Genomic DNA, 57,671 nt, shown 5'->3' on the forward strand with positions numbered 1-57,671 from the left:
ATTGCGGCACTGATGCACGCCATTTCGGCTGGTCTCACGAGCATGGGCGCCACTGGATCGATCGGCCTTGGCGCGCTCCTCGGCCTGATGATGGCGTTCGACATGGGCGGCCCGTTCAACAAAGTCGCGTACTTCTTCGCTGTCGGCCTGCTGCCGACTGGCACGCCGGAAGCGCAGATGATCATGGCCTCCGTCATGGGCGCCGGCATGGTCCCGCCGCTCGCACTCGCGTTCTCCACCTTCATCGCCCGCAACAAGTACTCCCAGGATGAACGCGACGCCGGCAAGGCCGCGGTTATCCTCGGCGCGTGTTTTATTACCGAGGGGGCGATCCCGTTCGCGACCCGCGACCCGCTGCGCGTCATCCCGAGCATCATGGTCGGCTCGGCCATCACCGGCGCGCTGTCGATGATGTTCCACGTCACCAACCCGGCTCCGCACGGCGGCGTCTTCGTCTTCCCGCTGATTGGACACTGGTTCCTGTTCCTCATCGCGATTTTGATTGGCGCCGTCGTCGCCGGCCTGATTGTGACCGCGCTGAAGAAGCCCATCGCGTCCGCTACCTCGCCGCGCACCACTGTGGCGGAGGCGTAAGGTTCGGCGTAGAGCCTAGGGTGTGGCTGCGCCTCGGCGTGTCAGTCGACTGAATACAGTGGATGGAGGCCCCGCATGGCCTGTGCGGGGCCTCTCCATTTCGGGTGTTGGGTCGGGCTTTCGGCTTGGCTCAGTGGCGCGCCGGCTCAGTGGCGCCGCAGCGACGCCAGTGTCGCTAATCGCCGCCAGCCGGTGCTCACGGGCCCCCCATCGGGCCGCCATCTTGCGCTCACGGGCCCCCATCGAGCCGCCTCAACCACCTGCGGTCGACGCACGCCTTCCCGGTCAGGCCGCCACCGAGCGCATGACGTGTGGGGTCACAAGCCTGCCAACCATAGCGACCTTTCGATCCACTTGAAAAGGTTGCGATTTACGACTACGGGATCCCAACGGTACATTGGGGCAACCTCTTCGACGAGTCCAACCTCTCCTTCTAACCGGTAATGCACCGAGTTCCTCGGGATTGTCTTCTGGAGTGTCCATATCACCTCGAAAACGTTGTCTAAAGAGTACAATCCGATATCGCGCCCGTGTATCCTCCATTGAACACGTGAAAATGGATTTGGGCCTTCGGTCATTTCTACTTCCCACCCGGTGTGAAGGGGGACCTCATTGGCTACCAGCATCGGACGGTTTTTTGCGAAACCGTAAATTCCTGTGAAATGTGCCCAAGCATGCATAAATGTATAGGTTCCCACGCCCAACGCGATGAAGTCCGTCTTATCAATGTTTTCACGGATCACTTCAAATCGCTTGCGCTGAGGTATCTTTTGCAAGTCTAAGCGGACGATCTCGATTTCCTTCATCGCTGGTGCCGAAAATGCCTGTGCGATTCTGGTTTGCGGGAACAACCCGAAATCTCCGGCGTCGTACAGCGCTAGGAACACCAAGACAAACTCCTCCTTGGAACAAACATATGCCTGTGTCGTCAGTGGGGTGACAGGTCACGTGGAGGATGTCGATCCAGGACCTGATGTGGGGCCGATTTCGTTGCACGCGGACCCGTAACCTAGGTGGCGTGTGCAATCCGAGAGAAGCCTACTGGCATCCGGCAGGCATCCGGCGTGATCCGCTGTGGTCGGCGCACCGGGTGGCGGGTGCCTGCCGGGCGTCGTCGCCAGCCGTGGCCCGCTTGGCGTCATTTTGCTATCTAGAGAGAGCCGCAGCTTGGAGTAGTTGTCATTTTGACAACTACAGCGAAGGGAGTCTGTGGATAGAGGTCATTTTGATAGCTAAAATCCGCCCGACTGTCTGCCGCGCTCCGCTTAGCGCCATTTTTACCGTTGACGCGGCGCCCGCAAGGCGAAAATGAAAGGTCAGCGACGCAGGCGTCGCTGATCGACCAAATTCAAGCGCACCAGGTCGCGCTGAGTGTCGAAAATGTCGCTGATGACCGCCAAACCGGGTCGATAGGTGTCAATTTGACACTTACCTGTGAGGACACCGCGCTCTAGGTGTCAATTTGACACTTACCTGTGAGGGCGCCGCGCTCTAGGTGTCAATTTGACACTTACCTGTGAGGGCGCCGCGCTCTAGGTGTCAATTTGACACTTACCTGTGAGGACACCGCGCTCTAGGTGTCAATTTGACACTTACCTGTGAGGACACCGCGCTCTAGGTGTCATTTTGACACTTACCTGTGAATGAGTGAGCATGCGGGAGATATCGATTAATCGGGAGGGAGTGTCATTTTGCTACCTAGAGAAAGCTGCGGCTTGGAGGGAGTTGTCATTTTGACAACTCCAGCGAAGGGAGTCCGTGAATACAGGTCATTTTGACAACTAAAATCCGCTGTGCTGCCAGCGCGCCCCACGCCGTCGCCGTCGCCCCTCCCCCCCGAGGTTTGAAAATCTTCCATAGAATCGCCCGAAAGTAGTCGCCCGAAAAGTAGCCCGAGATACTCCCTAGCGAAGTAGCAGGTTGGTATAATACTCAATATCGCATACGGGTTGTGCGGGCGGGCGACAGTGTGCCTTCGCGCGAACTACGGCGTACACAAGAGAGGAGCAACAAAGTTGCGCCAAAAGAGAGAGAAACCATTGGGGAGAGGGCGGCGGGCGCTGAACGCGACAACCGCTGTGATGATCACGCTCGGCACCGCCATGAGTTTCACCCCACCGCAGGCAGTGGCGGGTACGGTGCCGTCGGTGACACCACAACAGGTGCAGCCGAACGTTGTGACGGCGCGAAACGGCAGTGAATGGGTGGTCGTGTCAAGCCCCGCCAATCTGTGGTACATCGACAACCACCAAACCGGGGCGATTGCATCGGGATCGACGGTGGATTACCTGCATGCCAACATCCAATTGACGGCGGACATGTCGCTGTCAGGGGTGTGGGCGCCGATTGGACAAACTGGCAATCCGTTCGTCGGGACGTTTGATGGGCAGGGGCACATGATTGACGGACTGACCGTAGTCCCGCCACAAACACCCGTGCAGCAAAACGGATTTTTCGGCGAAGTCTCTACGGGTGGCGTCGTGGAGAACGTCAATGTCAGCGGAACGATGACTGCGCAATCTGCATCACAACCGGAAGTATATGGGCTCCTCGCTGGTGTCGTATCCGGCGCGACCTTCGTCAACGACGCAGCGTCAGGAACTATCGACGGCGTAATGGGCGCGTACGCTGGCGGACTGGTTGGCGAAGTGCTGGGTGGAACCATCACGGATTCGCATGCGACCGTGAACTTGACGGACTCATTCACCGGCGGCGTGGCCGGCGGTTTAGTGGGGTTGCTTTCATCAGGTACCATTTCGGATTCGTACGCGCTCGGGTCAACTAGTGCGTTCAGCGGAGTCGTTGGGGGCTTGGTCGGGTTTGTCCAACACTTCGGATCCATTCAGTCCTCATACGCGGTCGGTGACGTTGGGGCGGGCACTGCGCAAATTGCAGGCGGCCTCGTTGGCATCAACGGTGGCAACGTGTACGGGTCGTTTGCGTCTGCGACCGTGTCTGGTGTGGACACTGTCGGTGGCTTGGCTGGAAAATCGAATCAGGGCACGGCAGAGAACGACTACTCGGTGGGGACGGTCGCAGGGCAAGGCCAGGTTGGCGGCTTCGTTGGAGACTCCATGGGTGGTTGGATTACAGACTCGTACACGACAGATAGCACAACTCCTTCCGGCCATGCGTTTGCCGGTCTATTGTCGCAAACTGTGGAGTTCAGTGACTACTTTGGCCCGGTGTCTGCGACCGTCACGAATGGCGGCGCAACTGGCCTCACTGCTTCTGAGTTGACCACTGCCGCGGCGTTTAGAGGCTTCGACTTCACGTGGACGTGGACGACTGACCCCAGCGGCGTGACGAACGGTGGCATGCCCTACTTTACCGCCATGGCCCCGATACTTGGTGGCCCCGATGTCATCATGTCTATGGAGAACCAGCCAGTGGCGCAGGCCGTGCCCGTCATTCAGGGCATCGTAACGGGCTGGTCTGCGCAGGGGTTGCCGAGCGGGCTGACCTTGACCTCGGACGGACTCATTGTGGGTCACGCGCCCGCTTCCGGTGTTTATCCGGTGACCGTGACCGCGAGCGGCGACTTTGGCACAGTGACACACACCTATACCCTCGACGTGCTGACAACTTCGTCAACGGGGGCCATCGAGGTGTCGAATTGGACGGATTTGCAGGCGATTGACCAATACCAGAGCCTGTTCCTCGGGTCGACCATCGAGTTGATGAACAATATCGCGGCGCCGTCGGGATCGACATCGAATTGGACGCCGCTTGGCACCAGCGCGGCTCCCTTCGTCGGCACTTTCAACGGACAGGGATACACGGTGTCGGGCATCTCCGTCTCTGGCGGTTTTCAGGATGCGGGTTTCGTTGGCGTCCTGAGCGGCACGATTGAGAACCTGGGGGTTGTGGACAGTGTGACTCCGTTTGCTAACTTCGAATCCCTCTACGCAGGTGGCCTAGTCGCGCAGATGGAAGGCGGGCGCATCACCAACGCGCATGTGAACGGTCAGGTCAATATTTCTACCTACGGGAGTGACGCCTATGTTGGCGGCTTGGTGGGTCAGATGCAGAGTGGGACACTGTCCACTTCCTATGTGAATGGCACAGTGGAGGGAAGTGCCATCGGAGGAGGCAACTACGGTAATGCCTATGTGGGTGGTTTGGTGGGTGAGGTGCAGAATGGAACTCTGTCCACGTCCTATGTGAGCGCCACAGTGGGTGCGAGTACGGACGGGGGAAGCAATCACGGTGACGCCTATGCGGGCGGTTTGGTGGGTCAGATGCAGAGCGGGACACTGGTATCTTCCTATATGACCGGCACGGTGGGTGGGAGTGCCGCCGGAGGAAGCAACTACGGTAACGCGTATGCGGGCGGCTTGGTCGGTGAGATGCAGAGCGGGGCACTGTCCGCTTCCTATGCGAGCGGTCGGGTCAGTGGCAGTACTTACGGATCACCCAATCAGGGTACGGCATTTGTGGGTGGCATCGGCGGCTCGGCCGCAGGCATGGTCACGGACACCTACGCAGGTGGCGAGGTCAACGGTGCGCAGGTCTCCGGCGGGACACTGTTTGCGAGTGGCCCTGCGTCCGGATCGTTCGGCGCACTGACCTCCGCGCAGATGACGGTGCAGTCGTCGTTTGTCGGCTTTGACTTTACCGGCACCTGGGCGATGGACCCGAGCGGTGTGATTGACAACGGCATGCCGTATCTGCAAGCTCTGTACCCGATACTTGCCACGACGTCGCTCGGTATGGCTGTGTCCGGCGCGGCCTACTCGGCGTCGCTCACTGCTTCAGGCGGATCCGGTCGTGACACGTGGAGTGTCACCGGCTTGCCTTCTGGACTTACCGTCGATCCCGCCACTGGCGCCATCTCTGGAGCTGCGACGACGGCGGGCGCCTACACGGTCACGGCGACTGTGACGGACAGCCTCGACCTCAGCGACACGCGGGTGTTGACACTCGACGTTGCGAGCCCGGTGGTGGTTACGGTGCCGTCATCGACCACCATCGAGTTGCCATCGTCCGGAACCGTGAGCGGTCTGCCCTGGACGCCGAGCGCCACAGGTGGCGCTGTCGGCGGCGGGGGTGTTGGTGGCACGTACACCTGGTCGATGAGTCCGACATCTTTGGACGGGCTTGGACTCACGCCGAGCGGTACCTGGACGGGCACGGTGGCTACGACAGGGCAGTACTCGGCGACGGTCGATGCTGATTCGAGTCTTGGCATTCTCGGCTCCGCGACTGTGTCCTTGGATGTGTTGCCGGCATTGGTCCTGAAGACGACGTCAGCGCTGCCCGAAGGAGAGGCGGGCTTCGCCTATCAGCAGTCGTTGAGCGCATCGGGTGGGTCAGGGAGTTACACCTGGGCACTGGCGAGCGGCACGACGTCGGCGCAGACGGACGGTCTGTCGCTGTCGTCTAGCGGTGTGTTGAGCGGCAATCCGACTGGGCCTGGCACCTTCACGTTCACGGCGACGGTGTCAGATGGCTATGCGACGGAGTCACGTAGCTTCACGCTCGATGTCGCACCGGCGCTGTCACCGCTGAGTTCGGTCCGGCAGACGGTACTGGCGGGTTGGCCGGACACCTTCACCTTCACGGAGATGGGTGGTTACGGCCCGTATACGTGGTCACTGGCCAGCGGCACGCTGCCGCCTGGCTATACGCTCTCACCAGACGGCGTCCTTTCGGGCCAGTCCAATGCTGTCGGGACGTATGCCTTTACCGTGCGCGTGACAGATGGGCTTGGCGCGACGCGGCTGGAGTCTGCGACGTGGGTGATTGAGCAGGCGGTATCGCCCCTGACCGTGCAGAGCATCATGCTCGGTAATGGGACACAAGGTTCGCTATACGAGCAGACGCTGATTGCCAACGGCGGCAAACCGGCCTACACGTGGTCACTTGTCGGCGGTTCGTTGCCTGCGGGGGTGGTGCTGAACTCGGACGGCGTCGTGCAAGGGACGCCGACAGCAAGTGGAACATACACGTTTACGGTGTCAGTGAGAGATACTGCAGGCCACACGGCCACGGCGACCGACACGCTGACGGTTGAGGCGGGGTCGACGCCGGTGACACCACCCGTGACACCGCCCGTCACACCACCACAGTCGCAGCCGCTGGGGATTGGCGCGAGCACACTGCCAGGCGCCACGGCGGGCACGGCCTACTCTGGAACATTGGCGGCTTCTGGCGGCGATGGCAATGGCACATACACTTGGTCGCTGGCGTCCGGCACGCTGCCGCGGGGTCTTATGATTGCGGCGAACGGCACACTCTTTGGCACGCCGCAGTCAATGGGGATGTCGACATTCACACTGCGGGTGACGGACAAGAGCGGTGACGTCGCGACGAAGACCTTCCACCTGTTTGTGATGCCGCAGTTGTTGCCTGCGTACGATCGGGTGATTGAAGTGAACGGCCAAGCGTTCAGCCTCTCGCCGTCGATGGTGTACAACCAGACAACGTATATGCCGATTTGGTACGTACAGAACGTGCTGCAATCGGCAGGCGTGAACGCCGTGTGGAATGGGAACTTGAATCGGTGGGACCTGACGGTGAACACAAGCAGCGGAGCGTTCGCGGGTGTGACGCCGCACCTCATCTTCAACAACCACGGCACACCGGTGTATGTGAACGGAGTGTTGGTGCTGCATGCGCCGACGGTGGCGCACCGTGATCTGTCGGATGGTGTAATGACGACATACATGCCGATTTGGTATGTGCAGCAGGTGCTGAAGTCGCTCGGAATCACGACGACGTGGAATGGGCACGTCTGGAACTTCCTGTTGCCTGCCGTGGAGTGAGGGCGGGAATGATGTGCCGAGGCGACCGAGGACGGTGGGCCGTCTGGGATGAAGTGAGGGCGACTGGGGACGGTGGCCGTGTCATCCGGGCATAGGGCAAGGATAAAACCAAAGACAGGACGAGAAGGGTGGGGCCACTGCGGTGGCCCCATTTTGACTGTGGGGGCAGCTTAGCGCCACTGGCGTCGCTAAAGGGGGTGGCGAGGGGCCTCGCGCCGCCCGCGAATGGAAAAAATGTCGCTACGCGGCGCTCGCACGGGCGAATAGTGACAAAAACGGTTACTACTCAGGTACCCGCTGAGTCCAGGCTAGAAATAGCTGGACTCAGCGGTCTTTTGTTTGTAGAATGGTGGTATGCAGATACAAGGACGCCACCTTACCGAACAAGATATTGCATGGATACGTGAACTCATCCATTGTCACCCTGACTGGAATCGCACTCGGTTATCGCGCGAACTGTGTGCGACTTGGAACTGGACAAACGGCAATGGCCAGCTAAAAGACATGGCCTGTCGTACCATGTTGCTCAAACTTGAGCGACTGAAATACATTCGACTTCCAGCCCCTCGCGCCGTCGGCGTTGGAAACGCGACAAGAATCGTTCGTTCCGTTGCCCATGACACTACCCCCGTTTCGGGTCCCTTGCGAGATCTGTTGCCGCTGCGAATCGAGATTGTAAAGACATCCGCATCATCAGTTTTGTTCCGACATTTGCTCGCCGCATATCATTACCTGGGATTCTGCGGCGCGGTCGGTGAAAACATGAAGTATCTTGTCTACGACCGGTACGGACGCCCATTAGCGTGCCTGCTCTTTGGGTCTGCTGCTTGGAAAGTTGCGCCACGCGACGCGTGGATTCGCTGGACACCGGGTGTTCGTCGGAATTCCTTATCCCTTGTGACAAACAACATGCGCTTTCTCATCCTCCCTTGGGTCACCGTTCCCAATCTGGCTAGTCATCTCCTCAGCCGCATCGCCAGTCGCATCTGCCGAGACTGGATGGACAAGTATGGTCATCCGGTGCACCTGCTGGAGACGTTTGTCGAACAGCAACGATTCCGTGGCACGTGCTACCGGGCTGCTAACTGGATTCAAGTCGGCCAGACGCAAGGGAGAAGCCGCAATGACACGCACCATACCTTGAGCGTTACACGCAAGGATGTTTATGTGTATGCCCTGGTGCCCAATGCAAGGGAGGTACTTTCGAATGGAATTTGAACTGGAATTTAAAGCAATGGAACGTGAATGCATTTTGCAAGTATATGAACAGGGACCTGATGCGGTTGTTGATTTGGTACGAGGACTCGTAGCTATCGTTGAGCAACAGGCGGCTGAAATCCGCGAGTTAAAAGAGCGTGTAAGGGTCCTCGAGAGCCAAGTGAACCAGAACAGCCGCAATTCCAGTAAGCCTCCATCTAGTGATGGATTTCGTAAACCAACGAATTCACGCCAGCCGGGTGGTAAGAGAGGCGGCCCCAAAGGGCATAGCGGGCACACTCTGCTCATGAGCAAGACCCCCGATGAGGTCATCGTCCACAAGCTTAACGCCTGTCCCAACTGTGCCGCATCGTTGGAAACGGTAGCCACGAAGGGCCTCGTGAAACGTCAGGTATTCGACTTGCCCGCACCTCGTCTCGTTGTGACAGAGCACCAAGCCGAGGAAAAGCGCTGTCCCTGCTGCAATACATTGCAACGTGCCAGCTTCCCGGATGGCGTCAAAGCTCCAGTGCAGTATGGGGATGGATTTGCAGCATGGACCACATATTTAAATGCCTATCATATGCTCCCTTTAGACCGAATCGGACAGTTCTATGCCGACCTAACTGGACAACGGCCCAGTGAAGCGACCCTGTTGAGCCAATTAGAGAGCATGGCGGGTGCCGTGGAGTTAAGCGCCATCCCCGTCATTCGGGAGAACTTGTGCAATGCGCCGCTGCTCCATACCGACGAAACGGGTGTACGTATCGTCAACAAACAACATTGGTTGCATGTCGTGTCCAATCCAGAATGGACGCTCATGGACACTTATCCACAGCGTGGTACCGGCGCGATTGAAGGCATGGGGATACTGGACACCTTTAAGGGCGTCGTCGTTCATGACTGCCTCTCGGCCTACTTCCGACCCATCTACTCATTTGAGCATGCGCTATGCAATGCTCACCTCCTGCGCGAATGTCAAGGTATCCTGGACAATGATGGACATCAGTGGGCTAAGCAGATGAAGGAATTGCTCCGAGGCGCTTGGAAGCTCACTAGGGACGCCCGGGAGAAGGGTCTCCCGCTCGCTGATGAAACCATTGCCGAGATTGAGACGGCTTACGATGCCATTCTTGAGCTAGGCAAAACTGAATGGGCGCTGGATCCTGTGCCGACGAAAACAGGACCACGTGGACGAAAGTGCAAAAGCAAAGCCGCTAATTTAGGACAGCGATTTGAGTCGCACAAGGAGTCCATCCTTCGCTTCCTTTGGGATGCGAACGTGCCCTTTGACAACAACCAGGCGGAACGGGACATTCGGATGACCAAGGTGAAACAGAAGGTCTCCGGGCTCTTTCGTACACAGGAGGGCGGTAAGACCTTCTCCGTACTCCGCAGCCTTATCTCTAGCCTGTTAAAACAGAACCTTCCTCTACTTCCTTCCCTGGTTTCGGTCCTTCGTGGCCAGCCGGTCTTCGCAGGGACCTGACAAAAGTAGCCCAAAAAGTCTGTCGCAAGGGGTGTCCTCAACACCCCCTTTTGGGGTGCCTTGCGACGGGGTACCTGAGTAGTAACCAAAAACGACACTATCGGGGGCGCCGCGGACCGTCTGGAGGGCGATTAGCGCCACTGGCGTCGCTAACGGGATAGGTGAGGGGCCTCGCGACGCCCGCGAATGGAAAAAATGTCGCTACGCGGCGCTCGGCCGGCGAATAGCGACAAAAACGACACTATCGCCGGCGTCGCGGCCAGTCTGGAGGGCGAATAGCGACACATGTGTCGCTACCGGGGTTTGAAAATCTTCCATAGAGCCGTCCGGGATACTCCCTAGCGAATTCGCAGGTTGATATAATACTCAATATCGCATACGGGTTGTGCGGGCGGGCGACAGGGTGCCTTCGCGCCAGCTACGGCGTACACGAGAGAGGAGCAACAAAGTTGCGCCAAAAAAGAGAGAAAACATTGGGGAACGGGCGGCGGGCGCTCAATGCGACGACCGCTGTGATGATCACGCTCGGCGCCGCCATGGGTTTCGCCCCACCGCAGGCTGCGGCGGGCACGATGCCGTCGGTGACACCACAAGAGGTGCAACCGAACGTTGTGGCAGGCCGAAACGGCAGTGAGTGGGTGGTTGTGTCAAGCCCCGCCAACCTGTGGTACATCGACAACCACCAAACCGGGGCGATTGCAACGGGATCGACAGTGGACTATCTGCACGCCAACATCGAATTGACGGCGGACATGTCGCTGTCCGGTGTATGGGCACCGTTGGGGCAAACTGGCAATCCGTTCGTCGGGACGTTTGATGGGCAGGGGCACATGATTGACGGACTGACCGTAGTACCGCCACAAACACCCGTGCAGCAAAACGGATTTTTCGGCGAAGTCTCTACGGGTGGCGTCGTGGAGAACGTCAATGTCAGCGGAACTGTCACCGGGCCATCGGGAGCTCAACCGGAAGCATACGGTCTCCTCGCGGGTGTCGTATCGGGCGCGACATTCGTCAACGACTCGGCGTCAGGAACAATCGAAGTATCGTACGGTTCCCGCGCTGGCGGACTGATTGGCGAAGTGCTGGGTGGAACCATCACGGATTCGCATGCGAATGTGAACTTGACGGAATCATTAGCCGGCAGCGTCAGCGTAGCCGGCGGTTTAGTGAGTGTACTTACATCTGGCACAATTTCGGATTCGTATGCGCTGGGGTCAGTCAGTGTGTTAGGAGGGGTCGTTGGGGGCCTGGTGGGGATAGTCCAACATTCCGGTGCCATTGAGTCCTCATACGCGGTCGGTGACGTTGGGGCGGGCACTGCCCAAATCGCAGGCGGCCTCGTTGGCATCAACGGTGGCACCGTGTCCGGGTCGTTTGCGTCTGCGACCGTGTCTGGTGTGGGCACCGTCGGCGGTCTGGTTGGACAATTGAATCAGGGAACGGTAGAGAACGACTACTCGGTAGGAACGGTCGCAGGGCAAAGTCAGGTTGGCGGCTTCGTCGGACGCACTTTCCTTGGTTCGATTACCGACTCGTACACGGCAGATAGCACAGTCCCATCCGGTAATTCGTTTGGCGGTCTAGTGTCGCTAACTGTGGCGTCCAATGACTACTTCGGGCCAGTTACTGCGACCGTCACGAATGGCGGCGCAACTGGCCTCACTGCGTCTGAATTGACCACCGCCGCGTCGTTCGGCGGCTTTGACTTCACGTCAACGTGGGCGATCGATCCAACTGGCGTGACGAACGGAGGCATGCCCTATTTGGCTGCTTTGGCCCCGATGCTTGGTGGCCCAGATTTAATCATGGCTGTGGAGAATCAGCCAGTGGAGCAGGCCGTGCCCGTCACTCAAGGCATCGTGACGGACTGGTCAGCGCAGGGGTTGCCGAGCGGACTGACCTTGACCTCGGACGGACTCATCGTGGGTCAAACGTCGGCATCCGGCGTATATCCGGTAACCGTGACCGCGAGCGGCGACTTTGGCACAGTGACACACACCTACACCCTCGACGTGCTGGGGGCCACGTCAACGGGCGTGATCGAGGTGTCGAGTTGGACGGATTTGCAGGCGATTGACCAAAACCAGAGCCAGTTTCTTGGCGATTCCATTGAGCTGATGAACAACATTGCGGCGCCGGCTGGCAGCACCAACAACTGGATCCCGCTCGGCGACTCCAACACTCCTTTCGTCGGCAGCTTCGATGGAAACGGCTACGGCATCACGGGGATGTCGATCGAACAGCAGGTGACCGGTGTCGCTGTACTGTCTCCAACCTACGAGACCGCAGGCTTTTTCGGCGTCATCGGCAACGGTGCGCTGGTGTCCGGGCTGACCATCGAGGGGAATTTGTCCGCCGCGGGCACGTCGCTCATATCGAACAGTGTGGTCGGGCTTGTGGCGGGAGAGGCATTTCAGTCTGTGACCTTCACAAACGACCACGCGAGCGGCAGCATCTCGGGATTGTATGACGCAGGCGGCCTCATCGGCTATCTCGGCTCTGGGACCATCTCCAAGTCATCCTCCACTGTGAACATTGTGTCAGACTCCGCTACCCAGGTTCCCCAAACGAACATCATCGCTGGTGGTCTGGTCGCTTTCGTGGAGGCCGGCACCATCACGGATAGCCAGTGGAGTGGGACGATGACGCTCGCTCAACAGGCGTATGGTGGTGGTCTGGTCGGGGACGTGGATTCCAGCGCAAACTTCACAGGCGACCACGTCAGTGGAACCTTGGCGGGTGGGGAGTATGCAGGTGGGTTCGTCGGGTCCATGTACTCGGGAACCATTGCCAGCGGAACCGTCTCAGGGGACCTGTATCCGAGCAATCCTCAATTCAGTATGGCCGGCGGCCTCATCGGGTACGTGGGTTACGCGACCATCTCGGATTCGCGCGCGAGCGTCAGCGTGAGCGGCGGCTACGCAGGTGGCCTGGTTGGTTATGGGTCCTCGGGAACCATTTCGAATTCTTCTGCCACTGGAGCGGTTACCACGGTTTCGGGCGATACTGCGGGGGGTCTCGTCGGCGAAGTAATTCACGGAAGCGTGTCAGGTTCATATTTCAAAGGTGCAGTCAGCCTGTCTGGCAGGGGCGATGCTGGCGGTCTCACGGGCTATCTGCAGGACGGGAGTGTCTCCGATTCATACGCCACCGGAACGGTGACTCTGACAGATACCTCTGGCATCACCGCCTACAATGATGCCGGTGGTCTGATCGGACAAGTCGGTACTTCAGCGGACATCAACTCGTCCTTTGCCGATGAACACGTCTTCGCCAGCGCGGGCGCGAATGCGGCGTTCGTCGGCTGGATGCAAGGTGGCACCATCACCGACTCCTACGCTGTCGGGCGTGTGGCTGTGTCGGCCGCAGACAGCAGCACCGCCGGTCTGGTCGGGGAACTGGCGGGCGGCGTCATCTCCGGCACCTACGCCTGGGTCACGTTGAGCGGCTCCACGCATGGCCTGGTCGGGCAGATGCAAGCGGGACAGGTCGTTCACTCATTTTATCCATCGGGCGACGCAGCCGCCGTCACAGGCACCGGGGCAAGCGACACTTCCCTAGCGGTCTCTGCCACGAATTTGATGAGCCCTACATTCCTGTTCCATCACGGCTTTAGCTCCGCCACATGGGCACTTGACGCGAGTGGTGTGATTAACGGCGGATTGCCGTACCTGCAATCGATGTATCCGACCCTGGACAAGCAGGCGTACACACCTGCTGAAGTGGGCCAGTCGTACAACGACCAACCGTCTGTGTCTGGCGGCACCGGCGGCAACTTGTTCACTGCAGCCGGTTTGCCGAGCGGACTCACGATAAACACTGCCACAGGTCGCATCACAGGTTCCACGTCAGGTCCGGGACAGTACCCGGTAACTGTCACGGTGACGAACAGTCTGGACCTTGCCGATTCCATTACGTACCCGCTCGTGGTTGTGCCGTCGCTGGGGGCGCTGAGTCCGGTCCGGCAGACGGTTCTGTCCGGATGGCCGGACACCTTCACCTTCACGGAAACGGGGGGACAAGGCCCCTACACGTGGTCGCTGGCCAGCGGCACGCTGCCGCTTGGCTATACGCTCACCTCAGACGGCGTGCTCTCGGGTCAGTCCAATGCTGTTGGGACGTATGCGTTCACTGTGCGGGTGACTGACTCGCTTGGCGCGACGCGGCTGGAGTCTGCGACGTGGGTGATTGAGCAGGCGGTATCGCCGCTGACCGTGCAGAGTATCACGCTTGGCGCCGCGACGGAGGGATCGCTGTACGAACAGACGCTGATTGCCAACGGCGGGAAACCGGCTTACACGTGGTCTCTTGTCGGCGGGCCGCTACCCTCTGGGCTGGTGCTGAACTCGGACGGCGTGGTGCAAGGGACGCCGACAGCGAGTGGAACATACACGTTTACTGTGGAAGTGAGAGATTCGGCAGGCCACACGGCCACGGCGACCGACACGCTGACGGTTGAGGCGGGATCGACGACGGTAACGCCCCCCGTGACACCGCCCGTCACACCGCCACAGTCGCAGCCGCTGGCGATTGACGCGGCCTCTCTGCCAGGCGCGACAGCAGGCACGGCCTATTCGGGGACATTGGAGGCTTCGGGCGGCGATGGGACATACACTTGGTCGCTGGCGTCGGGCACGCTACCGCGGGGCCTGATGATTGCGGCGAACGGCATGCTCTTTGGCACACCGCAGACGATGGGGATGTCTACGTTCACACTGCGGGTGACGGACAATAGCGGTGACGTCGCGACGAAGACCTTCCACCTGTTCGTGATGCCGAAGTTGCTGCCAGCGTACGACCGGGTAATTGAAGTGAATGGCCAGGTGTTCAGCCTCTCACCGTCGATGGTCTACAACCAGACGACGTATATGCCGATTTGGTACGTGCAGAACGTGCTGAAGTTGGCAGGCGTGAACGCCGTGTGGAATGGGAACTTGAATCGGTGGGACCTGACCGTGAACACGAGCAGCGGGGCGTTCGCGGGTGTGACGCCGCACCTCATCTTCAATAACCACGGCACACCGGTGTATGTGAACGGAGTGCTGGTGCTGCATGCGCCGACGGTGGCGCATCGTGACATGTCGGATGGTGTGCTGACGACGTACATGCCGATTTGGTATGTGCAGCAGGTGCTGCAGTCGCTTGGAATTGTGACGACGTGGAACGGGCACGTCTGGAGTTTTTTGCTGCCGGGCGCGGAGTGAGGGTGTAGGGATGTGCCGCCCGAGGGCGACACGGCTCGGGCCACGAGCGGTGCTGCGAGGCCAGGACTCGTGCGGTTCGGAATGAACTAAAGACAGGACTAGATGGGTGGGGCCACTGCGGTGGCCCCATTTTGACTGTGGGGGACGCGTGCGGACGGGGCGGTGGGTGCTGGGCCACCTGGACGACGCTTGAAGACGGATTAACGACACAGGTGTCGCTAGCGGGGCCGATGAGGAGATCCACACCGCCCGCGAATGGAAAAAATGTCGCTGCGAGGGGCTTTGGCGGCGAATAGCGACAAAAACGACACTATCGCGGGCGCCACGGATCGTCCGGAGGCGGAATAAGGACGTAGGCGTTGCTAACCGGGTAGGCGAGCGGGATCAAGTCGCCCGCGAATGGAAAAAATGTCGCTACGCGGCACTCGGACGGTTAAATAGCGACAAAAACGGTTACTACTCAGGTACCCGCTGAGTCCAGGCTAGAAATAGCTGGACTCAGCGGTCTTTTGTTTGTAGAATGGTGGTATGCAGATACAAGGACGCCACCTTACCGAACAAGATATTGCATGGATACGTGAACTCATCCATTGTCACCCTGACTGGAATCGCACTCGGTTATCGCGCGAACTGTGTGCGACTTGGAACTGGACAAACGGCAATGGCCAGCTAAAAGACATGGCCTGTCGTACCATGTTGCTCAAACTTGAGCGACTGAAATACATTCGACTTCCAGCCCCTCGCGCCGTCGGCGTTGGAAACGCGACAAGAATCGTTCGTTCCGTTGCCCATGACACTACCCCCGTTTCGGGTCCCTTGCGAGATCTGTTGCCGCTGCGAATCGAGATTGTAAAGACATCCGCATCATCAGTTTTGTTCCGACATTTGCTCGCCGCATATCATTACCTGGGATTCTGCGGCGCGGTCGGTGAAAACATGAAGTATCTTGTCTACGACCGGTACGGACGCCCATTAGCGTGCCTGCTCTTTGGGTCTGCTGCTTGGAAAGTTGCGCCACGCGACGCGTGGATTCGCTGGACACCGGGTGTTCGTCGGAATTCCTTATCCCTTGTGACAAACAACATGCGCTTTCTCATCCTCCCTTGGGTCACCGTTCCCAATCTGGCTAGTCATCTCCTCAGCCGCATCGCCAGTCGCATCTGCCGAGACTGGATGGACAAGTATGGTCATCCGGTGCACCTGCTGGAGACGTTTGTCGAACAGCAACGATTCCGTGGCACGTGCTACCGGGCTGCTAACTGGATTCAAGTCGGCCAGACGCAAGGGAGAAGCCGCAATGACACGCACCATACCTTGAGCGTTACACGCAAGGATGTTTATGTGTATGCCCTGGTGCCCAATGCAAGGGAGGTACTTTCGAATGGAATTTGAACTGGAATTTAAAGCAATGGAACGTGAATGCATTTTGCAAGTATATGAACAGGGACCTGATGCGGTTGTTGATTTGGTACGAGGACTCGTAGCTATCGTTGAGCAACAGGCGGCTGAAATCCGCGAGTTAAAAGAGCGTGTAAGGGTCCTCGAGAGCCAAGTGAACCAGAACAGCCGCAATTCCAGTAAGCCTCCATCTAGTGATGGATTTCGTAAACCAACGAATTCACGCCAGCCGGGTGGTAAGAGAGGCGGCCCCAAAGGGCATAGCGGGCACACTCTGCTCATGAGCAAGACCCCCGATGAGGTCATCGTCCACAAGCTTAACGCCTGTCCCAACTGTGCCGCATCGTTGGAAACGGTAGCCACGAAGGGCCTCGTGAAACGTCAGGTATTCGACTTGCCCGCACCTCGTCTCGTTGTGACAGAGCACCAAGCCGAGGAAAAGCGCTGTCCCTGCTGCAATACATTGCAACGTGCCAGCTTCCCGGATGGCGTCAAAGCTCCAGTGCAGTATGGGGATGGATTTGCAGCATGGACCACATATTTAAATGCCTATCATATGCTCCCTTTAGACCGAATCGGACAGTTCTATGCCGACCTAACTGGACAACGGCCCAGTGAAGCGACCCTGTTGAGCCAATTAGAGAGCATGGCGGGTGCCGTGGAGTTAAGCGCCATCCCCGTCATTCGGGAGAACTTGTGCAATGCGCCGCTGCTCCATACCGACGAAACGGGTGTACGTATCGTCAACAAACAACATTGGTTGCATGTCGTGTCCAATCCAGAATGGACGCTCATGGACACTTATCCACAGCGTGGTACCGGCGCGATTGAAGGCATGGGGATACTGGACACCTTTAAGGGCGTCGTCGTTCATGACTGCCTCTCGGCCTACTTCCGACCCATCTACTCATTTGAGCATGCGCTATGCAATGCTCACCTCCTGCGCGAATGTCAAGGTATCCTGGACAATGATGGACATCAGTGGGCTAAGCAGATGAAGGAATTGCTCCGAGGCGCTTGGAAGCTCACTAGGGACGCCCGGGAGAAGGGTCTCCCGCTCGCTGATGAAACCATTGCCGAGATTGAGACGGCTTACGATGCCATTCTTGAGCTAGGCAAAACTGAATGGGCGCTGGATCCTGTGCCGACGAAAACAGGACCACGTGGACGAAAGTGCAAAAGCAAAGCCGCTAATTTAGGACAGCGATTTGAGTCGCACAAGGAGTCCATCCTTCGCTTCCTTTGGGATGCGAACGTGCCCTTTGACAACAACCAGGCGGAACGGGACATTCGGATGACCAAGGTGAAACAGAAGGTCTCCGGGCTCTTTCGTACACAGGAGGGCGGTAAGACCTTCTCCGTACTCCGCAGCCTTATCTCTAGCCTGTTAAAACAGAACCTTCCTCTACTTCCTTCCCTGGTTTCGGTCCTTCGTGGCCAGCCGGTCTTCGCAGGGACCTGACAAAAGTAGCCCAAAAAGTCTGTCGCAAGGGGTGTCCTCAACACCCCCTTTTGGGGTGCCTTGCGACGGGGTACCTGAGTAGTAACCAAAAACGACACTAGCGCCGGCGGTGCAGGCCGCCGAAGCCAGCCGAAGCCCCCGGGCCGAGACCGCATCGATATCGGATTCGCGCCACAGGTGTCGCAAACGGGGCCGATAAGGGGCCTCGCGCCGCCCGCGAATGGAAAAAATGTCGCTACGCGGCACTCGGACGGTTAAATAGCGACAAAAACGACACTAGCGCCGGCGGTGAAGCCCCCCGAAGCCCCCCGAAGCCCCCGGGCCGAGACCGCATCGATATCGGATTCGCGCCACAGGTGTCGCAAACGGGGCGGATGGGAGCTAGAGGTAAACCGTTCGACGATGGCACGTGACGGCGGGAGCGCGCGGCGAACCTTTTGCGCTATGTATGGCGTCTAACTGTGGGGGCCGCATGCAGAGGGCTGTGGCCGATAGTCTCCCAACTCTATCTATGCAACCGATCGTTGTGTATGATTGGAAGTGCGAAAGGTATGAATTGACATCGAGAGTCCCCCCTCCAATCGCAAGATAACCAGACTGATTTTGAGATTCTTCCATCTATATGTCACCTGATATGAAAGCGATTCCGCACAACACGCGTTATTCAATGCAAAAACGAGTTGCGGGTCAAGAAGGAGGATACAGAGGTTGCGTAGCCAGAAAGAGAAAAAGACAGGTAAGGGGCGACGGGCGCTGAATGCGACGACCGCGGTGATGATCACGCTTGGTACGGCCATGAGCTTTGCTACACCGCAAGCGCTGGCAGGGACGAAGCCACCAGCACCGCCATCAGCACCGCAGGAAGTTCAACCGAAGGTTGTGACGGGGCAAAACGGCAGCGAATGGGTGGTTGTGTCGAGTCCCGCCAACCTGTGGTATATCGACAACCACCAAACCGGGGTGATTGCGTCCGGATCAACCGTGGACTATCTTGGCGCCAACATTGAACTCAGTGGGACCGTTGACATGTCAGGGGCGGGAGCCGACTGGATACCGTTTGGCCACAGTGTCAATCCGTTTTCGGGCACATTCGATGGGCGGAATTACACAATCACCGGCCTGACGGTATCCGGGACTTTATTTAATGAAGGATTCTTCGGTGTCGTCAGCGGTGGGGTTGTAGAGAATGTGCATATTGTCGGCAGTGTGCAGACGTATTCAAGTTACTATGCGAATACGTCTGCGGGGGGGCTGGCTGGTATCTTCTCTGGCACCATGAATAACGCCTCCTATAGCGGGACGATTTCGGGGGCAGCCTTCGCTGGCGGCCTGGTCGGAAGCTATAAATACGGAAGTATCACAAACTCAGACGCAACAGTGACGATTCCGACCGAACAACTCTCTGCCGGGGGATTGGTTGGCCAAGCACGTTCTGGTACGATCACGAACTCCTTCGCGCATGCCACCCTGACCGGCACGAGTCACGCGACCCTCGGTGGGTTGGTTGGAGACGCCTATTATGTGGGTATCAACGACTCCCACGTCTATGTCACGCTGACCACACAGAATGGGGGACACGCGTCCGCAGACGGTGGGCTGGTGGGGGGGTTATTGACGGGTACCATCGCGGACTCTTATGCGACTGGCACCGTGCAAGGAGCCAACGCAAACGGCGGTTTGGTGGGTTCGATACAAGGCGGTGTGACCATTACAGACTCCCATGCGAGCGTTTCCGCCGGTGGTGGGTACTACAACGGGGGTTTGGTGGGGGATTCGACATTTCGCGGTGACCTAGAAATTAGTCAGTCGTATGCGTACGCCACCGTGTCCGGTGGGACAACGGGTCACGACGGTGGTTTGGTCGGAAGCCTGACGAATGGCAGTATTATCGCATCGTTTGCGAGCGCTACGGTACGTGGTGGGTCATTCAGCCGCGACGGCGGACTGGTTGGAACGATGACCAGCGGGACGTTGACAAACGTTTACGCCACCGGCTCTACATCTGGCCAGAACAATGCATTCGTCGGTGGCCTCGTTGGGCACGCCTGGCAATCCGACAATCAGATCTCGTACGCGTACGCGTCGGAAACGCTAAGCGGCGGGACATCCAGTTCTGTCGGCAGACTTGCTGGGGAGGTAGACACGGGAGCGGGAACTTGGACAGATGTGTACACAAACAATACAAGTCCCTCCCAGAACCTGGCCGGCAGTGGTGCGTTGTTCAGTTCCGGCATTGTCAGTTGGTTGACAGCTTCGCAGATGACGTCGCAGTCAGCGTTTGTCGGATTCGACTTCACGTCGACGTGGGCGATTGATCCGAGTGGCGTGATTAACGAGGAGATGCCCTACCTGCGGGGCATGTATCCGACGATCGACACGACGTCGCTCAATGTGGCTGTGTCAGGCGCGACCTACTCGGCGTCGTTCGCTGCTTTAGGCGGATCCGGTGGTGACACGTGGAGTGTCGCCGGCTTGCCGACTGGCCTCACGATTAATTCCGCCACTGGCGTCATCTCTGGCACTGCCACGACGGCGGGTGTCTACACGCTCACGGCGACTGTGACGGACAGCCTCGACCTCAGTGACACGCGGGTGCTGACACTCGACGTTGCGAGCCCGGTGGTGGTGACGGTGCCGTCATCGACCACCATCGAGTTGCCGTCGTCCGGTTCCGTGAGCAGTCTGGCGTGGACGCCGAGCGCCACAGGTGGCGCTGTCGGCGGCGGGGGTGTTGGTGGCACGTACACCTGGTCGATGAGTCCGACATCTTTGGACGGGCTTGGACTCACGCCGAGCGGTACCTGGACGGGCACGGTGGCTACGACAGGGCAGTACTCGGCGACGCTTGAGGCGACGTCAAAGCTTGGTGTGCTAGGCTCAGCTACTGTGTCATTGGATGTGTTATCGGCGCTTGTTCTGAAGACGACGTCAGCGCTGCCCGAAGGAGAGGCGGGCTTCGCCTATCATGACCAGTTGAGCGCATCGGGTGGGTCAGGTAACTACACCTGGGCGTTGGCGAGTGGCACGACATCGGCGCAGACGGACGGTCTGTCGCTGTCGTCTAGCGGTGTGTTGAGTGGCGACCCGACTGCTTCCGGCACCTTCACCTTCACGGCGACGGTGTCAGATGGCTATGCTACGGAGTCGCGCAGCTTTACGCTGGACGTCGCGCCGGCGCTGGTCTTGCAGACGACGTCACCGCTGCCGGAGGGAGAGACCGGTGTTGGGTATCAGCAGTCGTTGAGCGCGACGGGTGGGTCGGGTAGCTACACGTGGGCCTTGGCGAGCGGCACGACGTCTGGTGAGACGGATGGTTTATCGCTGTCGTCCGCAGGCGTGTTGAGTGGTGCTCCGGCTGTTGGGCCTGGCACCTTCACCTTCACGGCGACGGTGTCGGATGGATATGCTGTGGAGTCGCGCAGCTTCACGCTGGATGTCGCACCGGCGCTGTCACCGCTGAGTTCGGTCCGGCAGACGGTGCTGGCTGGATGGCCGGATACGTTCACCTTCACGGAGATGGGTGGATACGGTTCGTACACGTGGTCGCTGGCCAGCGGCACACTGCCGCCTGGGTACACGCTCACATCAGACGGTGTGCTCTCGGGCCAGTCGAACGTGCCTGGGCGGTACGACTTCACAGTACAGGTGACGGATTCGCTTGGTGCGACGCGGTTGGAGTCTGCGATGTGGGTGATTGAACAGGCGGTTTCGCCTTTGACGGTGCAGAGCATCACGCTTGGTGATGGGACAGCGGGATCGCTGTACGAGCAGACGCTGATTGCCAACGGCGGGAAACCAGCCTATACGTGGTCGCTCGTCAGCGGTTCACTGCCTGCGGGAGTGGTGCTGAACTCGGACGGTGTGGTGCAAGGCACGCCGACGGCAAGCGGGACATACACATTCACGGTGTCAGTGAGAGATACTGCGGGCCACACGGCCACGGCGACGGACACGCTGACGGTTGAAGCCGGTGCGACGCCGGTAACGCCACCAGTGACACCGCCTACGCCTGGGCCGCCACAGTCGCAGCCGTTGGTGATTGGCGCTGGCTCGCTTCCTGGTGCCACGGCGGGCACTGGCTACTCTGGGACATTGGCGGCTTCTGGCGGCGATGGCACATACACCTGGTCGCTGGCGTCGGGCGCACTGCCGCGGGGACTTATGCTGGCTGCGAACGGCACCCTCTTTGGCACACCGCAGACGATGGGGATGTCCACATTCACGCTGCGGGTGACGGACAAAGGCGGTGACGTCGCGACTCGGACCTTCCACCTGTTCGTGATGCCAAAGCTGTTGCCAGCGTACGACCGGGTGATTGAAGTGAACGGCCAAGTGTTCAGCCTCTCACCGTCGATGGTGTATAACCAGACGACCTATATGCCGATTTGGTACGTACAGAACGTGCTGAAGTTGGCGGGCGTGAACGCAGCGTGGAACGGCAACTTGAACCGGTGGGACTTGAGCGTGAACACGGGCAGTGGAGCGTTCGCGGGCGTGACGCCGCACCTAATCTTCAACAACCACGGCACACCGGTGTATGTGAACGGAGTGTTGGTGCTGCATGCGCCGACGGTGGCGCACCGTGATCCGACGGATGGTGTGATGACGACGTATATGCCCATCTGGTATGTGCAGCAGGTGCTGAAGTCGCTTGGCATCACGACGACGTGGAACGGGCACGTCTGGAACTTTGAGTTGCCGGGAATGAACTGAGGGGCGGGACAGATGCGCCGTGGCGGGACTCGTGTCGCACGGGGCAGTCGCGGGCCAGTGAGGGACGTACCGCCCGGGCGCGATCGAAGGACAGAATTCGTGTTGCCCGACGACCACATGAGGGCGACTGAAAGACGGAATGTCGAGTCATTTTAGGATAACTAAAGACAGGACTAGATGGGTGGGGCCACTGCGGTGGCCCCATTTTGAGTGGTGAGGCTGTTTTGCCGCGAGAGTTGCGGGAGTTGCGGGGGCACTGCGGCTCAGCTATGTGATCGAAACCGACACATGGCTGGCGCTGCGGCTCGGCTATGTGATCGAAATCGACACATGGCTGGCGCTGCGGCTCGGCTATGTGATCGAAATCGACACATGGCTGGCGCTGCGGCTCGGCTATGTGATCGAAATCGACACATGGCGGGTGCTACGGCTCGGCTATGAGATCGAAACCGACACATGGCTGGCAGCAAGACCCGGCTATGTGATCGAAACCGACACATGGCGGGCTGCGGGACTTGGCTATGAGATCGAAACCGACACATGGCAGGCGCTACGGCTCGGCTATGTGATCGAAATCGACACATGGCGGGCGCTACGACTCGGCTATGTGATCGAAATCGACATATAGCTGGCGCAACGGCCCGGGTATGTGATCGAAATCGACATATAGCTGGCGCAACGGCTCGGCTATGTGATCGAAACCGACACATGGCGGGCGCTACGGCTCGGCTATGTGATCGAAATCGACACATGGCGGGCAGCAAGGCCCGGCTATGTGATCGAAATCGACACATGGCAGGCGCTACGGCTCGGCTATGTGATCGAAATCGACACATGGCAGGCGGGATGGCTCGGCTATGTGATCGAAACCGACACATGGCTGGCGCTGCGGCTCGGCTATGTGATCGAAACCGACACATGGCGGGTGCTACGGCTCGGCTATGAGGTCGAAATCGACACATGGCTGGCGGCAAGGCTCGGCTATGTGATCGAAACCGACACATAGCCGGCGGCAGGGCTCGGGTATGTGATGGGGCACAGACCCCGAAGGCCCCCTCCGTGTTCATGACGTCCATTTCAGACATTGTACCGTACAATTCGCCTCAATTTGACGCCATTTGCGCGCGGATGGCGGATTCGATTGCTCGAGGCGATGTGGCGCCGAAGCGCACGGCAAATCGGCGGTAACGCAGCGGTCGCACCATTGACGCGGATATCGCCGTCTGCAATTTCCATCATACGACCGTGATCCCGGCGCGGCCCGACCGAGTCCCCGCGAGTCGAGGTCTCAACCGATGTGCAAAGCCTCACCCAGTCTGAATTGGAGGGGATTTGGTACGTGCAGCAGGTGCTGCAGCTTGGAACTGCGATGACGTGGAACGGACACACGCAGAATTTCGGGTTGCCGGAGATGAAGTGAGGGGAGGAAAGGCACCAAGGGCTGGACTTGAGGCGCCGGGCACGAAGGAAGGACAGGACTAGATGGGTGGGGCCACTGCGGTGGCCCCATTTTGAGTGGTGAGGCTGTGTGCGGCGAGGATTGCGGGACCAGCACAGGGGCGTGTTTGAGGGCTAGTTAAAGTTAGCGCCACTGGTGTCGCGAACGGGGGAGGCGGCGGGGGCCGGATCGCTCGTGAATGGAAAAAATGTCGCTGCACGGGATTCTGGCGGCGAATAGCGACAAAACCGATACTATCACGGGCGGCGCAGGCTGCCGAAAGCCGTGCGCGGGCCGCTGACGCATCCCGGCTCATCCCGCGCAACCGCTGCGGGTTTCGTCATCAGCCTGAGCCGCAGTCCCCAGTCCACCCCTGACCATTGCTACTAGGGGCGACTACTAGAGTTACAGGCGCAAATTAGTAGATATGGAATGTACCTAGGTCTCAAAATTCGAGTATATTAGACACAAGTAGATACATGGGCACGATGAGCGACTGCCCCAGACCATCTATCCCCGTGCGTTCGCACTCTCGTAACTGTGAGGCGTCCTGGACTCGTTCAACTTAGAGAAGCAATTGCGAGACCGGTGCAGAACTGCGGCTATTGATAATCCAATCCAAAATGAAGTTGCGCTGTGAAGAGAGGAGAAGCGAATTTGCGAGAAAAGCAAGGGAGAGGGAACAAGGGGCGGCGGATGTTGAACGCAACGACAGCCGTGATGGTCACGCTTGGCACCGCGATGAGTTTTGCCCCGTCGCAGGCACTGGCAGTGCCGATAGCAGGGGTGACGCCCCAACAACCTAGCGTGATTACGAAGCAAGACGGCTCCACCTGGGTCGTGGTGTCGAGCGCGGCCAATCTGGAGTTTATCGACATGTACCCGATGAGCTCCATCGCATCGGGAGTGGCGGTGGACTACCTCCACGCGAACATTGAGCTGACCAGTAACATTGTCATGACAGGCGTGAACTGGACTCCGCTGGGGAATAGCGCCCATCCGTTCGCTGGCACCTTCGACGGACAAGTGTACACGGTGTCGGGTGTCAGTGTATCGGGGAGTCCCTCCGATGCTGGTTTCTTTGGCACACTAGGTACGAGTGGCACGATTGAAAACGTCCAAGTGTCCGATACCGTGACGACGTCCAGCCAGAGCAACTACCCATCTGAAGGTGGGCTCGTCGGATATATGGCGGGCGGTAACATCACAGACGCGTACGTCAGTGGAAGCGTCTCGTACAACGTTAATGGGCCAATTTACACAGGAGGCCTAGTCGGCAATATGCAGGGCGGGAGCATTTCCGGATCGACTGCAAATGTCACACTCTCTGACAATACCGGCGCAGTCGCCTACATGGGTGGTCTGGTGGGCGAAATGCAGAGTGGTAGTATCACCAATTCACACGCGGTGAGCGGCAGCTTCACAGGCACCGCCGGTGGAACCCTTGATGCAGGTGGCTTGGTGGCGGACATGATGGGCGGGAGTATTTCGGGATCAACCGCCACCTACGTGTTCACCGACCTGAATGGCGGGGGAAGCGTGTCTCTTGGCGGCTTTGTCGGAGACATGCAGACGGGCACCATTACGAATTCGACTGCGAGCGGTACGCTCCAGTCTGACACGACCGGCGGTAGCACCTACGCCGGTGGCTTTGCGGGATCGATGGAGGGGGGGAGCATCGCCGGATCGACTGCGATGAGCACCCTCCATCCTGGCGCCGCCAGCGGTAACACCTACGCCGGTGGTCTCGTGGGGGAGATAAATGCTGGCAGTGTGACTGGGTCATCTGCAGCTACGCAGATTAGCGATCAAAAGTTAGCGTCCGACAGCTTTCTCGGAGGCCTAGCGGGCGACATGCAAGCTGGCAGCATCACGGATTCACACGCGAGCGGCACAGTCACAGGGTCCGGTACCGCAGGAATGACTGAGAGCTACGTCGGCGGCCTAGTCGGCCAGATGCAGGCGGGCAGTGTGTCGGCTTCATACATGAGTGGCAGCGTCACTGCTGACGCTGACGTGATTGCCTATGCGGGTGGCTTGGTGGCAGAAATCGTGAGCGGGAGCGTCTCAGAGTCATTCATGAGCGGCACAGTGAGTGCTGGCCCTACCGCAGGTGTCGGGACTTACGCTGGCGGCTTGGTGGCCGAAATGCTCAGTGGCGGTGTCACCAACGCATACATGCGGGGTACAGTCAACAGTTCAGCACCCGGTGGTGGCTACGCTGATGGTGGTGGACTGGTGGGTCAAATGTCTAGTGGCAGCGTCACGACATCTTACGTGAACGCTGATGTCACGGCCAATTCCTTTCTGTCCGCCGCCGCGGGTGGGCTAGTCGGCAACACATTTGCAGGCACCATCACAGACGGTTATGTCGGTGGGAACGTCAATGGAACTGCGGTTACGAGCGGCACGCTGTTTGGGAGTGGCTCTGCGCCGTCCGGATCGTTTGGCGCACTGACCTCTTCGCAGATGACTCTGCAGCCGTCATTTGTCGGCTTCGACTTTACCGGGACGTGGGCGATGGACCCGAGCGGTGTGACTAACTCGGGCATGCCGTATTTGCAGGGCCTGTATCCGACGATTGCGTCGACGTCGCTTGGTGTCGCCGTGTCGGGCGTAGCTTTCTCCGGGTCACTCGCTGTTTCAGGCGGATCCGGCGGTGACACATGGTCTGTCACCGGCTTGCCAACCGGCCTCTCGTTTAATCCGGCCACTGGCGCCATCTCTGGCACGGTCACGACGACTGGCGTCTACACGGTCACGGCGACTGTGACCGACAGCATGGACCTCAGCGACACGCGGGTGTTGACACTCGACGTGGTGAACCCTGTGGTCGTCTCGGTGCCGTCCTCGACGACGATTGAGATGCCGTCGTCTGGTTCTGTGAGCGGCCTGCCGTGGACGCCGAGTGCCACAGGTGGTGGTGCCGGTGGAGGTGCCGCGTACACGTGGTCGATGAGCCCGACTTCGTTGGACGGACTTGGGATCACGCCGATTGGGGACTGGACGGGGGCGGTTGCCGGGCCGGGGCAGTTCTCGGCGACGCTTGAGGCGAAGTCGGGCCTAGGTGTTCTCGGCGTCGAGACTGTGTCCTTGGACGTGTTACCGCCACTTGTCCTGAAGACAACGTCAGCGCTACCGGAGGGAGAGACCGGCCTCGCCTATAATGACAAGTTGAGCGCGTCGGGTGGGTCAGGTAGCTACACCTGGGCGTTGGCAAACGGCACGACGTCGGGGCAGATGGACGGCTTGTCGCTGTCGTCTGGCGGTCTGTTGAGCGGCAACCCGAATGCTTCCGGCACGTTTACCTTCACGGCGACGGTGGCAGATGGATACGCGACGGAGTCGCGCAGCTTTACGTTGGACGTCGCTCCGGCGCTGTCCCCGCTTGCGCCGGTCCGGCAGACGGTTCTGTCCGGTTGGCCGGACACCTTCACCTTCACGGAGATGGGGGGATACGGTTCGTACACGTGGTCGCTGGCGAGTGGCACGCTGCCGCCTGGCTATACGCTCACCTCAGGTGGTGTGCTCTCGGGCCAGTCCAATGCTGTCGGGACATATGCGTTCACTGTGCGGGTGACTGACTCGCTTGGTGCGACGCGGCAGGAGTCTGCGACGTGGGTGATTGAACAGGCGGTATCGCCGCTGACCGTGCAGAGTATCACGCTTGGTGATGGGACACAAGGCTCACTGTATGAGCAGACACTGATTGCCAACGGTGGGAAACCAGCCTACACGTGGTCGCTTGTGAGCGGGTCACTGCCTGCGGGGGTGGTGCTGAACTCGGACGGCGTGGTGCAAGGGACGCCGACGGCGAGCGGGACATACACGTTCACGGTGGAAGTGAAAGATTCCGCAGGTCACACGGCCACGGCGACCGACACGCTGACGGTCGAGGCCGGCGCGACGCCAGTGACACCGCCTGTCACACCGCCTACGCCGCCACAGTCGCAGCCGCTGGTGATTGGCGCGGGCTCACTGCCCGGCGCGACAGCAGGCACTGGCTACTCTGGGACATTGGCGGCTTCGGGCGGCGATGGCACGTACCAGTGGTCGCTGGCGTCGGGCGCACTGCCGCGGGGACTTTCGCTAGGGGCGAAAGGCACACTCTTTGGCACGCCGCAGTCAATGGGGCTGTCCACATTCACGCTGCGGGTGACGGACAAGAGCGGTGACGTGGCGACTCGGACCTTCCACCTGTTCGTGATGCCAAAGCTGTTGCCTGCGTACGACCGGGTGATTGAAGTGAACGGGCAGGTATTCAGCCTCTCGCCGTCGATGGTCTACAACCACACGACGTACATGCCGATTTGGTACGTGCAGAACGTGCTGCAATTGGCGGGTGTGACCGCGGTGTGGAACGGCAACTTGAACCGCTGGGACTTGACGGTGAACACGAGCAGCGGAGCGTTCGCGAGCGTGACGCCGCACCTCATCTTCAATAACCACGGCACGCCAGTGTACGTGAACGGAGTGCTGGTGTTGCATGCGCCGACGGTGGCGCACCGTGATCCGACAGATGGTGTGATGACGACGTACATGCCCATCTGGTATGTGCAGCAGGTGCTGCAGTCGCTTGGCATTACGACGACGTGGAACGGGCACGTCTGGAACTTCCTGCTGCCCGGCGTGGAGTGAGGGCGAGAGGGATGCGACGAGGCGACACGGTTCGGGCCGTACGGGGCCGGGCGAGTGAGGGATGTACCGCACAGGCGCGAACGAAGGAGAGAAGTCGTGTTGTCCACAGACCACATGAGGGCGACTGAAAGACGGGATGTCGAGTCATGTTAGGATAACTGAAGACAGGACTAGATGGGTGGGGCCACTGCGGTGGCCCCATTTCGAGTGGTGAGGCTGTTTTGCCGCGAGAGTTGCGGGAGTAGCGGGGGCGCGGACCGACCGCGAAGGGTAAAAATGTTGCTGTACGACGATTTTGAGGCGGATAGCGACAAAAACGACACTACCGCGGGAGCAACGGCCCGGGTATGTGATCGAAATCGACATATAGCTGGCGGGACGGCTCGGCTATGTGATCGAAACCGACACATAGCTGGCGGGACGGCTCGGCTATGTGATCGAAATCGACACATGGCAGGCGGGACGGCTCGGCTATGTGATCGAAACCGACACATAGCTGGCGCTGCGGCTCGGCTATGTGATCGAAATCGACACATGGCAGGCGGGACGGCTCGGCTATGTGATCGAAACCGACACATAGCAGGCGGCAGGGCTCGGCTATGTGATCGAAACCGACATATGGCTGGCGCTACGGCTCGGCTATGTGATCGAAATCGACACATGGCTGGCGCTGCGGCTCGGCTATGTGATCGAAACCGACACATAGCAGGCGGCAAGGCTCGGCTATGTGATCGAAATCGACACATAGCGGGTGCTACGGCTCGGCTATGTGATCGAAATCGACATATAGCTGGCGGGACGGCCCGGCTATGTGATCGAAATCGACACATAGCAGGCGGCAGGGCTCGGCTATGTGATATCGCCGTCTGCAATTTCCATCATACGACCGTGTCCCGGTGCGGCCCGACCGAGTCCCCGCGAGTCGAGGCCTCAACCGAGGTGCAAAGCTTCACCCAGTCTGATTTAAAGGGGATTTGGTACGTGCAACGAGTACTACAATCGCTTGGAATTGCTATGACGTGGAACGGACACGTCTGGGACTCCCTGTTGCCGGGGATAAAGTGGGGGCGAGGATGATGCGCCGAGGACAGGACTTGAGGCGCCTGGCACGAACGAGGGACAGGATGAAGGAAGGACAGGACTAGATGGGTGGGGCCACTGCGGTGGCCCCATTTTGAGTGGTGAGGCCGTTTTGCAGCGAGAGTTGCGGGAGTAGCGGGGGCGGGTTTGAGTTAACGACACAGGCGTCGCTGAACTAACGGGGGGACACGGGGGTGCGGACCGCCCGCGAAGGGTAAAAATGTCGCTAGGCGGCGAAAATCTGGCGGATAGCGACAAAAACGACACTTCCGCTGGAGCTGGGAGTCCTGGACGTTCGTGATCGTACGGTAGGGGTCGTCACGGTAGAACCCGCTACTGAAGTGGTCATCTGAAGTGGTCGTCTGAAGTGACCAGCGCCGCGTGGCGGTCTCGATCGACCTGCGACATCTAGGTTGTTACTGAACGCGGTGATGTTCGGCCGCTAGCTGCCTCGCCGTCAACTTGTAGGCGCTGATGACGAGCGGTGAGTTTTCTAGGTGAATGCGCAGTTTGATGCGCACTTGCAGTGCGCCGCACGCGTCGGCAGCAGGACTTCGAAATCCGTTTCCTCCGTCATTGCTGTGAGACCGCGCCGTCTCATCGCCAACACGAAACCGCAGCGTGAGGTCGTCGCCGAGTGTCAGCAACCGCAGCCACGGGCTACCGTCTCGCCATGGCCAAAATCCGCGTCCGACGGACAGACCGTTCCAATCCGTGTCGTGAGACCAGGACGCTATCACATGCGTGCCTTCCCCCCGCACTTCCACCCCAATGACGTCAACAACGGTGACCGGTAGCCGGAAGGCAATGGCAAACTGCCTAGGCACGCCATTCCAAGCGTACGTCACCGGGTCGCGTGCAGAGTCGCGTGCAGAGTCGCGTGCAGAGTCGCGTGCAGAGTCGCGTGCAGAGTCGCGTGCAGAGTCGCGTGCAGAGTCGCGTGCAGAGTCGCGTGCAGAGTCGCGTGCAGAGTCGCGTGCAGAGTCGCCGGTCGCATCCGGGGCGCTATGGCTGATGTCGAATGACAGTTCCTGATACTCGCCCGTTGACGCATGCGTGATCTCGCATTGATGCACCGGTGTCAGCATGTCTCCTGCTCGCTCAACGAACATAGCCTTCCAGTGTGTCAATTCGGTCAGGGAGTTGGCTGCGATGAAGCGAAAGTCACCATAGGCGCGCTCGATGGCTGACTGGAACGCGTCGTCGTCCGCAGTTCGGTCGGCAGCCGCGCGTTCGATGAGGTCGTACACGGTGTCCACCATGGCTGCTCCGGTCGCCTTCCGCAAATCTTCCCGCGTTGACGCGTGGTGGCGCAGGCTCGCGTCGATAAACTCCGCCATGTGCGCTTCCAGCGCAGCGTCTTCCGGCCAGAGTGGCAGATTTAGCGCCTCGCGGGTATGGAGCAGTGTCGACTTCCAGTCGGCGAGGTAGTTGGTATAGGGAATCAGGACACGCCTTCGACCTCGCGTGTGGTAGAGTGCCGAGAGGGTGTAGGACAGCCAGAGGGCGAGACCTTTCTGAATAGGGATCCCGTCCCGCCGCTCGAGGGACAGCGCCGTCTCAAGCGGGTTGCGGACCATGATGACGAAGCATGCGTCCACGCCGGTTTCCTCGAACACACGCAGCCACAGCGGTAGCGTGATGCAGGTCCGCGGATCTTTAAAAGCCCACACGGCGTGAGGCAGGAACTCCTCGCGCACAAGTGTGGTGAAGTGGCTCTTGGCGCGCAGTGCCGCTGGGTGCGTATCGGCCCAATCGTCCGGTAAGGTGGGATTGGGTTGGTCGGACCCGACCAACAGGTTGTTCAACAGTGTGGTGTGCAGGTTGTAAATTCCGAGGTGTTCAAAGTATCCTTTCGGGTTCGACTCATTCGCTGGCAGAAAGGACTCGCCGAGGTAGGCGCCAAGTGCGCCCATCCCACGGGTGAACGCAGACGTACCGCTGCGGTGCATGCCGAGAATGCATACAGCCTGACTCAACGTCATCACCTCCACTCGCCTTGATTCGAGCCATGGGCGGACTCGAGAACGTCGAAAACGTGCAGGGCCTGTCCAACCGCTTGGTCCATGTTGAGATACTGGTAGCTGCCGAGTCGTCCGGCGAAGGTCACATTGGGTGTGTCCTTCGCAAGGCTCGCGTAGCGGGCGTAGAGCGCCTTGTTCGCCTCGGTCGGCACGGGGTAGAAGGGGTCGCCCTCGGCACTCGGGTACTCGTAGATAAGTGCCGTTTGCGGGTTCGATTGACCCGTGATGTGCTTCATTTCAGTGACGCGCGTATAGTCGTGATCATTCGGGTAGTTGACCGTGGCCACGGGCTGAACCTGCTCTGCATCGACCGTTTCTTCGCGAAAGCGGAGAGAACGGTAGGGCAGGCGGCCGAGTTGGTAGTGAAAAAACTCATCGACAGGGCCTGTGTAGACCAAGTGGCGGTAGTCGACGCGCTGGCGCACGTCGTCAAACGCAGTGGAGAGGAGGACGTCGATGCCATCGTGATCGAGCATCTGGGCAAACAAAGCTGTGTATCCGTCCGCCGGGATGGCTTGGTAGGTGTCTGTAAAGTAGCGGTCGTCACGGTCCGTTCGCACGGGGATGCGGCCGCACACTTCTGGTGCAAGCTCATCCGGTTCGACGCCCCACTGTTTTTTCGTGTAGTTGCGATAGAGCTTCTCATACAGATCGGTGCCGACCTGGCGCACCACAACGTCCCTTGAATTGCGCACTCGGTCGATGTTGATCCGCACGGACTCCAGGTAGGCCGTTGCGGATGCGCTGTCGTGGTTTGTGCCGTACAGTTCGTTTAGCGTGTCCAGGTTAATCGGCATCGGTACCCGCTTCCCCTCCACACTGGTGAGCACCCGGTGTTCGTACGCGCGCCACGTGGTGAACTGGCTCAGGTAGTGAAAGACGCGCGCACTATTAGTATGAAAAATGTGCGGGCCGTAGCGGTGCACGAGGAGGCCAGCTGCGTTGTGAGTATCGTAGGCGTTGCCGCCGATGTGTGATCGCTTATCGATGACAAGCACCCGTTTTCCTCGTTGCGATGCCAGTCGCTCAGCCAGCGTCGCCCCAGTGAAACCGGCACCAACAATGAGGTAGTCGTACGTCGTCACACCCATTCCTCCTTACGCGCTTATCCTCACGCGTTCCTCCTCACCCGTCCATCACAAGCCCATCACCTTAAGCCAGTGCAGAGACAGGCCGGCGGTATCAGTCTGTTTGGGTTCACAGGCCTGTTTGGGTTCACAGGCCTGTTTAGGTTCACAGGCCTGGTTGGGTTCACAGGCCTGGTTGGGTTCACAGGCCAAAGCTTCGTTCGAGGAGGAACTGGATAACTTCCCGGTTGTTCAGCTGTGACTTGCCGATCCCGTCGAGCACCCTGGCGCGCATCTCGCGATACACGTTGTGCACACCTTCCCGTTCGGCTTCGTTCAGCAGGTGGCCAAAGTCTCGTTGGACGATTTCAAATAGTTTGGTATTCTCAATTGCGGTCTGCATCGGATCACGCTGCGAATTCCCGCCTGGGTGCAGCCGGTAGTAGCCGAGTGGTTCATCGACGTAAACGCACTGGGCTCCGTGCAGGACGAAGTTGATGTGGCGGAGCCAGTCGTGCGTGATGCGCAGCCTTGTGTCCTCGAGTCCGAAGTTGACGAACAACTCCCTGCGGTACAGCGCCCGCGGACTGATGTGCACGCCTTGGAGGATGAGGCTGCGCCAGACCGCTGGGTTGTCGTTTGGGAATCGTGCGTCCGGTCCGCCGTACATGTGCGCAAACCTGGGATCACGCGGCGTGCCGTACAGGGTGGTCGACAGCCGTTGTGTGCCTTCGAGGACCAACAGATTGGCGAAGCCGATGTGGGCGTTTCGTTCATTCATCGCAGACAGCACCCGCTCGCAGTACGGCGGGAGGTAGATATCATCGGCGTCCAAAAATGTCACATATTTGCCCTGCGCGCGCAACAGCAGTTGGTTGTATGTAAATACCGCGCCTCTGTTGTGGCCATTCGTATACACCCGGAGGCCGTGTTGCTCGTACCGCCGCGCGATGGCGAGCGTGTCGTCCGTCGAACCGTCGTCAAGCAGGATGATTTCGCGATCGGCGAAGGTCTGGGACAACGCCGACTCAATTGTCTCGTCGAGGAACGGGGCGGCGTTGTACGCCGGGATCAAAATGGAAAGAGTAGGGGCCCAGTTGGCGTTGGACAAAGCTTGGGTCGCGGTCAGACCTTGCATGGGTGCTCTCCTTTGTCGCTCTCATCTGTAGCTCTCATCTGTAGCTCTCACTAGAAATTGTGACGGATTCTAGTCGCTATCTCTTTGTGTCGGTCGACTTTGTGCACCGGTCCTTCTGCACCATCACATCGTAGTTCGCTTCGACGCGGCCACCTGAGGTCATGAGACCGACCGTCGGTCAGAAACCCTTCCACTGACACATAGCTGGCGAAACGGCTCGGCTATGTGATCGAAACCGACACATAGCAGGCGGCAAGGCTCGGCTATGTGATCGAAATCGACACAAGGCGGGCGGGACAACTCGGCTATGTGATCGAAATCGACACATAGCGGGTGCTACGGCTCGGCTATGTGATCGAAATCGACATATAGCTGGCGCTACGGCTCGGCTATGTGATCGAAATCGACACATGGCTGGCGCTACGGCTCGGCTATGTGATCGAAATCGACATATAGCTGGCGAAACGGCTCGGCTATGTGATCGAAATCGACATATAGCTGGCGGGACAACTCGGCTATGTGATCGAAACCGACACATAGCAGGCGGCAAGGCTCGGCTATGTGATCGAAACCGACACATAGCAGGCGGCAAGGCTCGGCTATGTGATCGAAATCGACACATAGCGGGTGCTACGGCTCGGCTATGTGATCGAAATCGACATATAGCTGGCGCTACGGCTCGGCTATGTGATCGAAACCGACACATAGCAGGCGGCAAGGCTCGGCTATGTGATCGAAATCGACACATAGCTGGCGAAACGGCTCGGCTATGTGATCGAAATCGACACATAGCGGGTGCTACGGCTCGGCTATGTGATCGAAATCGACACATAGCAGGCGGCAAGGCTCGGCTATGTGATCGAAATCGACACATGGCGGGCGGGACAGCTCGGCTATGTGATCGAAATCGACACATAGCGGGTGCTACGGCTCGGCTATGTGATCGAAATCGACATATAGCAGGCGGCAAGGCTCGGCTATGTGATGGGGCACAGGCCCCGAAGGCTGAAGGGACAGAGACCCCGAAGGCCGCTCCGTGTCCGTGACGTCCGTTTCAGACATTGTACCGCACAATCCGCCTCAATTTGACGCCATTTGCGCGGGGCCGGCGGATGGCGGATGGCGGATGGCGGATGGCGGATGGCGGATGGCGGATGGCGGATGGCGGATGGCGGATGGCGGATGGCGGATGGCGGATGAAGGTCACCACGCAACTGCGGGTGTGTATCTGCGGCCGATTTACGCCCTCCTCCTACCCGACGGACGCGTTCTGGCTCGACTTCCTCCGGGGTCTTAATCTCGCGCATCCCACGCCGAACGTACGGTCTGACATGCGCAGTAATGTGGCCAGACGTTCCGGACCTCCTGGCCCGTAGGCAATGGCCTGCGCAATGGCCTGCGCAATGGCCCGCGCTCCGGCCAGTCGACGACGTTGCTTCTCATCCAAAATAGGGGTAAACATCTCGGATCGTTGTTGAATGCGGGCTAAGCCCGATCACCGTCTACAACTACGCGTTGGAAGAGAGGGAAGAGGCGAGGGTTCTGGAGGAGCGCATTGAGCGGCTAGAACTCCACCCTGAGACGGCCATACCGTGGCATGGCGTGCGCCGAACAGGACGCCCGGATGAGTTGACCGGCGGTTTGAACTTCGGTTCGACGAAGACGCCTACAAGGAGTACCTGAGGCTAGACAATTCGGTTGCCAAGATTGTGGACGACTTTTTCGACGCTCTGGAGCTGCGGGCGGACGAGATTGGTAAGGAATTGATCAACAAGCAGTCGACTAGACTGCACGGGTGCAAGGAGATTAAGCTCAAGAAGGCGGGCATTCGCATCGTCTGCCGGGTGACGAATGAGACCGTGGACGTTCTGCGCATCGTCTACGTCCCTACCATAGAGAAGCGTGATGACGGTTTTGTCTTCCGGGTGGCTGACACGCGGTTCAAGAGGCTCAAGTCGAGTAAAGATATGAGGGTCGACTTGGCCAAATCCCGGAATCGTAGGGGGCGCACAGGCGCTTCGCCTGGCTCGGACAAGCCCAGGCACAAGTAGCGCGATCCCCTGGAAACACTTCAATCAACCACTTAGGCAATCGCACAACGGAGGCGGCGCTACGGGGTGACCGCCCTTGTTTTGGCCGTCGAGGCGGAGCGTTCGCCGGTGTGACGCCGCACCTCATCTTCAATAACCACGGCACACCAGTGTATATGTGAACGGAGTGTTGGTGTTGCATGCGCCGACGGTGGCGCATCGGGACTAGTCGGATGGTGTGATGACGACGTACATGGGGATTTGGTATGTGCAGCAGGTTATGCAGTCGCTCGGCATTACGACGACGTGGAACGGGCACGTCTGGAACTTCCTGCTGCCGGGGATGAACTGAGGGGCGGGACGGATGTGACCACGGCGACATGGCTAGCGCCGCAAGCGGTGTAGTGAGGCCGGGACTCGTGCCGTCCGGAAAGAACTAAAGACAGGACTAGATGGGTGGGGCCACTGCGGTGCCCCCATTTTGACTGTTGGGGCAGAAGTCGGGAGGACGAGCGGGATCGAGCGGCGGCTGGTGTGAAGGCTAGGTTAAATTAGCGCCACAGGCGTCGCTAACAGGGCTGGTGAGGGGTCGCCCGCCACCCGCTAAAGGAAAAAATGTCGCTGCACGGCGAAAATCAGGCGAATAGCGACAAAAACGACACTAGAAAGTGATAATTTGTCATCGATGCCACACATAATTGTGTATTATTAGTAAGTAGAAAAAGAAGACATCCATACCATCTATGAACTAAATTCATCCTTCCATCCACTCACCTAGCGTGGACTTCCTTGTCTTTCAAATGCACCAACCGAACACAACTAGCGAATTGAGAAGGAGGAGACAGAGGTTGCGAAGGCAGAAACTGAATAGAACAGGTAAGGGGCGGCGGGCGCTCAATGCAACGACCGCTGTCATGATCACGCTGGGCACCGCCATGAATTTTGCCCCGCCACAGGCGAGTGCAGGGACGGTTCCAACGGTGCAGCCACAGCAGCCACAGCAGCCACAGCAGCCACAGCAGCCAATCGTCGTGACGAACCCGGGCGGCACACAGTGGGTGCTGGTGTCGAGCGTAGCGAACCTGGCGTTCATCGACATGCATCCGATGAGCGCGATTATACCGGGATCGACAACAGCGCCGGACTACCTGAACGCGAACATTGAACTGACAAACAACATCGACATGTCAGGTGCAACCGCGGACTGGACGCCGCTGGGTCCATTTGCAGGGACGTTCAACGGCCAAGGCTTTGCGATCTCGGGAGTTATTGTGTCGGGGACGGCCCAGGACGAAGGGTTTTTCGCCTCCCTGAACGGAGGTACCATCGAGGCCATGAGTGTCGTGGATAGTGTGAACGGAGGCGTCAATGCTGGCGGGTTGGTCGGTGACGTCATCAGTGGCAGCATTACCGATTCGTACGTGAGCGGCACAGTCAACTCGGACCTTCAGACCTCGAACGCTACGCAGGTTGGTGGCCTAGTGGGTGACATGCAGGGCGGGAGTATTTCGGACTCTTCTGCAAGCGGCACAGTGAAAGCTAGCGGTAACGCGGGATTCCCTGCGTACGCTGGGGGCCTGGTCGGTGTGATGCACAGTGGCAGCATTGCGGACTCCTATGCGGGCGTTGGGGTCAATGCCAAGGCGCTTGGTGATCCGACTGTCGCCTACGGGGGTGGCCTGGTCGGTCAGATGCAAGGCGGGAGCATTTTACGCTCGTACGCAAGTGGGACAGTTGCTGCGTCCGCAGCGGACGGCAATCCCGCCTATGCTGGTGGTCTCGCGGGCACCGCTGCGGGCGTCGTGACGGACGCTTATGCGGGCGTTGATGTGAATGGCACTTGGGTCACCAGCAACACCTTGTTTGGCGGCGGCTCACCTACTCTGTCCGGCGCCGTGAGCGCGCTGACGACTGGACAAATGACGATGCAGTCGTCCTATGTCGGCTTCGATTTCAGGTCAGCGTGGGGCATCGACCCGAGCGGTGTCATCAACGGAGGCATGCCGTACCTCTCGTGGATGGTGCCAACCGTGATGACGGCAGGGTTGCATGTTGCGGTAGAAGGGCAGCCGTTCAGTCAAACGGTGTCAGGGATGGGGCTCGGAACGTGGTCCGCAGTTGGGTTGCCAAGCGGACTGACCATACAACCAAACGGAACGATTGACGGCACGACAACAGCCGTAGGGGTACACACTGTGACGGTGTCGGTGGACAGCAGCCTAGGATGGGGGACAGCTCAGACCTACACGATGGATGTGCTGCCTGCAACGACGAGCGGCGTGATCGAAATATACAATTGGCAACAGCTCGAGGTCATCGACCAGAACCAGCGACAGTTCCTCCACTCCAATATCGAACTGATGAATGACATCGCGGCGCCGAGTGGCTCAGCCGCGGACTGGACACCGTTTGGCTACTATGGAAATCCATTCGCTGGCACATTTGATGGGCAGAATTACACGATCACAGGTCTGACGGTATCTGGGTCACATTCCAATGAAGGGTTCTTCGGCGTAGTCAACGGTGGCGTCGTGGAGAATGTGCACCTTGTTGGGCGTGTGCAGACGGACTTCAGTGCGTATGCGAGTGCAGGCGGCCTGGTTGGAACCCTCTCGGGCACCATTGATAACGCTTCCTATAGTGGGACGATTTCGGGCGCATCCTTTGCGGGCGGCTTGGTCGGTTCCTTGAAATACGGAAGCATCGAAAACTCGGACGCAACGGTGACGATTCCGTCAATACAGGTCGGTGCTGGCGGCTTAGTCGGCGGCGTGATCTCGGGCACAATCACAAACTCCTTCGCCAATGCCACGCTGACCGGCTCGAACCATTCAACCATCGGCGGGCTGGTCGGGGACGCCTATTATATGGGTATTAACGACTCCCATGCCTATGTCACGCTGACCACACCGAATGGGATCTATTCATCCGCACAAGGCGGGCTGGTGGGGGCGTTATTGACGGGCACTATCGCCGACTCTTATGCGACTGGCACCCTGCAAGGGGCTGCCGCGAATGGCGGCTTGGTGGGCGTGACAGAAGCCGCTGTGACGATTGCTGACTCCCATGCGAGCGTTTCCGTCACAGGTGGGTACGAAAGCAACAACGGGGGTCTGGTCGGGGGAGCGTCATTTCGCGGTAACCTGGAAATTAACCGATCGTATGCGAACGCTACCGTGACTGGCGGCAACACGGGCAGCGACGGCGGGTTGGTCGGCAACATTACGGACGGCAGTATCACGGCGTCGTTTGCGAGCGCCACCGTGAGTGGCGGGCCATACAGCAGTGACGGCGGACTGGTCGGGTCGCTGACCAACGTCACGGTGACAAATGCTTACGCTACCGGACGTACATCAGGTGGGGACCATGCACTCGTTGGTGGTCTCATTGGGCACGCCTGGACAGGCAATCAGATCACGGACGTATACGCGGTACAAACGCTGACCGGCGGGATCTCCAGTTCTGTCGGTGGACTTGCTGGCGAGGTCGAAACGGGCGCGGGATCTTGGACAGATGTGTATGCCAACGCTACCATCAACATCCCTAGCGGACTGACTCAACATAGTCTTGTAGGCAGTGGAACGCTAGTCACTTCTGGCACGGCCAGTTGGTTAACTTCCTCGCAACTGACGATGCAGCCGTCATTTGTCGGCTTCGATTTCAGTGGCACGTGGGCCATCGACCCGAGTGGCGTGATTAACGCTGGCATGCCGTATCTGCAGGCGATGTACCCGACGATTGCGCCGGCGTCGCTTGGTTTGGCTGTGTCGGGCGCGGCGTACTCGGCGTCGCTCGCTGTTTCAGGCGGATCCGGTGGTGACACGTGGAGTGCCACCGGCTTGCCGACCGGGCTCACGATTAGGTCCGCCACTGGCGCCATCTCTGGCGCTGCGACGACGGCGGGCGTCTACACGGTCAGCGCGACTGTGACGGACAGCTTGGGTCTGCGCGACACGCGGGTGTTGACGCTTGACGTTGCGAGCCCGGTGGTGGTGACGGTGCCGTCTTCGACCACCATCGAGTTGCCGCCGTCCGGTTCCGTGAGCGGTCTACCGTGGACGCCGAGTGCCACCGGTGGCGCTGTCGGCGGCGGTGGTGTTGTCGGTGCCGGAGGCGGTGGCACGTACACCTGGTCGATGAGTCCGACTTCACTGGACGGACTTGCTCTCACGCCGAGTGGGACCTGGACGGGCAGTGTGAGGGCGGCTGGGCAGTACTCGGCTACGCTTGAGGCTGATTCGAGCCTTGGCATTCTCGGCTCCGAGACTGTTTCATTGGATGTGTTGCCAGCACTCGCCCTGGAGACGACGTCAGTGCTACCGGAGGGCGAAGTTGGCTTCGCCTATACTGACAAGTTGGCCGCATCGGGTGGGTCAGGCAGTTACACCTGGGCCTTGGCGAGCGGCACGACGTCTGGTGAGACGGATGGTTTATCGCTGTCGCCTGGTGGCGTGTTGAGCGGCAGTCCGACTGCTTCTGGCACCTTCACGTTTACGGCAACGGTGTCAGATGGATACGCTGTGGAGTCGCGCAGCTTTACGCTGGACGTTGCTCCGGCGCTGGGGGCGCTGAGTTCGGTCCGGCAGACGGTGCTGGCGGGTTGGCCGGATACCTTCACCTTCACGGAGATGGGGGGACAAGGCCCGTACACGTGGTCGCTGGCAAGTGGCACGCTGCCGCCTGGCTATACGCTCACATCAGACGGTGTGCTCTCGGGTCAGTCCAATGCTGTTGGGACGTACGTGTTTACTGTGCAGGTGACGGACTCCCTTGGCGCGACGCGGCTGGAGTCTGCGACGTGGGTGATTGAGCAGGCGGTTTCTCCTTTGACCGTGCAGAGTATCACGCTCCGTAATGGGACAGCGGGCTCGCTGTACGAGCAGACGCTGATTGCCAACGGTGGTAAACCGGCCTACACGTGGTCGCTTGTCAGCGGGGCGCTGCCTGCGGGGCTGGTGCTGAACCCGGACGGCGTGGTGCAAGGCACGCCGACAGCGAGTGGAACATACACATTCACGGTGGAAGTGAGAGATACTGCGGGCCACACGGCCACGGCGACCGACACGCTGACCGTCGAGGCCGGTGCGACGCCGGTAACGCCGCCTGTCACACCGCCTGTCACACCGCCCGTCACACCGACACCGCCTGCGCCGCCTGCGCCGCCTGCGCCGCCACAGTCGCAGCCGCTGGGGATTGGCGCAGCCTCGTTGCCCGGCGCTACGGCAGGCACTGGCTACTCTGGAACCTTGACGGCTTCTGGCGGCGATGGCACGTACCAGTGGTCGCTGGCGTCGGGCACGCTACCGCGGGGACTTATGCTGGCAGCGAACGGCACCCTCTTTGGCACACCGCAGACGATGGGGATGTCCACATTCACGCTGCGGGTGACGGACAAAGGCGGTGACGTCGCGACAAAGACCTTCCACCTGTTCGTGATGCCGAAGATGTTGCCAGCGTACGATCGGGTGATTGCAGTAAACGGCCAAGTGTTCAGCCTCTCGCCATCGATGGTGTACAACCAGACAACGTACATGCCGATTTGGTACGTGCAGAACGTGCTGCAATTGGCGGGCGTGAACGCAGCGTGGAACGGCAACCTGAACCGCTGGGACTTGACGGTGAACACGAGCAGTGGAGCGTTCGCCGGTGTGACGCCGCACCTCATCTTCAACAACCACGGCACACCGGTGTATGTGAACGGAGTGCTGGTGTTGCATGCGCCTACGGTGGCGCACCGTGATCCGACGGATGGTGTGCTGACGACGTACATGCCGATTTGGTATGTGCAGCAGGTGCTGACGGAGCTTGGGATTGTGACGACGTGGAACGGGCACGTCTGGAACTTCTTGCTGCCGGGCGCGGAGTAAGGGCGGGACGGATGCGCCGCGGCGGGACTCGCGCCGCACGGGGCACCGCGGGCGAGTGAGGGATGTACCGCCCGGGCGCGAACGAAGGACAGAACTCGTGTTGTCCAAAGACCACATGAGGGCGACTGAAAGACGGGATCTCGAGTCATTTTAGGATAACTAAAGACAGGACTAGATGGGTGGGGCCACTGCGGTGGCCCCATTTTGAGTGGTGAGGCTGTTTTGCCGCGAGAGTTGCGGGAGTAGCGGGGGAGGGTTTGAATTAGCGCCACTGGCGTCGCTAACGGGGGAAACGCGGGGGCGCGGACCGCCCGCGAAGGGTAGTCGCTGCACGACGATTTTGAGGCGGATAGCGACAAAACCGACACATGGCGGGCAGCAAGACCCGGCTATGTGATCGAAACCGACACATGGCTGGTGCTGCGGCTCGGCTATGTGATCGAAACCGACATATGGCGGGCAGCAAGATCCGGCTATGTGATCGAAACCGACACATGGCTGGCGCTGCGGCTCGGCTATGTGATCGAAACCGACACATGGCGGGCGCTACGGCTCGGCTATGTGATCGAAACCGACACATGGCTGGTGCTGCGGCTCGGCTATGTGATCGAAATCGACACATGGCTGGCGCTGCGGCTCGGCTATGAGGTCGAAATCGACACATGGCTGGCGGCAAGGCTCGGCTATGTGATCGAAACCGACATATGGCGGGCAGCAAGACCCGGCTATGTGATCGAAACCGACATATGGCGGGCAGCAAGACCCGGCCATGTGATCGAAATCGACACATGGCAGGCGCTACGGCTCGGCTATGTGATCGAAATCGACACATGGCAGGCGGTACGGCTCGGCTATGTGATCGAAACCGACACATGGCTGGTGCTGCGGCTCGGCTATGTGATCGAAATCGACACATGGCAGGCGGGACGGCTCGGCTATGTGATATCGCTGTCTGCGATTTGCATCATACGACCGTGATCCCGGCGCAGCCCGACCGACTCCCCTCGAGTCGAGGCATCAACCGAGGTGCAAAGCCTCACCCAGTCAGATTTGGAGGGGATTTGGTACGTGCAACGGGTACTACAATCGCTTGGAATTGCGATGACGTGGAACGGACACGTCTGGGACCCCCTGTTGCCGGGGATAAAATGGGGGCGAGAATGATGCGCCGAGGACAGGACTTGAGGCGCCGGGCACGAACGAAGGACAGGGTGAAGGAAGGACAGGACTTGATGCACCGGGCACGGACGAAGGACAGGACTAGATGGGTGGGGCCACTGCGGTGGCCCCATTTTAACTGTTGGGGCCGTTTGCGGCGCGGGTTGCGGGAGTAGCGGGGGCGGGTTTGAGGGGCTAGTTAAAGTCAGCGCCACTGGCGTTGCTAACCGGGAGGACACGGGTGCGCGGGCCGCTGACGGAGATGCATCCCGGCTCATCCGCGCAGCCGCTGCCGTTTCGTCATCGGCCTGGAGCCACCGTCCCTAGTCAACCCCTTCCCCGCGCGCGCACCGCCAACACGCATCGTCCGTTGTGCCAATTGCTACTAGGGGCGACTACTAGAGTTGCAGGCGCAAATTAGTAGATATGGAATACTGCCTAGGCCTCAAAATTCGAGTATATTAGACTCGAACAGTTACATATAAACGCGACGAACGACTTCACCACACCATCTATCCCCGTGCGTTCGCACCTACGTAGATGAGAGGCGTCCTGGACTCCGACTCGTCCAACTTAGAGAAGCAATTGCGGGACCGGTGCAGAACTGCGGCCGTTGATAATCCAATCGAGTATGAAGTTGTGCTGTGCAGAGAGGAGAAGCGAGTTTGCGAAAAAAGCAAAGGGGAACGAACAGGGGGCGGCGGACGTTAAACGCGGCGACAGCTGTGATGATCACGCTTGGGACTGCGATGAGTTTTGCCCCGTCGCAGGCATTGGCAGTGCCGATAGCAGGGGTGACGCCCCAACAACCTAGCGTGATTACGAAGCAAGACGGCTCCACGTGGGTCCTGGTGTCGAGCGCGGCCAATCTGGAGTTTATCGACATGTACCCGATGAGCGCCATCGCATCGGGAGTGGCGGTGGACTACCTCCACGCGAACATTGAGCTGACCAGTAACATTGTCTTGACAGGCGTGAACTGGACCCCACTTGGGAATGCCACCAATCCCTTCGCTGGCACCTTTGACGGACACGGGTACACGGTGTCGGGCGTCAGTGTATCGGGAAGTCCCTCCGATGCTGGTTTCTTTGGCACACTAGGTACGAGTGGCACGATTGAAAACGTCCAAGTGTCCGATACCGTGACGACGTCCAGCCAGACCAACTCCCCATCTGAAGGTGGGCTCGTCGGATATATGGCGGGCGGTAACATCACAGACGCGTATGTCAGTGGAAGCGTCTCGTACAACGTTAATGGGCCAATTTACACAGGAGGCCTAGTCGGCAATATGCAGGGCGGGAGCATTTCCGGATCGACTGCAAATGTGACACTCTCTGACAATACCGGCGCAGTCGCTTACATGGGTGGCCTGGTGGGCGAAATGCAGAGCGGTAGTGTCACCGATTCATACGCGGTGAGCGGCAACCTCACAGGCGCGGCCGGTGGAACCCTTTATGCAGGTGGCCTGGTGGGCGAAATGCAGAGCGGCAGTGTCACCGATTCACACGCACTGAGCGGCAGTGTCACAGGCACCACCGGTGGAACCCTTTATGCAGGTGGCTTGGTGGCGGAGATGATGGGCGGGAGCATTTCGGGATCAACCGCCACCTACGTGTTCACCGACCTCAATGGCGGGGGGAACGTGGCTCTTGGCGGCTTTGTCGGAGACATGCAGACGGGCACCATTACGAATTCGACTGCGAGCGGTACGCTCCAGTCTGACACGAGCAGCGGTAGCACCTACGCCGGTGGTTTTGCGGGATCGATGGAGGGAGGGAGCATCGCCGGATCGACTGCAAGCAGTACACTCCAACCTGGCGCAGCCGGTATCACCTACGCCGGGGGTTTCGTGGGGGAGATGAATGCAGGCAGTGTGACTGGGTCATCTGTCGCTACGCAGGTTAGCGATCAACAGTTAGCGTCCGACAGCTTTCTCGGCGGCCTAGCGGGTGATATGCAAGCTGGCAGCATCACGGATTCACACGCGAGCGGCACAGTCACCGTGTCCGGTACCGCAGGACTCGATGGAAGCTTCGTCGGCGGCCTAGTCGGGCAGATGCAGGCGGGTAGTGTATCGGCTGCGTACATGGATGGAAGTGTCACTGCTGACTCCCAGGGTGTCGCCTATGCAGGTGGCTTGGTGGGCGACATGCAAAGCGGGAGCGTCTCAGAGTCCTTCATGAGCGGCACAGTGAGTGCTGGCCCTGCCGCAGGTGTTGCGACTTACGCGGGCGGCTTGGTCGGTTCAATGAACGATGGCGGTGTCAGCAACGCATACATGCGGGGTACAGTCAACAGTTCAGCACCCGGTGGTGACATGGCTGATGGTGGTGGACTGGTGGGTCAAATGTTAGGTGGCAACGTCACGACATCTTACGTGAACGCGGATGTCACGGCCAGTTCCTTTCTGTCCGCCGCCGTGGGTGGGCTAGTCGGCAACATCTCTGCAGGCAGCATCACAGACGGTTATGCCGGTGGGAACGTCAGTGGAACTGCGGTCACGAGCGGGACGCTGTTTGGGAGTGGCTCTGTGCCGTCCGGATCGTTTGGTGCACTGACCTCTTCGCAGATGACTCTGCAGCCGTCGTTTGTCGGCTTCGACTTTATCGGGACGTGGGCGATGGACTCGAGCGGCGTGACGAACGCGGGGATGCCGTATTTGCAAGCGATGTATCCGACGATTGCGTCGACGTCGCTTGGTGTGGCTGTATCGGGCGCGGCCTACTCGGCGTCGCTCGCTGTTTCAGGCGGATCCGGTGGTGACACGTGGAGTGTCATCGGCTTACCAACCGGCCTCTCGTTTAATTCCGCCACTGGCGCCATCTCTGGCACTGCGACGACGACTGGCGTCTACACGGTCACGGCGACTGTGACGGACAGCCTCGCCCTCAGCGATACGCGGGTGTTGACACTCGAAGTGGTGCAACCTGTGGTGGTTACGGCGCCGTCCTCGACGACGATTGAGATGCCGTCGTCCGGAGCCGTGAGTGCTCTGCCGTGGACGCCGAGTGCTGTCGGTGGCGCTGTCGGCGGAGGTGGGACGTACACCTGGTCGATGAGTCCGACTTCGCTGGGCGGACTTGCTCTCACGCCGATTGGGGACTGGACGGGGGCGGTTGCCGGGCCGGGGCAGTTCTCGGCGACTCTTGAGGCGAAGTCGGGCCTTGGCATTCTCGGCTCCGCGACTGTGTCATTGGATGTGTTACCGGCACTTGTCCTGCAGACGACGTCAGCGCTACCGGAGGGAGAAGCGGGCCACGCCTATCAGCAGTCGTTGAGCGCAACGGGTGGGTCAGGCAGCTACACCTGGTCGTTAGCGAGCGGCACGACGTCTGGTGAGACGGACGGTTTATCGCTGTCGTCCGCAGGCGTGTTGAGTGGCGACCTGACTGCTTCTGGCACGTTTACCTTCACTGCGACGGTGGCAGATGGCTACGCTGTGGAGTCGCGCAGCTTTACGTTGGACGTCGCACCGGCGCTTGTCTTGCAGACGACGTCGCCGTTGCCAGAGGGAGAGACCGGTATTGGGTATCAGCAGTCGTTGAGCGCATTGGGTGGGTCAGGCAGCTACACGTGGGCGTTGGCGAGCGGCACGACATCGGGTGAGACGGACGGCTTGTCACTATCGTCCGCAGGCGTGTTGAGCGGCGACCCGACTGCTTCCGGCACATTCACCTTCACGGCGACGGTGGCAGATGGCTACGCTGTGGAGTCGCGCAGCTTTACGCTGGACGTCGCGCCGGCGCTGGTCTTGCAGACGACGTCACCGTTACCCGAAGGAGAGACCGGTATTGGGTATCAGCAGTCGTTGAGCGCCTCGGGTGGGTCAGGCAGCTACACCTGGGCGTTGGCGAACGGCACGACGTCGGGTGAGACGGACGGTTTATCGCTGTCGTCCGCAGGCGTGTTGAGCGGCGACCTGGTTGCTTCTGGCACGTTTACCTTCACTGCGACGGTGTCAGATGGCTATGCCACGGAGTCGCGCAGCTTTACGCTGGACGTCGCGCCGGCGCTAGTCTTGCAGACGACGTCACCGCTGCCAGAGGGAGAAGTCGGCCTCGCCTATCAGCAGTCGTTGAGCGCATCGGGTGGGTCAGGTAGCTACACTTGGGCGTTGGCGAGCGGCACGACGTCGGGTGAGACAGACGGCTTGTCACTGTCGTCCGGGGGCGTGTTGAGCGGCGACCCGACTGCTTCTGGCACGTTTACCTTCACTGCGACGGTGTCAGATGGATATGCTGTGGAGTCGCGCACCTTTACGTTGGATGTCGCGCCAGCGCTGGTCTTGCAGACGACGTCACCGCTGCCCGAAGGAGAAGCCGGCCTCGCGTATCAAGACAAGTTGAGCGCATCGGGTGGGTCAGGCAGCTACACGTGGGCGTTGGCGAGCGGCACGACGGCGAGTGAGACGGACGGTTTATCGCTGTCGTCCGCAGGCGTGTTGAGCGGCGACCTGACTGCTTCTGGCACCTTCACGTTCACTGCGACGGTGTCAGATGGGTACGCGACTGAGTCGCGCAGCTTTACGCTGGACGTCGCGCCGGCGCTCGTCCTGAAGACGACGTCACCGCTGCCGGAGGGAGAAGTCGGCCTCGCCTATAATGACAAGTTGGCGGCATCGGGTGGGTCAGGGAGTTACACCTGGGCGTTGGCGAACGGTACCACTTCGGGTGAGACGGACGGTTTATCGCTGTCGTCTGGCGGTGTGTTGAGCGGCGACCTGACTGCTTCTGGCACTTATACCTTCACTGCGACGGTGTCAGATGGGTACGCGACTGAGTCGCGCAGCTTTACGCTGGACGTCGCGCCAGCGCTGGTCTTGCAGACGACGTCACCGCTGCCTGAGGGAGAAGCGGGCCTCGCCTATCAGCAGTCGTTGAGCGCATCGGGTGGGTCAGGTAGCTACACGTGGGCGTTGGCGAGCGGCACGACTTCGTCAGAGACAGACGGCTTGTCACTATCGTCTGGCGGTGTGTTGAGTGGCGACCTGACTGCTTCTGGCACCTTCACGTTCACGGCGACGGTGTCAGATGGCTACGCGACTGGGTCGCGCAGCTTTACGCTGGACGTCGCGCCAGCGCTGGTCTTGCAGACGACGTCGCCGTTGCCTGAGGGAGAAGTCGGCCTCGCGTATCAAGACAAGTTGAGGGCAACGGGTGGGTCAGGGAGTTACACGTGGGCGTTGGCGAGCGGTACGACGTCGGGTGAGACGGACGGTTTATCGCTGTCGTCTGGCGGTGTGTTGAGTGGCGACCTGACTGCTTCCGGCACGTTTACCTTCACTGCGACGGTGTCAGATGGGTATGGTGCGGAGTCGCGCAGCTTCACGCTGGATGTCGCGCCGGAGCTGTCACCGCTGAGTTCGGTCCGGCAGACGGTGCTGGCGGGTTGGCCGGATACGTTCACCTTCACGGAGATGGGTGGATACGGTTCGTACACGTGGTCACTGGCCAGCGGCACGTTGCCGCCTGGCTATACGCTCACGTCAGGCGGAGTGCTCTCGGGCAGGTCGAATGATGTCGGCACGTATGCCTTTATCGTGCGGGTGACGGACTCGCTTGGCGCGACGCGGCTGGAGTCAGCGACGTGGGTGATTGATCAGGCGGTTTCTCCTTTGACCGTGCAGAGTATCACGCTCGGTAATGGGACAGCGGGATCGCTGTACGAACAGACGCTGATTGCCAACGGCGGGAAACCGGCCTACACGTGGTCGCTTGTCAGCGGTTCACTGCCTGCGGGGGTGGTGCTGAACTCGGACGGCGCTGTGCAAGGGACGCCGACGGCGAGCGGGACATACACATTCACGGTGGAAGTCAGAGATACTGCGGGCCACACGGCCACGGCGACCGCCACGCTGACGGTTGAAGCGGGGTCGACGCCGGTAACGCCACCTGTCACACCGACCCCGCCTGGGCCGCCACAGTCGCAGCCGCTGGGGATTGGCGCTGGCTCGCTTCCTGGTGCCACGGCAGGCACGGCCTACTCGGGAACATTGGCGGCTTCTGGCGGCGATGGCACATACACCTGGTCGCTGGCGTCGGGCGCACTGCCGCGGGGACTTATGCTGGCTGCGAACGGCACCCTCTTTGGCACACCGCAGACGATGGGGATGTCCACGTTCACGCTGCGGGTGATGGACAAAGGCGGTGACGTGGCGACGAAGACTTTCCACCTGTTCGTGATGCCAAAGCTGTTGCCAGCGTACGACCGGGTGATTGAAGTGAACGGCCAAGTGTTCAGCCTCTCACCGTCGATGGTGTATAACCAGACGACCTATATGCCGATTTGGTACGTACAGAACGTGCTGAAGTTGGCGGGCGTGAACGCAGCGTGGAACGGCAACTTGAACCGGTGGGACTTGAGCGTGAACACGGGCAGTGGAGCGTTCGCGGGCGTGACGCCGCACCTAATCTTCAACAACCACGGCACACCGGTGTATGTGAACGGAGTGTTGGTGCTGCATGCGCCGACGGTGGCGCATCGTGATCCGACGGATGGTGTGCTGACGACGTACATGCCGATTTGGTATGTGCAGCAGGTGCTGACGGAGCTTGGGATTGTGACGACGTGGAACGGGCACGTCTGGAACTTCTTGCTGCCGGGCGCGGAGTAAGGGCGGGACAGATGCGCCGCGGCGGGACTCGTGTCGCACGGGGCAGTCGCGGGCGAGTGAGGGACGTACCGCCCGGGCGCGAACGAAGGACAGAACTCGTGTTGCCCGACGACCACATGAGGGCGACTGAAAGACGGGATGTCGAGTCATTTTAGGATAACTAAAGACAGGACTAGATGGGTGGGGCCACTGCGGTGGCCCCATTTCGAGTGGTGAGGCTGTTTGTGACGAGGGTTGGTCGCGGGAGTTGCGGGGGAGGGTTTGAATTAGTGCCACCCGCGTCGCTAACGGGGGAAACGCGGGGGCGCGGACCGCCCGCGAAGGTAGTCGCTGCACGACGATTTTGAGGCGGATAGCGACAAGATCGACACATAGCGGGCGCTGCGGCTCGGCTATGTGATCGAAATCGACACATGGCTGGCGCTGCGGCTCGGCTATGTGATCGAAGTCGACACATAGCAGGCGCTACGGCTCGGCTATGTGATCGAAATCGACACATGGCTGGCGCTGCGACTCGGCTATGTGATCGAAATCGACATATAGCTGGCGCTATGGCTCGGCTATGTGATCGAAATCGACATATAGCTGGCGCTGACACTCGGCTATGTGATCGAAATCGACACATAGCGGGCGCTGCGGTCCGCCTAAGTGATCGAAATCGACACATGGCGGGCCGCGGGACTCGGCTATGTGATCGAAATCGACACATAGCAGGCGCTACGTCTCGGCTATGTGATCGAAATCGACACATGGCGGGCCGCGGGACTCGGCTATGTGATCGAAATCGACATATAGCTGGCGCTGACACTCGGCTATGTGATCGAAATCGACACATGGCGGGCGCTGTGGCTCGGCTAAGTGATCGAAATCGACACATAGCTGGCGCTGACACTCGGCTATGTGATCGAAATCGACACATGGGGGGCGCTGTGGCTCGGCTATGTGATCGAAACCGACACATGGCGGGCCGCGGGACTCGGCTATGTGATCGAAATCGACACATGGCGGGTGCTGCGGCTCGGCTATGTGATATCGCCGTCTGCGATTTCCATCATACGACCGTGATCCCGGTGCGGCCCGACCGAGTCCCGGCGAGTCGAGGCCTCAACCGAGGTGCAAAGCCTCACCCAGTCTGATTTAAAGGAGAGAATGATGCGCCGAGGACAGGACTTGACGCACCGGGCACGAACGAAGGACAGGATGAAGGAAGGACAGGACTAGATGGGTGGGGCCACTACGGTGGCCCCATTCTAACTGTTGGGGCCGTTTGCGGCGCGGGTTGCGGGACCAGCGGGGGCGGGTTTGAGGGCTAGTTAAAGTTAGCGCCACTGGTGTCGCTAACGGGGGAGACGGCGGGTGCCGGATCACTCGGGAATGGAAAGAATGTCGCTGCGCGGCGGTCGGACGGTGAATAAGCGACAAAAACGACACTACCGCGGGGTATCGCTCTCTCCTGTTATCAATTATCCAAATTTTATTGGTTGTTCTGGTATAGTAAACACAGAAAAGCCAGTGCGATCAGACACTCATCGTAACTTCCAGGGTACGTTACGTATCTTTTTTGTTGTGGGCAAGCGAAGTGAGGAGCAGCGAGGGAAGACGTCGCGACAAGAACCGTCTCTGCCGTGTGGATGCTCGATTCGATTCGATTCGATTCGATTCGATTCGACACGACACGACACGACACGACACGACACGACACGGTGCCCGCTGTGACATTCGGAAGGAGAAGAGAACATTGGGCTCATCGAACGGACTGAAGCACCGAGGCAAGCGAGCGCTGACGACGACCTCCGCGGTGATGATTGCGCTTGGCACCGCCATGAATTTCGCACCGCCACAGGTGAGCGCACAGACCACACCGACGCCAGTTGCACCGACCGTGCAGACACTGGGAGGTACGCAGTGGGTGTTGGTGTCAAGCGCGGCCAATTTGCTGTACATCGACCAGAACCAAGAGGCGAAGATCACGACGACATCGACCACAGACTACCTGGACGCGAACATCCGGCTGTCTGGCACCATCTCAATGGCGGGTGTGACCGGGTGGGTGCCGATTGGCGACACGACAGCGCCGTTTGTCGGCACATTGGACGGGGCGGGCCATCAAATCACGGGACTGAGCATCACCGGGGCCACGGCGAACGGGTATGAAGGACTTGTCGGACTATTGGGGTCAGGCGGTGTGATTGAGCATCTCGGTGTGACTGCGGAGGTGACAGGCGGCCAGCCTTATGCTGGTGGTTTGGTCGGCTACGAGGCTGGCGGCCTCATTACAGATTCCTACGCCACAGGAAACGTGAACGGGCAGGCTGCCGGTGGCCTCGTGGGTTGGCAGAACAGCGGCACCATCCAAGACTCGTACGCCACGGGGAGCGTGAACGGTACAGGCAGCAGCTCCATCGTCGGTGGCCTCGTGGGTTGGCAAAACAGCGGCACAGTCCAAGACTCACACGCCACTGGGAGCGCGAACGGAAACCTTTTCACCGGTGGTCTGACAGGTCTTCAGAACAGCGGCGTTATTCAAAACTCCTACGCCGCTGGCAGCGTGAGCGGGGTGTATGCCGGTGGCCTGGTGGGCTATCAGCAAAATGGCACCGTGCAGGACGCCTACGCCACCGGGAGCGTGACTGGTGAGACGTTGGCCGGTGGCCTAACGGGTTTTCAGTACAGCGGCACCATCCAAAATTCGTACGCCACGGGCAAAGCAAGCGGCGGTAGCTCGGCTAATGAAGGCGGCCTGGTGGGCCAGCAGCACAGTGGCACCATCCAAGACTCCTACGCGACGGCGAGTGTCAGCGGGGGGGCTGCCGGCGGCCTGGTGGGTGTGCAACGCGGTGGCAACATCACAGACGCCTACGCCGGCGGTGATGTGAACGGGATCCGGGTCACGAGTGGCACGCTGTTCAGCAGTCCAACGACGTCTCTGTCGGGAACGGTCAGCGCCCTGACAGCGTCGCAGCTGACCTTGCAGTCGTCCTATGCCGGCTTTGACTTCACGTCGACGTGGGCGATTGACCCGAGTGGCGTGATTAACGGGGGGATGCCCTACCTGCAGGGCATGTACCCGACGATACGCACGACGGCAGTGGCTGCAGAGGTGGGAACGACCAATTCGCAGCCGCTTTCGGCCTCTGGTGGATCCGGTGGTGACACCTGGACCTTCACGAGTGGCTCCACGTCTGCCACGACGGATGGGTTGTCGCTCTCGCCGAGTGGAGTGCTGAGCGGGGTGCCGATGCAGACTGGGACGTACTCGTTCTCCGCGCAGGTGACCGATAGCCTCGGGCTGAGCGACACGCGGGTGTTGACGCTGGACGTGGGGCCGGCGCTGTCACCGCTCACTCCGGTCCGGCAGACGGTGCTGGCCGGATGGCCGGATACGTTCACCTTCACGGAGATGGGTGGATACGGTTCGTACACGTGGTCACTGGCCAGCGGCACGTTGCCGCCTGGCTATACGCTCACCTCGGGCGGAGTCCTCTCGGGCAGGTCGAATCGGGTGGGGACGTACTCGTTTACTGTGCGCGTGACTGACTCGCTTGGCGCGACGCGGCTGGAGTCTGCAACGTGGGTGATTGAGCAGGCGGTTTCTCCTTTGACCGTGCAGAGCATCACACTCGGCCATGGGACACAAGGCTCACTGTACGAACAGACGTTGATTGCCAACGGTGGCAAGCCGGCCTACACGTGGTCGCTCATCGGTGGGTCACTGCCTGCGGGTCTGGTACTGAACTCGGACGGCGTCGTGCAAGGCACGCCGACGGCGAGCGGAACATACACATTCACGGTGGAAGTGAGAGACACTGCGGGCCACACGGCCACGGCGATAGACACGCTGACGGTTGAGGCGGGGTCGACGCCGGTAACGCCACCAGTGACACCGCCACAGTCGCAGCCGCTGGGGATTGGGACGACGGTGCTGCCAGGCGCGACGGCAGGCACGGCCTACTCCGGCACGTTGACCGCGACCGGCGGCGATGGCACGTACCAGTGGTCGCTGGCGTCGGGCGCACTGCCGCGGGGCCTTTCGCTAGGGGCGAACGGCACGCTCTTTGGCACACCGCAGACGATGGGGATGTCCACATTCACGCTGCGGGTGACGGACAAAGGCGGCGACGTCGCGACAAAGACCTTCCACCTGTTCGTGATGCCAAAGCTGCTGCCAGCGTACGACCGGGTGATCGAAGTGAACGGCCAGGTGTTCAGTCTCTCGCCGTCGATGGTGTACAACCAGACGACATACATGCCGATTTGGTACGTGCAGAATGTGCTGCAATTGGCGGGCGTGAACGCCGCGTGGAACGGAAACTTGAACCGGTGGGACCTGACGGTGAACACGAGCAGCGGAGCGTTCGCGGGCGTGACGCCGCACCTCATCTTCAACAACCACGGCACACCGGTGTATGTGAACGGAGTGCTGGTGCTGCATGCGCCGACGGTGGCGCACCGTGATCCGACGGATGGTGTGCTGACGACGTACATGCCCATCTGGTATGTGCAGCAGGTGCTGCAGTCGCTCGGCATTACGACGACGTGGAACGGGCACACGTGGAACTTCTTGCTGCCGGGCGCGGAGTAAGGGCGGCAATGATGCGACTAGGGCGACACGGCTCGGGTCGTCTGTGATGAAGTGAGGGCGAGTGAGGACGGGCAGAATGAACTAACGACAGGACTAGATGGGTGGGGCCACTGCGGTGGCCCCATTTTGACTGGTGAGGCGTTTGCGGAGGGCCGCACTGGGGGCGAACCGCCCCGCGAACGAAAAAAATGCCGCTGCGTGTCAAATTTCTGCCGAGTAGAGACAAAATTTACGTGAGGCCGGCGCAGCAGGTAGCCAATGACCGTGTAGCGGCAGTCAGGAAACCGAAGAAGCAAGCGGGCGCAATCGAGGGGAAAAAACGCGAAAGAGCAGGTAGGGTACAACTGTAGAACCTCGTGACCAGAGCCGCTCAACTAGACTACTAGGGGATGTTCCAACTATATCCATACAACCGATGTTCGTGTATGATTTGGAAGTAGCGAAGCTACCAATGAGCATCGGGAGACTACCTCCAATCGCGAGACATCCAGACCAATGTTGTTATTCCTTAATCTATTGGATATCTGATATGAAAGTCTCTTTTCCAAGTCACGCGCTATCCGACGCGAGTCGAGTCAAGAAGGGGGAGACAGGGGTTGCGAAGGCAGAAAGAGAACAGAACAGGTAATGGGCGGCGGGCGCTCAATGCGACGACCGCAGTGATGATTACGCTTGGCACCGCAATGAACTTTGCCACACCGCAGGTGGCTGCGCAGACCACGACGACGCCGGTTGCGCCGAGCGTGCAGACCATCGGAGGCACAACGTGGGTGGTGGTCTCGAGTGCGGGCAACTTGCTGTACATCGACCAGAATCAAACCTCTGCGATTACGGCGGGATCGACCACGGACTATATGAACGCGAACATCCGGCTGTCTGGCACCATCTCGATGAGTGGTGTGTCGGGGTGGGTGCCGATGGGCGGCTCCGGAGCGCCGTTTGTCGGCACATTTGACGGGGCGGGCAATCAGATTACGGGGTTGACCATTAATCCAACGGGCAGGTCGAATTCCGGGCTGTTCGGAGTGTTTGGGACGAGTGGGACGATTGAGAATCTGGGTGTAAACGCGCAGGTGACGGGGGGCACTCGCTCCCAAACTGCTATCTTAGTAGGCATGCAAGACGGTGGCACTATTACAGACTCCTACACGACGGGGAGCGTAACTGGGAGAAATGTTGCGGGGCTCGTAAATGAGTTGATATCTGGTGCTATTGAAGACTCATACTCAACGGCAAAAGTAAATGGGGAGTATGGGGGGTGGGCTGGTGGACTGGTGGGTACTCAGAGCAACGGCGTCATTCAGAGGTCGTACGCGGCGGGGAACGTGAGTGGCGATGGTAGGGGGGGTGCTTATGGTGGACTGGTCACAATACAGTTCGGGGGTACTATCCAAAATTCTTACGCGACGGGGAATGTGACTGGACCAGGGGTAGTCGGGGGCCTGGTTGGCTGGATGGAGGCCGACGTTGGCACCATCCAAGACTCGTACGCAGTGGGAAGTGTCAGCGGAGGCACGGCAGGTCGCCTCGTGGGTGGGCAGGACAGTGGGACCATCACAGACGTCTACTTTCCAAAGGGCTCAGTTTCGGCGATTGGCTCACAGAGCGGGGGAGTCGACACTGGCGTGGCGGCGCTCAACAGTGCGCAGATGACGAGTGCCGCGTCCTACGCTGGTTTTGACTTCACGGGTACATGGGCGGTCGACCCGAGTGGAGTCATCAATGGCGGGATGCCGTACATCCAAGCCATGTACCCTACGATTACCTCGTCGCTCAGTGCCCATTTGTCTGGCACGACACTCTCTGGTCAACTCTCTGCAACGGGCGGCTCAGGCGAAGATACGTGGTCTGTCAGTGGCTTGCCGTCCGGGGTGTCGTATGATCCCGCCACCGGCGCCATCTCCGGCACCGTGACGACGCTCGGCATCTACACGATAACCGCGACAGTGACCGACAGCCTGAATCTCGCGGATACACGCGTGATCACGCTCGACCTGGGGCAGCCGCTCGTCCTTTCGGTGCCGTCATCAACCACCATCGATATGCCACCATCGGGTCAGACGACGGACAGCCTGCCGTGGACACCAAACGCCACGGGCGGTGGTGGAGGCAGCTACACCTGGTCACTGAACCCAACCCCTTTGGACGGACTTCAGCTGACGCCGAGCGGAAGCTGGACTGGGACGCTGGCAGCGCCTGGGCAGTTCTCTACGACCATCGACGCGAGGTCGAACCTTGGCGTGCTGGGGTCGGCGACGGTGTCGTTGGACGTGTTGCCGACACTTCTCTTGAATACAACGTCTCCGCTACCGGAAGGAGAAGCTGGCCTCGCCTATCATGACAAGTTGAGCGCATCCGGTGGGTCAGGTAGCTACACCTGGTCGCTGGCAAGCGGTACCACTTCCAGGCAGACGGATGGTCTGTCGCTGTCGTCTGGCGGTGTGTTGTCCGGCGACCCGGCAGGGGCTGGCACCTTCACGTTTACGGCGACGGTGGCAGATGGGTACGCTGTGGAGTCGCGCAGCTTTACGCTGGATGTGTTGCCGGCACTCGCCTTGAAGACGACGTCACCGTTACCCGAAGGAGAGACCGGCATTTCGTATCAGCAGTCGTTGAGCGCCTCCGGTGGGTCGGGGAGCTACACCTGGGCACTGGCGAGCGGCACGACGTTTGGTGAGACGGACGGTCTGTCGCTGTCGTCTGGTGGTGTGTTGAGTGGCGACCTGACTGGACATGGCACCTTCACGTTCACGGCGACGGTGTCAGATGGCTACGCAGTGGAGTCGCGCAGCTTTACGTTGGATGTGTTGCCGGTGCTAGTCTTGCAGACGACGTCACCGTTGCCAGAGGGAGAAGCCGGTATCGCCTATCAGAAGTCGTTGAGCGCGACGGGTGGGTCGGGTAGCTACACCTGGGCGTTGGCAAGCGGCACCACTTCGTCGGAGACAGACGGCTTGTCGCTGTCGTCTCGCGGTGTGTTGAGTGGCAGTCCGACTGGACCTGGCACGTTCACCTTCACGGCGACGGTGGCAGATGGCTATGCCACCGAGTCGCGCAGCTTTACACTCGATGTCGCGCCGGCGCTGTCACCGCTGAGTTCGGTCCGGCAGATGGTGCTGGCCGGATGGCCGGACACCTACACTTTCACGGAGACGGGTGGATACGGCCCGTACACGTGGTCGCTGGCCAGCGGCACGCTGCCGCCTGG

Annotated in this window: 24 protein-coding genes (2 of these 24 cut by a window edge); 20 read left to right on the forward strand and 4 right to left on the reverse strand. The window is 59.8% G+C overall.

Features of this window, described 5'->3' with window-relative positions:
* Positions 1–594 carry the 3' portion of a PTS fructose transporter subunit IIC gene (locus JC200_RS12740; RefSeq protein WP_274432077.1) on the forward strand. It extends 864 nt beyond the left edge of the window, so 594 of the gene's 1,458 nt are visible here — the last part of the coding sequence; its start codon lies beyond the left edge, outside the window; its stop codon occupies positions 592–594.
* A gap of 317 nt (positions 595–911) precedes the next feature.
* On the opposite strand, the gene JC200_RS12745 is transcribed toward JC200_RS12740, so the two are convergent.
* Positions 912–1,484: a hypothetical protein gene (locus tag JC200_RS12745; protein ID WP_274432078.1), complete on the reverse strand. Its 573-nt coding sequence runs from the start codon at positions 1,482–1,484 to the stop codon at positions 912–914.
* Between the two features lie 1,125 nt (positions 1,485–2,609).
* Here JC200_RS12745 and JC200_RS12750 point away from each other — a divergent pair.
* The 11 genes from JC200_RS12750 (at position 2,610) to JC200_RS12800 (ending at position 28,903) form a co-directional block, all read left to right on the forward strand.
* Entirely contained in the window at positions 2,610–7,361 is a 4,752-nt protein-coding gene (locus JC200_RS12750) for a beta strand repeat-containing protein (protein WP_274432079.1), read from the forward strand.
* Positions 7,362–7,715: 354 nt separating this feature from the next.
* Positions 7,716–8,579: a Druantia anti-phage system protein DruA gene (locus tag JC200_RS12755; protein WP_274432013.1), complete on the forward strand. Its 864-nt coding sequence runs from the start codon at positions 7,716–7,718 to the stop codon at positions 8,577–8,579.
* Positions 8,569–10,047: an IS66 family transposase gene (gene tnpC, locus JC200_RS12760; RefSeq protein ID WP_274432014.1), complete on the forward strand. Its 1,479-nt coding sequence runs from the start codon at positions 8,569–8,571 to the stop codon at positions 10,045–10,047. Before JC200_RS12755 ends, tnpC (JC200_RS12760) begins: the two co-directional genes overlap by 11 nt.
* A 449-nt stretch (positions 10,048–10,496) precedes the next feature.
* The gene (locus JC200_RS12765; RefSeq protein WP_274432080.1) at positions 10,497–15,254 is read left to right on the forward strand and encodes a beta strand repeat-containing protein; all 4,758 of its coding nucleotides are present in this window, start codon (positions 10,497–10,499) and stop codon (positions 15,252–15,254) included.
* A gap of 528 nt (positions 15,255–15,782) precedes the next feature.
* On the forward strand, positions 15,783–16,646 hold the full coding sequence (locus JC200_RS12770; RefSeq protein ID WP_274432013.1) for a Druantia anti-phage system protein DruA: 864 nt from the start codon (positions 15,783–15,785) through the stop codon (positions 16,644–16,646).
* Positions 16,636–18,114, forward strand: a complete 1,479-nt coding sequence (gene tnpC, locus JC200_RS12775) for an IS66 family transposase (protein ID WP_274432014.1) — start codon at positions 16,636–16,638, stop codon at positions 18,112–18,114. Before JC200_RS12770 ends, tnpC (JC200_RS12775) begins: the two co-directional genes overlap by 11 nt.
* A gap of 708 nt (positions 18,115–18,822) precedes the next feature.
* Complete coding sequence (locus tag JC200_RS12780) at positions 18,823–22,827, forward strand: beta strand repeat-containing protein (protein WP_274432081.1); 4,005 nt, start codon at positions 18,823–18,825, stop codon at positions 22,825–22,827.
* A 271-nt stretch (positions 22,828–23,098) separates the two neighbouring features.
* Positions 23,099–23,455: a hypothetical protein gene (locus JC200_RS12785; protein WP_274432082.1), complete on the forward strand. Its 357-nt coding sequence runs from the start codon at positions 23,099–23,101 to the stop codon at positions 23,453–23,455.
* Positions 23,456–23,518: 63 nt separating this feature from the next.
* Positions 23,519–23,833, forward strand: a complete 315-nt coding sequence (locus JC200_RS12790; protein WP_274432083.1) for a hypothetical protein — start codon at positions 23,519–23,521, stop codon at positions 23,831–23,833.
* A 291-nt stretch (positions 23,834–24,124) separates the two neighbouring features.
* Complete coding sequence (locus JC200_RS12795) at positions 24,125–24,247, forward strand: hypothetical protein (protein WP_274432084.1); 123 nt, start codon at positions 24,125–24,127, stop codon at positions 24,245–24,247.
* Positions 24,248–24,922: 675 nt separating this feature from the next.
* Positions 24,923–28,903, forward strand: coding sequence for a beta strand repeat-containing protein (locus JC200_RS12800; RefSeq protein WP_274432085.1), 3,981 nt, complete (start codon positions 24,923–24,925; stop codon positions 28,901–28,903).
* A 1,496-nt stretch (positions 28,904–30,399) separates the two neighbouring features.
* Here JC200_RS12800 and JC200_RS12805 read toward each other — a convergent pair.
* The 3 genes from JC200_RS12805 to JC200_RS12815 all read right to left on the reverse strand — a co-directional run bounded on the left by JC200_RS12805 (position 30,400) and on the right by JC200_RS12815 (position 34,212).
* On the reverse strand, positions 30,400–31,962 hold the full coding sequence (locus JC200_RS12805) for a sulfotransferase family protein (protein ID WP_274432086.1): 1,563 nt from the start codon (positions 31,960–31,962) through the stop codon (positions 30,400–30,402).
* Between the two features lie 5 nt (positions 31,963–31,967).
* Entirely contained in the window at positions 31,968–33,092 is a 1,125-nt protein-coding gene (gene glf, locus JC200_RS12810; RefSeq protein WP_274432087.1) for a UDP-galactopyranose mutase, read from the reverse strand.
* Between the two features lie 184 nt (positions 33,093–33,276).
* A complete protein-coding gene (locus JC200_RS12815) occupies positions 33,277–34,212 on the reverse strand; it encodes a glycosyltransferase family 2 protein (protein WP_274432088.1) in 936 nt (311 codons plus the stop codon).
* Positions 34,213–35,248: 1,036 nt separating this feature from the next.
* Between JC200_RS12815 and JC200_RS12820 the strand changes: the two genes are divergently transcribed.
* The 8 genes from JC200_RS12820 to JC200_RS12855 form a co-directional block, all read left to right on the forward strand.
* Positions 35,249–35,509, forward strand: coding sequence for a hypothetical protein (locus JC200_RS12820; protein ID WP_274432089.1), 261 nt, complete (start codon positions 35,249–35,251; stop codon positions 35,507–35,509).
* 412 nt (positions 35,510–35,921) lie between these two features.
* Positions 35,922–36,263, forward strand: a complete 342-nt coding sequence (locus JC200_RS12825; protein ID WP_274432090.1) for a hypothetical protein — start codon at positions 35,922–35,924, stop codon at positions 36,261–36,263.
* An 827-nt stretch (positions 36,264–37,090) separates the two neighbouring features.
* Entirely contained in the window at positions 37,091–42,109 is a 5,019-nt protein-coding gene (locus tag JC200_RS12830) for a beta strand repeat-containing protein (RefSeq protein ID WP_274432091.1), read from the forward strand.
* Between the two features lie 393 nt (positions 42,110–42,502).
* Complete coding sequence (locus tag JC200_RS12835) at positions 42,503–43,087, forward strand: hypothetical protein (protein WP_274432092.1); 585 nt, start codon at positions 42,503–42,505, stop codon at positions 43,085–43,087.
* Positions 43,088–43,932: 845 nt separating this feature from the next.
* A complete protein-coding gene (locus JC200_RS12840) occupies positions 43,933–49,881 on the forward strand; it encodes a beta strand repeat-containing protein (protein ID WP_274432093.1) in 5,949 nt (1,982 codons plus the stop codon).
* A gap of 900 nt (positions 49,882–50,781) precedes the next feature.
* The gene (locus JC200_RS12845) at positions 50,782–50,946 is read left to right on the forward strand and encodes a hypothetical protein (protein WP_274432094.1); all 165 of its coding nucleotides are present in this window, start codon (positions 50,782–50,784) and stop codon (positions 50,944–50,946) included.
* Between the two features lie 673 nt (positions 50,947–51,619).
* The gene (locus JC200_RS12850) at positions 51,620–54,463 is read left to right on the forward strand and encodes an Ig domain-containing protein (protein WP_274432095.1); all 2,844 of its coding nucleotides are present in this window, start codon (positions 51,620–51,622) and stop codon (positions 54,461–54,463) included.
* A 596-nt stretch (positions 54,464–55,059) separates the two neighbouring features.
* On the forward strand, positions 55,060–57,671 hold the 5' portion of the coding sequence (locus tag JC200_RS12855; RefSeq protein WP_274432096.1) for a beta strand repeat-containing protein. Its footprint extends 1,135 nt past the window's final position; the window shows 2,612 of its 3,747 coding nt (coding positions 1–2,612); its start codon is at positions 55,060–55,062; its stop codon lies beyond the right edge, outside the window.

Source organism: Alicyclobacillus sp. ALC3 (assembly GCF_028751195.1).
Classification (GTDB): domain Bacteria; phylum Bacillota; class Bacilli; order Alicyclobacillales; family Alicyclobacillaceae; genus Alicyclobacillus_L.

Coding starts and splice junctions, on each gene's coding strand:
- JC200_RS12755 (WP_274432013.1), top strand. CDS start 7,716: ATGCAGATACAAGGACGCCACCTTACCGAACAAGATATTGCATGGATA.
- tnpC (WP_274432014.1), top strand. CDS start 8,569: ATGGAATTTGAACTGGAATTTAAAGCAATGGAACGTGAATGCATTTTG.
- JC200_RS12770 (WP_274432013.1), top strand. CDS start 15,783: ATGCAGATACAAGGACGCCACCTTACCGAACAAGATATTGCATGGATA.
- tnpC (WP_274432014.1), top strand. CDS start 16,636: ATGGAATTTGAACTGGAATTTAAAGCAATGGAACGTGAATGCATTTTG.
- JC200_RS12815 (WP_274432088.1), bottom strand. CDS start 34,212: ATGCAAGGTCTGACCGCGACCCAAGCTTTGTCCAACGCCAACTGGGCC.